The sequence below is a fragment of the Bradyrhizobium manausense genome (assembly GCF_001440035.1).
In the GTDB taxonomy this organism is placed as follows: domain Bacteria; phylum Pseudomonadota; class Alphaproteobacteria; order Rhizobiales; family Xanthobacteraceae; genus Bradyrhizobium; species Bradyrhizobium manausense.
Window position 1 is genome coordinate 1 of record NZ_LJYG01000108.1, and the last position, 50,353, is coordinate 50,353.

Below are 50,353 nucleotides of genomic sequence, written 5' to 3' on the forward strand. Positions count from 1 at the left end.
CGATGGTCACACCTTGCGAGACGTCATCGACCGCACCGAGACACTCACCGGCTGTGCGATCGAGCGGGCCTATGTCGACAAGGGATACCGCGGCCACGACGCGCAAAATCCTCGTCGCGTCTTCATCTCCGGCCAGAAGCGCGGCGTCTTCGGTGTCATCAAGCGCGAGCTGCGCCGCCGCTCCGCCATCGAGCCCATCATCGGACACCTGAAGACCGATGGTCACCTCGGCCGATGCTATCTCAAAGGCCGCCCCGGCGATGCGGCTAACGTCATCCTCTCCGCCGTCGGTCACAACTTCCGCCGTGTCCTCGCCTGGCTGAGAGCTCTTTGGTGCCTGATCCTCACCACCCTCATCGCGCCCGCCAGCGACTGCTCACCGCTCAAATCGGTTTCTTAACGGACGACGACCTCTCACCGCGAAGACGGTCTGGATTGCTTCGTCGCATCAGCGCAAAATTGCTTCGCAATTTTGTCGCGCGCTCCTCGCAATGACGGTGGAGAGAGCCTCAAAACACCTTGAAGATCGCCAGCGCCAGCACGGCCTGCGCCAGGAAGCCGACGGTGAAGGCGAGGGTGCGAAACACCGGAATGCCCAGCGCATAGACGATCAGATGCGCAACGCGTGCCCAGAAATAGACGACGCAGGCGAGCACCGTCCATTTCGTGGAATAGTCGATCGCATTGAGGATCAGCACCAGCGGTGCGAATAGCACGAGGTTCTCGACCGCATTGTCATGCGCGAACATCAAACGGTTCGCCCATTCGGCTTGCGGCTTGTCGCCGCGCGTGGGGTTGGCCATGGCGCCGCTGAGACCGCGAACCTGGCAGCGGTTGATGGTGTAGGGAATCCAGAGGATCCCGGTCAGGATCACCGTACAGGTCAGCCAGAACAATTCACGCGTCATAACCCGGTCCCCTCTCAACTCGATGTCGTGAGCTTATACGAAAACGCGCAGCCCTGCCTATGCGCGCACCCTGACATAGCTGCCGGGCGCGTCCTCGATGGGCGGGAAGGCCTCGCTCCCGACGCTGCGCGCCGGCACTTCCTCCGGATCGAGCCCGCCCAGCCATTCGCGCCAGTCCGGCCACCACGAGCCCTTGTGCTCCACCGCGCCCTTCATCCACTCCGCGACGTTGGCGGCCTTGATGTTGTCGTTGGTCCAGTACTGGTACTTGCCCGAGGCCGGCGGATTGACGACGCCGGCGATGTGGCCGGAGCCTGACAGGACATACTTCACCGGCCCGCCGAAGAATTGCGAGCCGTACAGCACCGATTCCGCCGGCGCGATGTGGTCCTCGCGCGTGGCGAGGTTGTAGACCGGCACCCTGACCTTGGAGAGATCGAGCAGCGTGTTGTCGAGCACCATGGTGCCGGTCGACAAGCGGTTCTCCAGGTAGCAGTTGCGCAGATAGTAGGAATGGTTGGCCTGGGTCATCCGCGTCGCGTCGGAATTCCAGTGCAGCAGGTCGAACGCGCTCGGCTGCTGGCCCTTGAGGTAATTGCTGACGACGTAGGACCAGATCAGGTCGTTGGAGCGCAGCATGTTGAAGGCCATCGCCATCTTGGAGCCCTCGAGCACGCCTGAGGCCTTCATGTCCTGCTCGAGCGAGGCGATCTGGTCTTCGTCGACGAAGACGAGAAGATCGCCGGCATGGGTGAAGTCGACCTGCGCGGCAAAGAACGTCGCCGAGGTCACGCGCTGACGCCGCTTCTCGGCGAGCCAGGCCAGCGTGGTCGCGAGCATGGTGCCGCCGACGCAATAGCCGGCGGTGTGCACCTTCATCTCGCCGGTGATCTTCTCGATCACGTCCATCGCCGTGAGCGGGCCTAGCTTCATGTAGTCTTCCCAGCTCTTGGAACCGAGCTTCTTGTCCGGATTGACCCATGAGATCACGAACACGGTGATGCCCTGGTCGACGCACCATTTGATGTAGGATTTCTCCGGCTTGAGATCGAGGATGTAGAATTTGTTGATCCAGGGCGGCACGATCAGGAGCGGGGTGCGCAGCACCTTCTCCGTGGTCGGAGAATACTGGATCAGCTGCATCATCTCGTTCTGGTAGATCACCTTGCCCGGCGTCGTCGCCATGTTGACGCCGACGACGAGGTTGTCCGGGTTGGACTGGCGGATCTTCAACATGCCCTTGCCGGCCGCGATGTCCTCCGCCAGCATGGTCAGGCCGCGCGCCAGGTTCTCGCCGCTGCTGGCAACGGTCTCGCGCAGCACCTCCGGATTGGTCAGCACGAAGTTCGACGGCGAGATCGCGTTGGTGACCTGCTGGACGTAGAACTCGGCCTTGCGGCGCGTCGCCGGATCAAGCTCGGCGTCGCGGACCAGCTCCTGCGCCCATTTGCTGGAGAGCAGATAGAGCTGCATCACGAAATCGAAAAACTGGTTCGACTTCCATTCCGGATCGGCAAAGCGCTTGTCGCGCGGCGAGGGCGCGATCGCGGGCTGCGCCTCCTGGCCGGCCATTCGCCGTGCCGCCGAGCCCCAGAGATCGAGATAATCCTTGGCGAGCTTGGTCTGCAGGTCGGACGAGCGCGACTGGTCCGACAGCCAATATTCGGCGACCGTGGTGAAGGTCTTGACGACCTCGGTGAGCTCGGCCGGCGGGCGGTCCTGCACCTCGCCGCTTTCGCGCGGCTTCAGATACGCGGCGAGCGCCTTGCCGCCGCTCTCCATCGCCCGCGCGATATTCATCGCGAAGGCCTCCGCATCGAACTTCGTTTCGGACTTTGACCCTGACGTCGAGCCAGGCTTGGGCATGTCGGTCGTGACGGTACTCATGAGAACAACAGTAACGATTCATTCCGTATTCGTCACCGCGAAGCTCGCCGGTTTCGCGCGAAACAGGCGCGAAGATGTGCTGCACTGCGACAATGCTTCTTGCTTTTGTCACAATCGCGGTGCACGTCTCGGACCGTGGGCCTTGGAAGATTTCTCGCTCGTGCCATTTGTGGGCAGCAATGGTTTGAGCTTGGGCAGGTTGTTGGCTAAGTTGCCGGCAGCCTTGCGTTGGGACGAGTAGGGGAATTCCCAAGTGTTGGCGTTGTGGGACCTGCAAAAGTCGCGGCTCGTGTGCTGTGCGCTGCTGATCGCAGCTTTCATGCTGGGCGGCTGTTCGAGCCAGCTCGCGGATATGTCTGCCGCCGACACGCCCGCTCACCCCAAGGAGCCTGCCGGCTATTTGCCGGTGCACGATTTGCCGCCTGACCGTGATCAGGCCATCATCCCGCCGGACCAACGCGCCAAGATCGAGGCCGAGCTTGCGGCCGCGCGCGACCGTCAGGCCGTCGCGGCCAAGGATGCCAAATAAGGCCGCGTAATCGCTGGCGCCACCGCCACTCCGTGCTAAAAAGACTTCAATTCAGCCGAGAGTCAGGGCGAAGGAGTTCAGTCCTTGCCGCCGAAAATTACTCCAAGTATTTGATTTTGAGTGATTTTCGCGTGCCGGGCGATGTCTCCTGGAAGGGGTGTCATTGCTCCTCGATTCTGCCCTGACCGGTTGCCCGGAGCCCAGAGACCCATGGAAGAATTTTACCGCATCCGCCGCCTTCCGCCTTACGTGTTCGAGCAGGTCAACCGGGCCAAGGCGGCCGCGCGGAACGCCGGCGCCGACATCATCGATCTCGGCATGGGCAATCCGGACCTGCCGGCCCCGCCGCATGTGCTGGAGAAGCTCAAGGAGACGCTGGGCAAGCCGCGCACCGACCGCTATTCGGCCTCGCGTGGCATTCCCGGCCTGCGCCGCGCCCAGGCTGCCTATTACGACCGCCGCTTCGGCGTGAAGCTCAACCCCGACACCCAGGTGGTGGCGACGCTGGGCTCCAAGGAGGGCTTTGCCAACGTGGCGCAGGCCATCACCGCGCCGGGCGACGTGATCCTCTGTCCGAACCCGAGCTATCCGATTCATGCCTTCGGCTTTTTGATGGCGGGCGGCGTGATCCGTTCGGTGCCCTCGGAGCCGACGCCACAATTCTTCGAGGCGGTGGAGCGGGCGATCGTGCATTCGATTCCGAAGCCGCTCGCGCTCGTGGTCTGCTATCCCTCCAACCCGACCGCCTATGTCGCGAGCCTCGATTTCTACAAGGACCTCGTCGCCTTCGCGAAGAAGCACGAGATCCTGATCCTGTCGGATCTTGCCTATGCCGAGGTCTATTTCGACGAGAGCAATCCGCCGCCCTCGGTGCTTCAGGTACCCGGCGCGATCGACGTCACCGTCGAGTTCACCTCGATGTCGAAGACCTATTCGATGGCCGGTTGGCGCATGGGCTTTGCGGTCGGCAATGACCGCGTCATCGCAGCGCTCGCCCGCGTCAAATCCTACCTCGATTACGGCGCCTTCACGCCGGTGCAGGTCGCCGCGACCGCGGCGCTGAACGGCCCTGACGACTGCATCAAGGAGATGCGCGACACCTATCGCAAGCGCCGTGACGCATTGGTGGAATCTTTCGGTCGCGCGGGGTGGGAGATTCCGCCGCCTGAGGCTTCGATGTTCGCCTGGGTGCCGCTGCCGGAGGCGTTCCGCAGTGTCGGCAGCATGCAGTTCGCGACGTTGATGGTGGAGAAATCAGGCGTTGCGGTCTCGCCCGGCGTCGGCTTCGGCGAACATGGTGAAGGATATGTCCGCATCGCCATGGTGGAAAACGAGCAACGGATCAGGCAGGCCGCACGCGGCGTGCGCCGCTTCCTTGAAAGCGGCATCGAAACGTTGCACAACGTCGTTCCACTCGCCAACCGGCGCTAATTTTCTTCTGCAGGTTCACTCGAGCATCATGGTTGCACCCCTGAAAGTGGGCATAGCGGGGCTCGGCACCGTGGGCGCCGAAGTTGTCCGTTTGATCGAAACGCAGGCGCGCGTGCTCGCGGGCCGCAGCGGCCGCGGCATTCGCGTCGTCGCCGTCACCGCACGTTCGAAGGCCAAGAAGCGCGGCATCGACCTGCGCGGCGTCGAATGGGCCAAGGATCCGCTTGCCCTCGCCACGCATCCCGAGGTCGACTGCTTCGTCGAGCTAATGGGCGGCGCCGGCGATCCCGCGCTCTCGGCGGTCGAAGCCGCGCTGAGCACTGGCAAGTCGGTTGTCACAGCCAACAAGGCACTGCTGGCCAAGCACGGAATCAAGCTGGCAAGAGCCGCCGAAAAGCACGGCGGTGCGCTGAATTTCGAGGCAGCGGTCGGCGCTGCGATCCCCGTCATCAAGACGCTTCGCGAAGGTCTTGCCGGAACCGGCATCAATCGCGTCTACGGCATCCTCAACGGCACCTGCAATTACATCCTGACGCGGATGGAGCAGGAGGGCCTGTCGTTCGCCGAGTGCCTCACGGATGCGCAGCGGCTCGGCTATGCCGAGGCCGATCCGTCCTTCGACGTCGACGGCCACGACACCGCGCAAAAGCTCGCGATCCTCGCCAGCCTCGCTTTCGGCACGAAAGTTGCTCAAAGCGCGGTGTATGTCGAAGGCATCTCCTCCATCGCGCCGGAAGATCTTCGCGCGGCCGCCGATCTCGGTTACCGCGTCAAGCTGCTCGGCGTTGCCGTTCGCACCGCCAAGGGCATCGAGCAGCGCGTGCATCCGACCATGGTTCCCAAGACATCCTCGATCGCGCAGGTGATGGGTGTCACCAATGCGGTTACGATCGATGGCGAGGGCATTCCGCCGATCACGCTGGTCGGCCCAGGGGCGGGCGGAGCTGCGACCGCATCCGCCGTCGTTGCCGATATCGCCGACGTCGCGCGCGGCATTCGCGCCAATCCGTTCGGAAGGCCGATCGCGCAGCTGCACGACACCAAGAAGGCGCCGATGGAGCGCCACGAAGGCGGCTATTACATTCGCCTGCTCGCGCGCGATTTCCCCGGCACCGCGGCTGCAATCGCGACCCGGCTCGCAGAGCAGAAGATTTCGATCGAGTCGATCGTGCAGCGTCATCCCAATGGCGGCGCTGCACCTAGCGACGGCAAGGCGGTGCCCGTGCCCGTCATTCTGATCACCTATGCCACCCATGAGGACGCGGTGCGCCGCGCGCTCGCGGCCGTGCAAAAGGACAAGGTGATCAGCGGGCGGCCGCAAGTCATACGGATTGAGAAGAACTAGAGCATGATCCGGAAAAGTGTGCAGCGGTTTTCCGGAAAGATCATGCTCAAACGATAAGACAGTTCGAACGAACTGTGGGTGTTACGAGTTGATGCGGACGGAGATTTCCGTCCCGAACGCTTCGAAGGAGTTAGCCGATGTCGACCCATATTTCAGTGCCGCCGCAAGCATTGCTCGAGCGCATTCTCACGCTGGAGATCGTGCGTGTGACGGAGCGGGCGGCGGTGTCGTCGGCGCGTCTGCGCGGGCACGGGCAGGAGAAGGCCGCCGACCAGGCCGCCGTCGACGCCATGCGCCGCGAGCTCAACAAGCTGCCGATCCAGGGCACCATCGTGATCGGCGAGGGTGAGCGCGACGAGGCGCCGATGCTCTTCATCGGCGAGAAGGTTGGCGTCAACGCCGGCCCCGAGGTCGATATCGCGGTCGACCCGCTCGAGGGCACCACGCTGTGCGCCAAGAACATGCCGGGCTCGATCGCCACCATGGCGATGGCCGATGGCGGTACGTTGCTGCACGCCCCCGACGTCTACATGCAGAAGCTCGCGATCGGTCCCGGCTACGACAAGGGCGTCGTCGAGCTCGATGCATCGCCGGCTGACAATGTCCGCCGCCTCGCCAAGGCCAAGGGCGTCAAGCCCGAGGGCATCACCGTTCTCGTGCTCGACCGTCCGCGCCATGCCAGCATCATCGAGAGCGTGCGCTCGACCGGCGCTGCCGTCCGCCTCATCACCGACGGCGACGTTGCCGGCGTGATCCACACCGCCGACCCCGACAACACCGGCGTCGACATGTATCTCGGCACCGGCGGCGCGCCGGAAGGCGTGCTCGCGGCCGTGGCGCTGCGCTGTATCGGCGGCCAGATGCAGTGCCGCCTGATCCTCGATTCCGGCGAGAAGATCGAGCGCGCGGCCAAGATGGGCGTCAACGATCCCAAGATGATCTACGGCATCGAGGACATGGCGCGCGGCGACTGCCTGTTCGCCGCGACCGGCGTTACCACCGGTTCACTGCTGTCGGGCGTCAAATTCCGCAAGGACGGCGTGATCGAGACCGAGACGGTGGTGATGCGCTCCGTCACCGGTACCGTGCGCTACATCAAGGCCGAGCATCGCGAGCTCGCGAAGTTCCATCTGGATTAGCTCTGCCCGTCATTCCGGGGCGACGGGACCGCGCGGCCCGGAGAGCCCGGAATCCATCGGGCGGCGGAGTACGATGTGAAATGGATTCCGGGCTCGCGCTTCGCGCGCCCCGGAATGACAACGAGGAAGCGCCATGTCCGATCTCTCCGCCGTCAAAGCCCTGATCTTCGACGTGTTCGGCACCGTCGTGGACTGGCGCACCAGCCTGATCACCGACTTCATGTGGTGGGGCAAGGGCCGCGGCATCAGCGCCGACTGGACCGCGCTCGTCGACGGCTGGCGCGGCACCTATGTCGCCTCCATGCAGGACGTGCGCGAGCATCCCGAACGCGGCTATGTGATGCTCGACGATCTGCATCGCCGTTCCCTGGAAAAACTGGTCGAGAAATTCGCCATCAAGGGGCTCACGGACGCCGACCTCGATCATCTCACCAAGGGCTGGCATCGCCTCAATCCCTGGCCGGACAGCGTCGCCGGCCTGACACGATTGAAGACCAAGTTCGTGATCTCGCCGCTGTCGAACGGCAACGTCGCACTGCTCACCAACATGGCGAAGTTCGCAGGGCTCCCCTGGGACCTCATCATGTCGGCCGAGCTGTTCGAGCACTACAAGCCCGATCCCGAAACCTATCTCGGTGCCGCAAAGCTGCTGTGTCTCAAGCCGGCAGAGGTGATGATGGTCGCCGCCCACAATGGGGATCTCGCCGCTGCGCAGAAGAACGGCCTGAAGACCGCGTTCGTCGCCCGGCCGACCGAGTACGGGCCGCACCAGAAGGTCGATTTCGAGGCGACCGGCAATTGGGACATCGTCGCCAAGGATTTCGGCGGCATCGCCGACAAGCTCGGCTGCTAGGCGAGCCGCCGCCTCATGCAATCTTCAGCGCAGGCTCGCTCGTTTCCGTCTCCGCAAATCCCGCCTGCAAGACCTCCTCACGCTTGTGGCGCAGATGCGCGCGCAGGATGTGGGAGAGGCCGACGCCGTCGCGGCGCTGGAGCGCGTTGAGGATGGCCTCGTGCTCCGTCACCGCAAGCGCCCAGCGCTGCGGCGTCATCGGCGTCACATAGCGGGCACGGCGAATGCGCGCGGTCACTGATGCGTAGAGCCCGGTGAGGACAGGGTTGCCGGCGGCGTTGACGATCCCCTCGTGGATGGCGCGGTTGCCGCGATAATACTGGATCAGATCGCCCTCGCGATAATGCTGCACCATGGCTGCATGGGCCGCGGCGATCTCGGCGATCTCGTGATCGGTGATGCGCTCGCAAGCGAGCTCGCCCGCCAGCGCTTCGAGCCCCTGACAGACCTCGAACAGGTCGCGCATGTCCTTGTCGGTCAGCTTGGCTGCACGCGAGCCGCGATGCGGCAGCAGCTGCACGAGGCCCTCGGCGGCCAGCACCTTGAGCGCTTCGCGCAGCGGCGTTCGCGAAATTTCCAGCCGCTCGCACAGCTCGCGCTCGGGAATCCGCGCGCCCGGCGGGATCTCGCCGTCGAGCAGAATGTCGCGGATGCGGCCGACGACCTCCTCATGCAGCATGGGGTACTCTCTATTTTGAATGCAAAAATGATCCAATAGACGAAAGTTAGGTAATTCTATCTTGAAAAACCAAAATTTTGCATTCAAAAATGCAAAAACAGTTGGAGATCGAGGAAATGGACCAGGCCGTAGCGGCGGACGACCTCGTTTTTGAATGCAGGGACGGGATCGGGCGGATCACTTTCAACCGCCCGCAGGCGCGCAACGCCTTCACTTTCACCATGTACGAGCGGCTCGCCGCCATCTGCGAGCAAGCCAACGATGACCGGTCCATCAAGGTGCTGGTGTTGCGCGGCGCCGGCGACAAGGCCTTTGCCTCGGGCACCGACATCAACCAGTTCCGCGCGTTCCGGACGCCGCAGGACTCCATCGACTACGAGAACCGGATCGACCGGGTGCTGACCACGCTGGAGCAATGCCGGGTACCGACCATCGCGGCGATCAACGGCTTTTGCACCGGCGGCGGGGCGGGCATTGCCGCGGCCTGCGATCTGCGCATCGGCACGCGCAGCACCAGGATCGGCTTTCCCATTGCCCGCACCCTCGGCAATTGCCTGTCGATGTCCAATGTCAGCCGTCTCACCGCGCTGATCGGGGCGGCACGGGTCAAGGACCTGATCTTCACCGCACGTCTCGTCGATGCCGCCGAAGCCGCCGGCATCGGGCTGCTCGGCGAGGTCGTCGACGATCTCACCGCGCTCGACAAGCGCACGGACGAAGTCGCGCGCCTCGTTGCCAGCCACGCGCCGCTGACGCTGAATGCGACCAAGCAGGCGGTCGCCCGGCTGCAACGGCGGCTGATGCCGGAGGAGGGCGAAGACCTCATCCTGATGTGCTACACGAGCCAGGATTTTCGTGAAGGGCTCGATGCTTTCCTCAGCAAGCGCGCCCCGCAGTGGCGCGGCCAATAGGATGCCCCGAATGCAAAGCGATCGATCGCAATCTATTTCACGCCGTTCGGGACCGCTCGCCGGCCTCAAGGTGATCGACCTCACCCATGTCATGGCCGGGCCGACCTGCACCCTGATGCTCGCCGACATGGGCGCCGACGTCATCAAGATCGAGAAATGGCCCGGTGGTGACGACACCCGCCATTCGGTGCCGCCGAAGATCGGCGACGAAGCCGCCTCGTTCCTGATGATGAACCGCAACAAGCGCGGCATCGTGCTGGACCTGAAGAGTGACGGCGGCAAACAGGTGCTGCGCCGATTGATCGCGGACGCCGACGTGCTGGTCGAAAACTTTGCGCCGGGTGCGATGGAGCGCCTGGGGTTCGGTTACGAGGAACTGCACAAGCAGTATCCGTCGCTGATCTATTGCTCGTTGTCGGGTTTTGGCCGCACCGGTCCCTACAAGCACCGCCGCGGGTTTGACCTCGTCGCGCAGGCCATGAGCGGCATCATGAGCTTCACCGGCGAGCGCCCCGATGGTCCGCCGGTGAAATGCGGTCCGCCGCTGTCTGACATCACCGCGGGCCTGCTCGCGAGCATGGGCATCCTCGCCGCCTACACGCACCGCCTCAAGACCGGCGAGGGGCAGTGGGTCGAGACCTCGCTCTTTGAGGCGGCACTGGTGCAGACCTATTGGCAGTCGACCATTGCGCTCGCCGCCGGCAGCGCGCCGCGCGCGATGGGCTCGGCCCATCCGCTCAACGCGCCATACCAGGCGTTCGAGGCCTCGGACGGCTGGCTCGTCGTCGGCGGCGCCAACAAGAAGCACTGGCTCTTGATGCTGGAAGCGCTCGGGGCCAGCGAGCTCGCCGCCGATCCGCGCTTCGTCACCGGCGCCGACCGCATGGCCAACCTGAAGGAGCTGGAAGCCGTCCTGAGCGAGCGCTTCCGGACGAAGACGCGCGCGCATTGGCTCGCCGCGCTGGACGAGAAGGGCGTGCCTTGCGGGCCCGTGCACGACATGCTGGAGGCGCTCAGCGATCCGCAGACGCTGGCGCGCGAGATGGTCGTCGAGGTCGAGCATTCCACGCTCGGCCCAGTCAAGACGATCGGGCTGCCGGTCAAATTCTCGGAGACGCCGGGCAAGGTCGCATCAGGCGCGCCCGTCTATGGCGAACATACCCGCGAGGTGCTGGCCCAGCACGGGTTCGACCAGAGGCAAATCGAAGCGCTGGAGCAAGAAGGCGCAATCGTCTCGGCATCCAGGGAGCGCGAAGAAAGCGTCGCCTGAACGGACGTCGAGACGGCTGATCAAGCAAAACAGAAAAAATAAGTTGGAGGAAATCATGCGTGGGACGTCCCTCTTTTTGCTGTCCGTCGGTGCGGCCGTGCTCGCAGGCCCGATGCCGGCATTCGCGGCCTGGCAGCCGCAGAAGCCGATCGAGTTCGTGGCCACCGCAGGTCCCGGCGGCGGCACCGACAATCTTGCCCGCGCGGTGCAGAACATCATCACCAAGTACAAGCTGACGGAGCAGCCGATCGTCGTCGTCAACAAGGGCGGCGGCAGCGGCGCGGAGGGCTATGTCTACGGCAAGGCTTCTGCCGGCGATCCCTACAAGGTGATCTTCGGCACCTCGAACGCCTGGCAGCAGCCGCTCGTCTCCAAGGTTGCCTTCAACTACACCGACCTCACTCCGATCGCGGCGATGGCGCAGGACGAATTCCTGCTCTGGGTCAAGCAGGACGCGCCGTACAAGACGGCCGGCGACTATCTGAAGGCGGCCGCCTCAGGCGAATTCAAGATGGGCGGCGCGCAGTCCAAGGACACCGATGAGGTCCTGACGCGCATGATCGAGAAGACGGGACACGTCAAGCTCACCTACATCCCGTTCAAGAGCGGCGCCGAGGCCGCCGTGCAGCTCGCCGGCGGGCACATCGATTCCCACGTCAACAATCCCAGCGAGAGCCTCGGCCAATGGCGCGGCGGCACGCAGCGCCCGCTCTGCGTCTTCAGCCCGAAGCGCCTGCCTGAAGCGCCGAAGATCACCGCCACCGAGGGCTGGAGCGACGTTCCGACTTGCACCGAGCAGGGCCTCGACATCAAGCAATACGAGCAGCCTCGCACGGTCTGGCTGCCCGGCAAGGTCACGCCGGAGCAGGCGGCCTACTATGTCGATCTCATGAAGAAGGTGCAGGCGACGCCCGAGTGGAAGGACTACATCGAGAAGACCTCCCAGGTCGACACGTTCCTGACCGGCGCCGAGTTCGACAAGTTCATCAAGGAGGACCTCGAGCACGTCAAGCAGGTCGCGAGCGAGCAGGGCTGGCTGGTCAAGTGAGGATCTGGAGTCTTCAATGATCTCACGCCGCGCCCTCGAACTTGCGACCGCCATCCTCACCGGCAGTTTTGGCGTTGCGGTGGTGGTCCAGAGCCTGGACAACGGCATCGGCTGGTCGAGCGAGGGTGTCGATGCCGGCACGTTCCCTTTCCTGACCGGCATCATCATCGTCGTCGGCAGTCTCTACAATCTGGCGCGCGGCGTGGTGCCGGCGGCTTCGCTGGCGAGCGTTCCCATCGCCATCACGTCGATTGAGCTGCGGCGGCTGGCGGGCCTGTTCGTGCCCGCAGCGATCTTCGTCGGCGCGATTCCGCTGCTCGGGATGTACATCGCCTCGGCGGCTTACGTCTTCGCCGTGCTCGCGATCCCCCGGCATCAACAGGTGCTGTGGTCGGCGATCACGGCAGCGGCAACGGCGCTCGCGCTTTACGTCGTATTCGAACGCATGTTCCAGGTCAGCCTTCCGCACGGCGCGCTCGCCGCCGCGCTCGGGCTCTGAGGGAGCAGGCGATGGATAATCTCTCGGAGCTCCTGCACGGTTTCACCATCGCGGTTACCGTGCCGCACCTGGCCTTGATGGCGACAGGCGTGCTGCTCGGCATTCTCGTCGGCGTGCTGCCGGGGCTCGGCGCGCCGAATGGGGTGTCGCTGCTGCTGCCGCTGACCTTCGGCATGCAGCCGGTCTCGGCGATCATCCTGCTCTCCAGCATGTATTGGGGTGCGCTGTTCGGCGGCTCCGTCACCTCGATCCTGTTCAACATCCCCGGCGAGCCGTCCTCGGTCGCCACCACGTTCGACGGCTATCCGATGGCGCGCGACGGACGGCCGACCACGGCGCTCGCCACCGCGTTCGGCTCGGCGGCGTTCGGCGCGCTTGTCGGCGTCATCCTGATCACCTTCCTGGCATCCTGGGTGGCGCAGGTCGCGCTCGCTTTTGGGCCTCCGGAATATTTTGCCGTCTATTTCCTCGCCTTTGCGAGCTTCGTCGGCATGGGCGGCGCGGCGCCGATCAAGACGGTCGTGGCGCTTGCGATCGGCTTTGCCATCGCCGCCATCGGCATCGACACCGTCTCCGGCAGCGTCCGCCTCACCATGGGCATCGACGAACTCGTCAAGGGCGTGAATTTCGTCGTCGCGGTGATGGGCCTGTTCGGCATCGGCGAGCTGCTGGTCGCGGTCGAGGAGGAGTTTCATGCCCGCGCCGCCTCCTCGAAGATCGACTGGCGCGAGGTGTTTCGGGCGGTCGGCCGCCTGCCGCGCCACAGTGGTGCGTTGCTGCGCAGCGCGGCGATCGGCTGCTGGATGGGGATCACGCCGGGCGGCCCGACCGCGGCATCGTTCATGAGCTACGGCATCGCCCGCCGCTTCTCCCGCCGTGGCCGCTACTTCGGCACCGGCGAGGTCGAAGGCATCATCTCGCCGGAGACCGCCGATCATGCCGCCGGCACCAGCGCCCTGCTGCCGATGCTCTCGCTCGGTATTCCCGGCTCGGCGACCGCCGCCGTCATGATGGGCGGGCTGATGATCTGGGGTCTCAATCCGGGTCCGATGCTGTTCGTGGACCAGAAAGACTTCGTCTGGGGCCTGATTGCCTCGATGTATGTCGGCAACATCGTCGCGGTCGCCCTGGTGCTGCTGACCGTGCCTGTGTTCGCCGCCTTGATGCGGATTCCCTTCGTGGTCATTGCGCCGCTGATCGTGATCATCTGCGTCGTCGGCGCCTATTCGGTCTCGAATTCCTATCTCGACGTGGTCATGATGCTGGGCTTCGGCGTCGTCGGCTATCTCTTCAAGAAGCTGTTCTATCCGCTGGCGCCGCTGGTGCTCGCCATCGTCATCGGCGACAAGGCCGAGGATGCGTTCCGGCAGTCGATGCTGATGTCGAAGGGATCCCTCGGGATCTTCTTCGCCAACAAGCTGGTGACCTGTCTCGTCATATCAGGCGTCGCATTACTGCTGTTGCCGCTGCTGTTGCTGCTGTTCGCACGCATCTTCCGCAAGCCCGCCAGTTTGGAAACGACGAACCAGGAGAAGGTGATCATATGACCGGAAAGCCGCTGATCGCGCTGGCGATGGGAGATCCTGCCGGCATCAGCCCGGAGCTGACGGCAAGGCTCGTGGCGCAGGATGATATCCGCGCGCGGTGCCGGCTCGTGGTCATCGGCGACGTCAGGGTGTTCGATGAGGGTGCGAAGATCGCAGGCGTTGCGCCTGAAATGACCGCGGTGGAGCAGGGCGCCGATTTCGATGAGTTGAAGGACGATGCGCTCTTCCTCGATCTCGGCCACCTCGATCCCATCAGGGTCGAGCGGGGCGTGGCGAGCCTTGAGGGCGGGCAATTTGCGCTCGCCAACTACAAGCAGGCGCTCGAATTTGGCAGGGACGGGCGGGTCGATGCCGTCTGCTTCACCCCCTTCAACAAGGCGGCGATGCGACTGGCGCGCTCGGACTATGACGACGAGATTGCCTTCTCCGCGGAGGTGGTCGGCCTGCGGACGCCGGCCAGCGAATTCAACGTGCTGGGCGAACTCTGGAATGCACGCGTGACCTCGCACATTCCGCTGAGGGATGTTGCTGCAAAACTGTCGAGCGAGCGCATCCAGCGCGCCTTGAGGCTGACCGATACCTGCATGCGCAATGCCGGCTTCGCGCGCCCGCGCATTGCGGTCGCCGGCCTCAATCCGCACGCCGGCGACGGCGGCAATTTCGGCCGCGAGGAGATCGATCTCATTGCACCCGTGGTGGAAGCCGGCCAGCGCGCCGGCATCGCCGTGGAGGGCCCGTTTCCTGCCGACACCGTGTTCCTGCGTGCAAAGGCCGGCGCCTTCGATGCGGTGCTGACGATGTATCACGACCAGGGCCAGATCGCGATGAAGCTGATGGGCTTCGATCGCGGCGTCACCTTGCTCGGCGGCTTCCCGTTTCCGATCTGCACGCCCGCGCACGGCACGGCGTACGACATCGCGGGACGAGGCATCGCATCGACGGGCGCCGCCCGCGCCGCAGTGCTGCTCGCGGCGGAGATGGCCGGGCGGCGCGACGCCTGACCGGCTTTCGCGGCTCAGGAAAAACTGGAAACTTCTGCCGTCGAGCCGAGTTGGCAATCCGACGAACCTATCCACGTCGGAGCTGGAACATGCCAGCAATGAAGATGGCGCTCGCCGCCGCATGCTTTGTCCTGGCGGCCACACCGGCGCTCGCCGCGGGGATGGACGCGGCCGCCATCGCGTCCGCCGAGCCTTCGAAGAAAACCCTGTCGAACGACAAGCCGACCCCGGCGGGCGTGCGTCTGCAGGTCTTGCTGGACAGAGCCCATTTCTCGCCCGGCGAGATCGACGGCAAGTTCGGCGAGAATGCCAGGAAGGCGCTTCGCGCCTATGCGGAAGCGCGGCAATTGCCTGCTTCGGATGCGGTGACGGAAGACCTCTGGAAGGCGCTCCAGGCGGACGCGCGATCGCCGATGACGACCTACACCATCACCGACAAGGACGTCGCAGGCCCCTTCCTGCAGAAGCTTCCGTCCAGGATGGAAGACATGAAGGACATTCCGAAGCTCGGCTACACCAGTCCGCGCGAGGAGCTGGCCGAGAAGTTTCACATGAGCGAGCAGTTGCTCGCGGCGCTCAATCCAGGGCACCGCTTCGACCGCGCCGGCGAGACCATCGCCGTCGTCGACACCGGCGAGGGCACTGCGCCTGCCAGGGCCGACCGGGTCGAGATCGACAAGGTCAGGCAAACCGTGAAACTGTTCGACAAGTCGAATGCGCTGATCGGCTTCTATCCCGCGAGCGTCGGCAGCGAGGAAAAGCCGTCGCCCTCAGGCACGCTGAAGGTCACCGAGATCGATCCAAATCCGACCTATCGCTACAATCCCGCCTATCACTTCAAGGGCGTTCATTCCAAACAGCCCTTCAAGATCATGCCCGGCCCGAACAATCCGGTCGGCTCGATGTGGATCAATCTGTCCGCCGACGGCTACGGCATCCATGGCACGCCGTCGCCGCAAAACATCTCCAAGGGACAGTCGCATGGCTGCGTGCGTCTGACCAATTGGGATGCCGAGCGGGTCGCTGCCAGCGTCGTGAAGGGAACGCCTGTGGTATTTACCGAAGGCGGCGCCTCTTCGGCCGCTGCCAGGTAAACCTCAGGGATCACGCCGCGGCGCCCGTCCCCTGGGCAGCGTTGCGAAACCGCGTCGCGTGAAACGCGCGACGCTGTCTCCGGGGTAATCGTGCAGGAAGCCGGAAAACCGGACGAGAGTGGCTTCCGCTGCGCCGTCCTGCGCAATGCCCGCAAAGACTTCGTCCCAACGATCGGCCTGCTCGGTCTTGGAATGAAGTCGGCCACGTCTGTGAAGAGGACCGTAACCTCGCGCCTGGAGCCGCCAAGATGCGGCGAGGCGCCGGTCTCGATCAGCTGTCGCACGATCGGCCGACGCGAAGCTGAGATAAACGAGCGTCAGGCCGACGAGCAGCACCACGCCCAGGAACACCGTGATGATCGATGTCTGGAAGCCGATCCGAAAGGTGCGCCTGGTGTTCTCTCCGGTCATCGGAGCCGTGAGCGCCTCCGTCAGTATTTCCGAACGATGGGCTTGGTCGCAGCCGGTGGCGATGCGGCCTGGGAGAGCGAGAAGGTCACCCAGGTCGACCAACTGCTCGGCCGGTTCTCAACTTCAAGGTCCTTGTAGCCGCGGATATTCAGATAGCCCTGATAGCCCTCGGACATCGGGATCATGAACCCGATCTGTGGGCCGATACCGACCGACATGCCTCTGAAGCCGCCGAGCCTGGCGCCCGGTCCGCTGTCATCCGTGATCTGCTGGAAGTAATAGCCGGCGATGCCGACGTGGACGGTCTTGCTGACGAATTGCGAGGCGGCCCAATCGAGATGAAAATCGATGCCGTTCTGGTATCGCAGCGCGCTGTTCGTGAAATTGTAGGTGAGGCCGCCCACGATCGAAAACTCATGGCCGCTTTTGGGATCGAGATAAGTGTAACCGGCACCCGCATCGATCGCCGGGAATCCAAAGCTCAAGTTTGCGAGCCGGCTGGAATCGTAGGTGCCGCTCGGGATGTTGCCGGTGAGATAGACCAGCTCGTTGTGGACGCCCTGGTTCCATTTGAGCGTGCCCTGGTAGAACACATCAGTCAGCGTGGTGCGATTGTCGGACGCGCCGCCGGAGATGGTGTTGCCGCGTGGTCCGGTCAGGGTCGCATCGATGCCGACGCCGATATTGCCGGGCGCGGTCAGCAGCGTGAAGGCGGCCTGGCCGCCGAGCACGGGCATCGGCGAGGTGTAGGTGATGCCCTGCACGAGCACATCGGCATGCGCATTGAGGCCGGCGGTAACGGAGCCGGGGATGCCGCCGCTGGTCACAAAATTCTGTCCGCCGCCCGCCTTATCGTTGAGGTGGATGTAGATCGTCGAATAGGCCCATCCCGGCGCCGCCGGCACGGCGGCGAGGCTGCCGAAGATACCCGGCAACCAGAAGCTGACACCGCCGGAATCGGCGAGGGCGGGTGACACGGCGAACCCGGTCAATGCCACAGCAATCGTCAGTCCGACCTTACGAATGTGTCCCGTCATGTCGTGTCTCCAAACCCCTGCGCGCGTCCAACCAAACGCACTACGCGCGCCCGATGCGCTACTTCGTTGTGCCCCCAATCGTCGCGGCGACGCGTTCGACATCGGGCAGCTTCCAGCTGTGATCGAACAGCGGCGGCTCGGGCCCGTAGAGGCGAAACAGCAGTTCGAATTTGCGCGCGGGATCGGTCGGCACCCAATTGGCGTCCTTGCCCTCCGGCGCCTTGGGGCCGAAATAGAGGTCGACCGAGCCGTCGGGATTGGTCTGGATGCCGGCGCTGATCGAGGCGCGGCTGGCGCTCGCCATGTTGCGCACCAGGGCATGCGTCTCGCGGTCGTAGACCGTTGCGGACCAATATTGCTTGACGGGTGCGTCAGGCGGCACCGTCAGGCGATAGGTGGCCGCGCCGTCGAACGGCTGGCCGTCCTTGTCCTTGTTGGCCATCAGATAGAACTGTGCGGTTCCGAGTCGCTTGATGCCGGTAAAGCCCAGCGTGTAGGTGACGCCGCGCATGTCGAGCGGATAGGCGTTCGGATCGGCGTATCCCGTGCTTGCCGCCTTGACCATCTCCGCCACTGCAGCCGGAAACCAGCGGATGCCGGGATTGATGACGGGAAAGCCCGCGTCATAAGTGCGCTCCAGGATCGCGTGAGCTTCGCGGGCGGCCTGATCGAGCAGCGCAATGGTCTTCTGGTCCGGATCGAAAGCCTTGCCCTTTTCGATGCCGATGCTCGCGAGTTGATCGATCATGGCGCGATCGCGATCGAGCCACGGCTCGTTCTGCACCACGCGGTTGAGGCTGCGATAAAAGCTCGCATCGTAGGGAATCGTGGAATCGAACAGGACGTCGTACGCGTCCGTGAAAGTGGTTGGAGGCGGAGCTTCGGCCTGCGCGAGCGGATAGACCTTTGATCTGCTTGCCATAGGCGACCGACTTGGCGACATCGGCATCGCCATGGCTGGCGAGATTGGCGCGCAGCAAGGCAAAGCCGCTGAACGTGTCGGAGTGAAGCGCGATATAGCCCGCCGGCACCTCGCCCTTGTAGCCGGGCGGCAGGATCAGATATTTGCCGCCTTGTCCCTTGTCGGCGCCCTCGGGCCCCGCGTCTTCCAGCGGCATCTGCCAGAGCGTGACGATGTTGCCGGCGATCGAGCCGCCTTGCGCCGGTGGAATCTCGATGACGAGGGGACCATCCTTCACGTTCCAGAACGACATGAAGTAAATCGAATCCGGATTGGGTGTCAGCGTCTGGTTCTTCCAGTTTACCGGCTTTGACCAGTAGAAGATCTCGTTCGGCTTCGCCTTGGTCGTTCTCAGCATGGTCTGGAGCATCAAATCGGCGTTGACTGCCGGCATGCCCCAGATCATGGCCTCGACGGCTCGGCGCTGGATGTTACGCGCGGCGAGATCATCGGATGAGGACGATTGTGCCGACGCGTTCGCGAGCATCAGCAGGTTAGCTGCAAGGGCTACGGCCGCACCTTTCATCATACCCCCCTTCATGACCCGCTCACCGGCTTCGGCTCGGGGAATTTCCACTTGCCGTTCAGGATTTCGGGCCGCGGCCGATAGAGCCGCACCGTGTAGTTCCAGCCCTTCATGACCGGCAGGCAGTTCGGGATCTTGCCGTCGCAGCCGCCAAACTGCACCGTGGTCGACCCGTCAGCCGATTTCGCCGCGGTCAGATTGTTCAGCGCATAGGCACCGTATTCGTTCTTCTCGAAATAGCCTTCGGCGTTGTAGAGGCTGATCGACCAGAAGCCGTCGACCGGAACGTTGGCGGGAACAGTCAGCCTGTAGATTATGCTGCCATCGTTCTTCTCGGGCGAGAAACTGAGATAGGTGGCGCCCTTGTCGGGATTGCCACCCCAGCCTGCGGCAGTCCCGAGCAGATGCTTGACCGGGTCGACCTGTCCCTTGGCACCAAATGCATTCTTGAAACCGCCCGCGGTTGACGCCAGCACCAGAAGGGCGTCACGCACTTTCTTCTGACTTACCGGATCCCAATTCGGAATCTCGAACTTGCCGGGCGCCTTCTGGCTGATTGTCACCGCATCCTGGATGGCGTGGACCTGCTCGACATCCCTGGGATCGTTTGGATCGACCAGAGTCCTGATCCCGATCAGCCCATAGCGCGTCCCGACCTTGGCCCGGTCGTAGGTGTATTTGCCGGCGCGATACTCGATGTCGCCGACGATGTAGTGATCCTCGTTCACCACCATCAAGGAGCGGAATCGCTTGCCGGCGTCGGGCAAGGTCACGGTCACCGGCCCGGCGTCGAGATCGACCACAGCCATCGAATACAGAGTATATCCCGGTTCGACCGGACGACGCTCTGCTTGTCCATCGCCATCGGCTCGCGATGGTGAAACAGCTTGCCTGGGCCACCGGCGTCCTTGATTGCGTTATTGAAATACAGGTCGGACTCTGCGCGGGCAAAATTGTCGATCGTGACGGGAACAGGCGACTGCGTGTATACGGCCGACATGAGGAAGGGGAACCAGGCCGTCAGGATTGCTTTTTTCATTGCTGGGTCTCTGCTCACAATGGATTGACCTAAGTCAGGATTGCGATCTGTCGCAGGATCACGGTCGATAACGTGTCGAGCCTGTCGCTTCGTCGACGATATGACCGGCCGCGCTTCCGGGAAGTGAGCTGCCGGTCAGTGCGGCACGGCGCTATTGCGTGGTGGCCTCAAACCCCCGCTGCAGCTTTTCGACCATCTGATCGATGCCGAAGCTTGATGGCCGCTGGCTCGGCGGATACTCTTTGAAGGTAGCGAGGAACTCGGCCACCACCCGCGGAGCTGCAAGGAAGACACCCGCTCCATCGGACATGAGCCAGTCATAGTAGGTGTTCGACGTGATGTCTGCGCGCTCGTACGGGTCCGACCGCAGATCGAAGATCTTTGGCACGCGCAGCGTGGTGAAAGGCTCGGCCCAAATTCGCAGGGTGCCTTGCACGCGCTGCTCTTCGAAGACGACTTTCCAGTTCTCGTATCGCAGAGCCACGAGCTCGCCATCATCGTTGAAATAGACGAACTCCTTGCGCGCACCGCGCTCCTGCTGGCCCGTGAGGTAAGGAAGCTGGTTGTAGCCGTCGAGATGGACCTTGAAGGTCCGCCTGATGTCCTTTCAGGAGCTTGTCCTTGATGTCGGGATCGCCAGCCGCAGCCAACAAGGTCGGCATCCAGTCGAGCCCGCTGATGGTCTCATTCGAGATCGAGCCGGGTTGAATGTGTCCCGGCCAGCGGATCATGCAGGGGACGCGGAATGCGCTCTCCCAGTTGGTGTTCTTCTCGCTGCGAAATGGCGTCGTTCCGGCATCCGGCCAGGAGTTCTGATGCGGACCGTTATCCGTGGTGTAGATCACGATGGTGTCGTTGCCGATGCCGAGATCGTCGATCGCCTTGAGCACCGCTCCGATCGTTGCGTCATTCTCGATCATGCCGTCGGCGTATTCGGTCCTGGCCGTCAGTCCCGGCGGGCCACGGTGCTCGGCCCGGACATGCGTACGGAAATGCATGCGGGTGGTATTTAATCAGCAGAAGAAGGCGTGGTTGCCCTGGCCTGGCGCTGCATGAAGTCGATCGCGGCCGCCGACGTTTCGTCGTCGATCGTTTCCATCCGCTTCTTGGTGAGCGGGCCGGTGTCCTCGATAATCTGCCTGCCGACCTTGGCCCAGCGTGGATGCTCGGTCGGGTCGTCGCGATCGGACGCCTTACATCGCAACACGCCACGCGGACCGATGGCCTGACGGACAGCGGGATCGGTCGGGTAGAACCGGTTCTCCGGATCCTCCTCTGCGTTGAGATGATAGAGATTGCCGAAGAATTCGTCGAAGCCATGGACCGTCGGGAGATACTCATTGCGGTCGCCGAGATGATTCTTGCCGAACTGGCCCGTCGCATAGCCGAGCGGTTTCAGCAGCTCGGCTATGGTTGCGTCTCGTGCTTGCAGACCGACCGTTGCGCCGGGAATGCCGACTTTTGAAAGGCCCGTTCGCAGCGTGCATTGACCGGTGATGAAGGACGAACGGCCCGCCGTGCAGCTCTGCTCGGCGTAGTAGTCGGTGAACATCATGCCTTCCTTGGCGATGCGGTCGATATTCGGGGTGCGATAGCCCATCAGGCCGAAGGAGTAGGCGGAGATATTGGTCTGGCCGATGTCGTCACCAAAAATCACCAGAATGTTGGGTTTGCGGCCGGAAGGTGTAGCTGCTGGGGAGCTTGGCGCCGGCCCGGGCGCTGCTTTCTGCCCCTGCGCCAGGGCTTCGGAAGTCAGCGCCGCCGCAGCCACGATGGACGACGTTCCCAACAGAACCTTTCGGCGATCGATCGACTGGTCAGCCCCGGTTTGGTTGTTCTTGTTCTCCACCTCGCTGCTCACGCGATACTCCCTATGTTGCAGCAGATCCTTCTTTTTCGCGCTGAATGCCTATTGGCGTGCGCACCACGCAGCGGAAGCCGACATGGCTGGCCGAGGTGTCGACCGGCTCGGCGTGGCGCGCGGCGGGGCGATAACGGCGGCAATAGTTCGGCGCGCAAAGATGCGAGCCGCCCTTGAGGACCTTGCGGGGAATCCTGATGTCGGGAAGGCGGGGGTCGTAGCTTGTATCTTCACGACCGCCGCGTGGGTTACTTGGAATGCAGCAAGGCTTTGCGGCGTCGGCGATGTGCCGATCCGACCACCAGTCAGCAGTCCACTCCCAGACGTTGCCGATCATGTCATAGAGGCCGTAGCCGTTCGGCGGGAAGGCCAGGACCGGCGAGGTACGCTCGAACCCATCCTCGCCGAGATTCTGGACAGGGAAGTTGCCCTGCCAGATGTTGGCCATGTGCTTGCCGCCGGGCATCAGCGCATCGCCCCAGGCAAACTCCTCGCCGTCGAGGCCGCCGCGCGCGGCGAATTCCCATTCAGCTTCTGTCGGCAAATCCTTGCCGGCCCAGCGTGCATAAGCGGCGGCATCGCTAAAGGAGACATGGACGACCGGATGATCGTCGAGGCCTTTGATGTTGCTGCCGGGGCCGTAGGGGTGGCGCCAGTTCGCGCCTCGCACGAGCGACCACCACTGACTCCAGTCGGTGAGATCGGTGATGCGGGGCAGCGGCGAGAACACCAGCGAGCCCGCGTAGAGCATCTCCTTCAAAGCCCCGGGATAGTCCTTCGCGTCAGGAATGATCTGGGCTTCAGTGACATGGCCCGTTGCGTTGACAAATTGCTTGAACTGCCTGTTCGTCACAGGCGTGCGATCGATCCAGAAGCCGTCGACGCAGACGCGATGGCTCGGCGCCTCCTCCGGATAATGATGGTCGGATCCCATGCGAAATGTACCGCCGGAAACGAATACCATCTCGCCGGTCTTCGCATCATCCGGCAACCACTCGCAGTGATCCGGATCCGCCCGCAGCATGGTGGAAATTCCGATACGCTTAGTCCACCTGACGCTACGGCGCAGACGCTGGCAGGCTTCGACGACGGCAAGTTGGACTCATTGTCTGGTCCCCCCTTTTTTTGCGTTCGGGAGAGCACGACGCCTCATTGCGTCAAGATCTCTTTCCCATCGCGCGGACACTCTCGAGCACGCGGAAAATACTCTCGGCGTGCGCTCAGCCATCCGCAGAGCGCTTTTGGTCGATATCGCTAAGGTTGAAAAGGGTATCCGAAGATCGGCCGGCTGTGATGTGCAGTTTGTGCCACGACGCGACAGCACTGGGTAAACATAACGCCCCCTCTCGAGAATCCGCGAAATTGCAGCCAAGGGAGGCGCATTTGACGAGACGGATTTCAAAAACGTTGGCCTCAACACGAAGTCAGATTGTCGCACCGACTTCGCGTTATGGTAGTATTCCCTTGCCGCCTGCCGCAGAATAGTCGCGCTTCAGTAACAGGGTACGGTATGGAGCCATTTCTTTTGGTTGATTCGAAGCGGCTGGACGGTTTCGAGGATCTTCACCAGGCCGTCCATGGCTCGCATGTCGACGTAATGCAACTCGGTCGCGGGCGATTGCACGGACGCTTGTCCCATGTCGGCATCGGCGATTTCTCGCTGAGCATCGGCGCGTTCAACGTCGGCATGCGGACCCAGCGTGTCGCGAGTGATGACAAGTTGATCATCGGAATGCTGCTGTCGGCCCAGGAACGCGTCGCGCACTGGTCGTTCGACATGCAACTCAACGACGTGCTTGTGATCCCGCCACTGGTGGAGCACGACGGGGTTTTTCACGGCGCATCCGCTTATGCCGCCGTGCGGTTCGATCTCAATGAGGTCGTCCCGCTGTTCGGCGGGGAAGCGCGGTTGAGCGATCCCGACACCTGGCGCAGCCGCGGCCATTTCCGTGCGGATACCGAGATCGGCGCGATCGCATCGCGCCGCCTGGTTCGCATCATGTCGCATTTGCGCACGCATCGCGGGGCGCTGACGCCAGCCACCGCCAATTTCTGGAAACGATCGATCGTCGATTGCATGGCGGCGAATGTCATGTCGTCGCTGCCGCCCGACGATGAGGGTTGGCTGCGGTCGGCAAGGCGGCTGATCCGCCGGGTCGAGGAGCATCTCGAGGCGGCCGGCAATCGCCCGGTGCATGTGTCGGAAATCTGCGCAGCGCTCGGCGTCCCGCGGCGCACTCTGCACCGCGCCTTTCAGGAGGTGTTCGGCCTCGGCCCGGTCAGCTTCCTCCGCCACAAGCGGCTCTGCGCGGTCCATTCGATCCTGCGCGATAGCGCGCCCGGCTCGGTCACCGTATCAGCCGTCGCGATGGAGCAGGGCTTTTATGAGCTCGGCCGGTTCGCGCAATATTACCAGGCGATGTTCGGGGAGCGCCCGTCGCAGACGCTCGGCGGGGCGACCTTGCTGATGGAAGGGGACGACGTCGCCAGAGCCCAGCTGGAAGGGTAGCTCGGCCGGCAGAATTACGCAGCCTGGCTGCTCAAGCCGACCGAAGCAAAGCAGCGCCCACGGACGTCGATCGGCGGCTTGCAAGCGTCCTCGATCCTGGGATTGACGACTGTCGGCGCCTGCGCGGGCGCGTTGTCGCGCGCGTGAGATCTGCTCAGCTTGACGGGCAGTCTGTCGCTCTTGGTTGCGCGAAGAACAATCTGGCGCGTGTCCGTCTGGTCTGCTCCGAGGCTCCAAAGGGCATTCTGGTAGACCGCGACCGAACTGCTAATCCCCACCAGGTAGGTCAGGGAGTGCAATGTGAGCGTCTTGACGAGCATGACCATTCCTCCCATTGGCCTTGCAGACGGCTCTCGCCCGGCCCAGCCAAGGCGACGTCCGCTGCAACATCAGGCGTCGAGCTTCGAAAGCCGGTTTCGATCAAGCACCTCGACCCGTCGCTGGGTTGCTCCGTCAAATCGCAAGATCTGGTCGTCCCGCAAGATCGACAGGGCGCGCGAGACGGTTTCGAGCGTGAGTCCGAGGTAGTCTGCAATGTCGCGACGCGTCATCGGCAGGTCCATGACTCTGGGATGTGCCAGCCGGTCGTCCATTTCGAGCAGGAATGCAGCGACCCTCTCCAGGGATGTCTTCCGCCCCAGGAGCAGCATATGGTTCTCGGCGTGCTGAAGATTTTGTGTGACGAATCCGATCAGGTGCTTTGGTCCGGTGGCTCGATCGGGCATCGCGCCCAGGAGATTGGTTTGCGTCATGATGCGCACGTCAGTCTCGACGATGGCTTCAGCGGTAAAGCGATGCGTTTCGTTGTTCTCGAAACCGAACATGTCGCCGGGCAAATGAAACGCATTGATTTGGCGCCGGCCGTCCGGAAGCAGCTTGTAGGTGCGCACCGCTCCGGAGTTGATCTGGTAGACGTATTCCGCGTCCTCGCCCTCGCCGAAGATCTCGCTGCCTCTGCGATAGCAGAACTCGCTGCAGAACGCGCGATCGCCGGCAACGGCAGCCAGATGCCCATCGATCGGACGGCGCTGCGCGGTATTGATTCTGACCAGCATGAGCCAACCTCCCGTTATTTTCGGGAATAATTGGCAGAGACGGCCGTGCCGGACTTGATACGGCGCAAACTGGAGGCGACCTAGGTATTTATCCGTAGGCAGAGGAGGTCTCAGACCTCGCGTTGATCCCAGGGCGGCAGTGTCTTGCCCGACGTGTCAAATGGCAATGCAAGCTTCGTGGAACCAGCATGCTCTACTGTGCATGGGGTTGTTTTCACGATTTGGATTGAGGAGCCGGGACACCCGGCCCAGCCCTTCACGCCCCGCAAACGATGACGCCGTACCAGCCGAGCCCTCGATAGGTCTCGTAGCCCGGCGTTGCGTGGAAGGCGATCATCGCGCCTGTCCGGTCATTGTAGAAGCCGGAGCGCTGGCCGTCGAGCGAGAGCGGGATGCGCTCGCCCAGGATGCCCTGACCGTCGGAGGCGGCGATGACGCGGAAATGCGAGTCGACCAGCAGCACGCGGGCCTTGTCGCTGTCGCCGACGCGCACGCCTTGCACGATCGCGCGCGCCTGCGGCTCCCAGTCGAAATGGATGGCGAGCACGCCAAGCGGCGCACCGTGGGCCTCTCCGCCGGCGCGGACGCTGGCGCAGTAAGTTGCGACCTGGGCGTTGCCGAGCAGCGGCTGGTTCTCGATGTCGCCGGCGACATAATCGTCACCTGAGCGCAAGGCCTTCGCCTCGCGAAACCATTTGGTATGGGCGACGTTCTGGCCGACGACGCGAAAGCGATCCGCGCGGCCGTTGGCGATGACATTGCCGTCGAGGTCGCAGAGCCAGAGGTCGAGGTAAACGGTGTAGGCGCCGAGGATGACGCCGAGGCGTTGGGAGGCATGGGTGACCGCGGCAGGGGCGGGCGAGGCGGCACAATCGACCACGGCGGAATCGGTCGCCCACCAGCGCACGTCGCAGGTGCGCTCATAGAGGTTGCGGTCGATCAGCTCGATCGCGTTCAGCGACAGATCCATCATGCGCTCGCCGCGCGAGCGCTGGCTCATGCGCTCGATCGAGGCGACGAGATCGCCGGTGCGCCTGGTCAGCTGGGTCTCGAGCTCGCGCGCGATGGTCTCGACCTGCTGGCCGACGCCGCGCACCTCCTGCGCCACCACCGCAAAGCCCGCGCCTTGGGCGCCGGCCCGCGAGCTTTCGATCAGCGCGTTCAGCGCCAGCATCTTCATCTGGTTGGTGATCTGCTGGATCGACTTGGTCTTGTCGACCGCGATCTGGTTGACCTCCGCGGTCAGTCGGTTGATCAACGCGGAGATATCGGCATCGTCGTCGGCGGGTTCGGTGGCAACCGATTTGGTTTTCAGACCCAGCGCAGCAGACATCGGGGACTTCCCTTGGCAATGAGGTCTTGATCTGCAATGAACCCGGAACAATCAACTACAGATCGAATACAATTCTTTTTCGAGGATTCCGCCTAACGCCTGCTTAATTTGCTGTTCGGCGGAGTGCCTAAATGGTAGTCACGCCGGCCGGTTGGGCAGCCATCCACCGCTTTGTGCGGCCGGGCCGTTGCAAATCCGCAGGGATTGCCGGCCAAATCCCTTGGCTACCCGGCCTCCGTGATCACCCGGGTCCCGAGTTCCCAACAGCCAGCTCTCGCCATGACGCCGCCCACCACCGCCTTGCCCGTCGAGATGCCCCAGGCCTTCCTGGGCGTGGCGCGTTCGCTCACCGACAAGCTCTGGCGCGACCGGCTGGACGCAAGAGGGGCAGCCAAGGCGCTTGCCATGGTGCAGCAGCACCAGCTGCCTGAACTGCTGGCGCGGGTGCTGGCAGGCCGCGGCGTCGACATCGATGCCGTTGCTGATTTCCTCGATCCGACCATCCGAAAGCTGCTGCCGGACCCGTTCACGGTGACGGAGATGGAGGCGGCCGCAAAGCGCATCGCCGATGCCGCCGCGAAGGGCGAGACCGTCGCGATCTTCGGCGATTACGACGTCGATGGCGCGACCTCTGCTGCGCTGCTGGCCTGGCACCTGCGCCATTGCGGGCTCGACCCGCTGATCCACATTCCCGACCGCATCTTCGAGGGCTATGGCCCCAACGTGGAAGCAGTTCGCGGGCTCGCGGCCAAGGGCGCCACGCTGCTCGTCACGGTCGATTGCGGCACCACCAGCATCGAGCCGCTCGCTGAAGCAAGACGGCTGGGCATGTCCGTTGTGGTGATCGATCATCATCAGGCCGGCACGGAGCTGCCGGAGGTCGATGCGCTGGTCAATCCGAACCGGCTCGACGATCTCTCGGGGCTTGGACATCTCGCTGCGGTCGGCCTCGTGCTGGTCACGCTGGTCGCGGTCAACAGGGAGCTGCGCCAGCGCGGCTTCTGGAACGCGGGGATGCCCGAGCCCGATTTGCTCGGCATGCTGCATCACGTCGCCCTCGGCACCGTCGCGGATGTGGCGCCGTTGATCGGGCTGAACCGCGCTTTCGTCGCCAAGGGGCTGATCGCGATGCGGCGGCGGGACCATGTCGGCCACACGGCGCTGATGGATGTGGCGCGGCTCAACGGCCCGCCCGAAGCCTGGCATCTCGGTTTCATGCTGGGACCGCGCGTCAACGCCGGCGGCCGTATCGGCCGCGCCGATCTCGGCGTGCGGCTACTGCTCGAGGGCGATAGCGTTGAGGCTGCGCGGATCGCCGCCGAGCTCGACCGCCTCAACAGCGAACGTCGGGTGATCGAACAGGCCGCCGAAGCGCAGGCCGAAGCCGAGGCGCTGGCCTCGATCGGGCTGGAGGACAAGCTTGCCGTCATCGTCACGGCGTCCGAGGGTTGGCATCCCGGCGTGGTCGGCCTCGTTGCCTCGCGGCTCAAGGAGAAGTTCTCGCGGCCCGCCTTTGCGATTGCGCTCGAGCCCGGCGGCATCGGCACCGGCTCGGGACGCTCGATTGCCGGCGTCGATCTTGGCAAGGTGGTGCGGCAGGCCGTAGCTGACGGCCTTCTGCTGAAGGGCGGCGGCCACACGATGGCCGCTGGCGTGACCCTCCGAAAGGAGAAGCTCGCCGAATTCCGTGCCTATCTCGAAAACGCACTGGCGCAGGACGTCGCCGAAGCACGCCACGTCAACGAGCTCTATATCGATGGCGCGGTCTCGGCGCGAGCGGTGACAACGGAGCTTGCGGGCACGCTTAATCGTGCCGGACCGTTTGGGAGCGGCAATCCCGAGCCGGTGCTGGCGCTGCCGGCGCATCAGCTCGTCTTTGCCGAGGAGGTCGGGCAGGCGCACTTAAGGCTGCGCTTCAAGTCCGGCGACGGCGCGATCGTCAACGGCATCGCGTTCCGTTCGGTCGGGCAGAAGCTGGGCCATGCGCTTCTCGCCAATCGCGGCCAACAACTGCATGTCGCGGGGTCATTGTCAGTCGATCGCTACCAGGGCGCCGAGCGCGTGCAATTCCGCGTCATCGACGTCGCGCTTCCGGACCAGGGGCCATCCGTGATTAGGTAGCGCATGGTAATAAATCGCCTCAAACAATAAACCTCGAACAACAAAAAAGGGATTGAACATGGCAGGGCAGGTTGAGGGCAAGATAGCGCTGGTGACGGGCGGCGCCTCAGGCATTGGCGAGGCGATCGTCGAGCTGTTTGCACGCGAAGGCGCGACCGTCGTCATCACCGACATCGACGAATTGCGCGGCCCCGAACTCGCCACGCGCGTGACAAAGGCCGGCGGCAAAGCGATCTTCCTGGAGCAGGATGTCAGCAGCGAAGAGCGCTGGATCGAAATCGCAGCCGAGATCGCCAGGCGCTACGGCCGGCTCGATGTGCTCGTCTCCAATGCCGGCATCGGCATCCAAGTATCCTCGATCGTCGACATGACGCTCTCTGACTGGCGCAAGCAGAACGCAATCAATCTTGACGGCGTGTTTCTCTCGGTGAAGCATTGCCTGCCGCTGATGCGCAAGCATGGCGGCGGTTCGATCGTCATGATGTCCTCGCTGGCGGGGCTGCGCGGTGCGCCTGGATTGTCGGCCTATTCGGCGACTAAGGGCGGCGTCCGGCTGTTCGCTAAATCGATTGCGATGGAGTGCGCGGCCGCCGGCGACGGCATCCGCGTCAATTCCGTTCATCCCGGGATCATCGATACACCGATCTGGGGCAAGATCCCGACCGGTGCGACGGGCGCCGGCCAGAACGCGCCAATCGATCCGGAAGAGCGCGCCAAGGTCGCAACCCCGCTCGGCCGTGCCGGCCAGGCCGCGGAGATCGCCTCCGGTGTGCTGTATCTGGCGTCAGATGCCTCGCGCTACGTCACCGGCAGCGAGCTCGTGATCGATGGCGGCATGAATGCCGGCGGGGTGCCGCGGCGGGCGTGAAAGGCGCAGGGCAGGGCGGCGGCCGCAGGGGCTGACGCGCAGGCGTCGGCGCTGTAAAACGCTGCCGTCTCCCGCTCGAAAGAGGTCTCCTTCGCCATGGCGCACAGCCTTCACGCCTCCTCACCCGCAGCCGTTCGCTCGAACCGGCCAGACCTTGCGACCGATGCGATCCGCGCCGCGCGCGAGGATCTCGCCGCATGCTTCCGCATGGCTGCGCGTAACGGCTTTGAGGAAGGCATCTGCAATCACTTCTCGGCCGTGGTGCCCGGGCACGATGATCTCTTCCTCGTCAATCCTTACGGCTATGCCTTTCGGGAGCTGACGGCGTCAAAGCTTCTGATCTGCGACTTCCACGGCCACGTCCTTGACGGCGAAGGTGAGCCCGAGGCAACCGCATTCTACATTCATGCCGAGATGCACAAGCGCCTGCCGCGCGCCAAGGTCGCGTTCCACACCCACATGCCTTATGCGACCGCGCTGTCGATGACCGAGGGCGATCCCTTGATCTGGGCGGGTCAGACCGCGCTGAAATTCTACGGGCGCACGACCGTCGACCGCGACTACAACGGCCTTGCGCTTGACAACCGCGAAGGCGCGCGCATCGCGGCTGCCGTGGGCGATGCCGACATCGTCTTTATGAAGCATCATGGCGTGATGGTGCTGGCGCCGACCATCGCGGAAGCGTGGGACGATCTCTACTACCTCGAGCGCGCCGCCGAAGTGCAGGTGCTGGCGATGTCGACGGGACGCAAGGTGTTGCCGGTCGATCCCGCGATTGCGGCCGCGACCTACCAACAAATGCGCGAGGGCGATTCCGAATCCGCCCGGTTGCATCTCGCCGCGATCCGCCGCCAGCTCGACGCGGAAGAGCCGCAGTACAGGCACTGAAATCAAAGAGGTCATTCCGGGGCGAGGTGAAGCCTCGAACCCGGAATCCGGAGATTGTCGCGCGAGATTCCGGGTTCTCGCTACGCAAGCCCCGGAATGACAGGTACCTACGATCCCTGCCGCAGCTTCGCTAGCACCTTCAGCCCGCCGTAGCCGTCGGCGGGCGTGATGCCGGCGCGCAGCTGGAAATCCTTGATCGCCTTCATCGTGTCGTTGCCGACGCGACCATCGGTGCCGCCGGTGTCGAAACCGGCCTTGGTCAGCCGCGTCTGCATCTCCTGCACCTCGGCAAGCGTCAGCACGCGCTCGGAGCCGGGGAATGGCTGGATGAAAGGCGGCGCGCCGAGGCAGCGGTCGCCGAGATGGCAAATCGCCAGCGCATAATTCATCGAGGGATTGTAGCTCTTCACCGCATAGAAGTTCGGTCCCAGCAGGAAGGTCGGCCCGCCCGCGACCGGCGTCCACATCTGGGCGGTTGCATTTGGCTGCGGGAACGGCTGGCCATCGGCGCGGGTGACGCCGGCCGCCNCCTGCCACGCCGCATAGGTGCGGCTGCCGCTCATCTCGCCGGACGCGCGCACCTCATAACCCCAATGCTCGCCACGGCGCCATTTGCCGCGATTGACGAGATATTTTGCCGTCGATCCCAGCGCGTCGTCGGGCTTGCCGAACGGCGAGACCTTGCCGTCGCCGTCATAGTCGATGCCGACATTGAGCCAGACCTCGGGCATCCATTGCGAATTTCCCATCGCGCCAGCCCAGGAGCCGCGCATCTCTTCGGGCGTGCTCCAGCCCTTGTCGACGATGCGCAGCGCATTGATGAGCTCGGCCTCCCAATAGGCCTTGCGCCGCGGCTCATTCCAGGCAAGCGCAGCAAGCGAGGGAAACACCGGCGTCATGTGGTTCTGCTGCACCAGCGGATCGCCGTAAGCGGACTCGACGCCCCACAGCGCCAGCAGCGTGCCGCGCTCGACGCCGAAATCACGTTCGATGCGCGCGAACAGTGCCTCGTTGTTCTTCAGCGCGATCTTGCCGTTGATGATGCGCCAGTCGGAGACGCGGCGGTTGATATATTGCCAGACCTGCTCGTGAAACTCCGGCTGGTTGCGCATTTGCCTGAACACGCTCATGTCGGGTTCGATCCGCGCCATCGCGCGTTGCCACGTCGCGGCCGAGATGCCTTTTGCCATGGCGCGCGCACGAAAGCCTTCGCGCCATTCATCGAAGCCGGGCGGCGACGCTAGCAGCTGGGTCGGCACGAAGAGCAGCGTCGATGCGCTAAGCGTGGATTGGAGCAGGGCGCGGCGGGTGACGCGATTGTCTGAGGAATCAGCTTGCTTCATAGGTGCATTGTAGCCGGAATCACGCTGCTGTGGGCGGTTCCAGGAACATGAACGGCTCCTCCTCAGCGCCCATGTTCCGTCCGGAACAAACTGTCGCAGGCTCGCATTCTCTTCGCACAACACCGAGGAGAACGAGATGAGGAAATATCTGTTTGCAGCTGCCATGGTCACGGCTATTGCGGCCCCGGCTTTCGCGGATGAGGTCGGCGTTCACGTTGGCCCCGTTGGTGCCGGCGTGACGGTCGGCGAGTCCCACGAGTATCGCGACCGCGACCGCGATCGCGATCGGACCACCATCGTCAAGGAGCGTGAGCCCGCGGACCGCACCACCGTCATCAAGAAGGAAGATGAATTCGGCAACCGCAGCAAGACCGTGATTCATCACGACAACGATTGACACAGCAGGGCCCCGGCCGACCGCCGGGGCCCGCCTTTCTCAACGAGATTTTGGGGTGGAATGAAGATACGCGCGCATGCGGAAAGCCATGTCGTCGAGCTCGACGATGGATCCTGCTGGCAGATTTTTCCTGGTGATCTCGCGACAACGCTGAGCTGGAAACCGGAAACCGAGCTGCACCTGGCGCCCAGCGGGGACCGGGTGAGCTCGCATGTGCTGGTCAATGGCACGGATCAAAGCCGAGTCCGCGTGATCGCCGCCGGCGAAGACTGGCCCGACGGTGAAGTTAAGAAAGTGTTGAAGGGCGGATAGGCCACAGCTGCGCGTGGCCGGATATCCCAGCTTGCCCTAGTCCTCCTGCAACTCCGTCGCGACGTTGGCGAGCCAGCGGCGAATGCTTGCCTCCGCCTTGGCATCGAGGCTACTGGCCAGACGCTTCTCCAACCCGATCACGCGCTCTCTGCAAGCCTTCAGGAGCGTCGATCCGCGGGGTGTCAGCGTCCATTGCTGGATACGGCCATGGACGGGATGCGGCGTCATCACAATCGCGCCGTCGCGCTCGAGGTTTCGGATGATCACGCCGACGGTCTGCGGCGTCAGGAAGGTGAGGCGGGCGACGTCCGCGCCTGACAGGCCCGGATAGGCATTCAGCATGGTCAGCACGGCGAATTGCGGCGAGGTCACGCCGAGATCGGCCAGTGTCCGTTCCATCTTCAGCCGGACGGCAGCGTGGGCCTGGCGTAGCAGGTAGCCAAGATAGCCCTGCTCGCCGCGCTTGCCCTCGCCGGGCGCGGGAACGCGCACCGCGACCTCCTCGCCGGACGCCCTCCGCTCCGGTTTCGATTTCGTGATGCTGGCCGGCTTGTGCATAATATACGAGCTCTTATAGGATATAAGTACTCTTACAATATCACGAGGTGAACCGCAATGTCACACGCGCGCAGCGAATACGAGGATTTCAAGCGGATCGCGCCCGATGCGTTCGATCTGGTGCTGGCACTCGGTCAGGTCGCGGCGAAGGCCGGGCTCGACAAGCAACTGCTCGAGCTGGTCAAGTTGCGTGCCTCGCAAATCAATGGTTGCGCCTTTTGTGTGCAGCATCATGTTCTTCTCTCGGAGCGGCTCGGGATACCTGCGGACAAGCTCCACCTGGTCGCCGTCTGGCGCGAGGCACCGATCTATTCCGCGCGCGAGCGTGCCGCGCTGGCTTGGGCCGAGGCTCTGACCCTGCTGCCCGATCGCTTCGGCGACGAGGTCTACGACGAGGTGCAGCGTGAATTCTCCGAGACCGAACTGATGTACCTGACGTCGGCCATTGCCTCGATCAGTGTCTGGAACCGTTTTGGCGCGGCCTTTCGCTGGACGCCGCCGAAGCGGCAGGTCGCGGCCAATGCCGCGGCATCCTGAGTGAAGCGGGGGAATGACCATGACGGCTTTGAGTTTGGCGGCTGCGCCACGTCAATCGCCATCGATGGTTTTGGCCATCGTCGGCGGGCTTGCATGTGCATTTGCGATTGGCAAGACGCTGCCGGTGACGATGGATACGGTCTCAGGCGCGCTTTCGCCGCTCTGTGCGACCGCTGCAGAAAGCTCGCCGCTCGACAAGGTCGAGCCGATCGGCTCCTACGCGCTGCCCAATGTGCCGGGCAAACGCGTCACTATCGTGCGCGTGTTCTACGGCCCCGGCGGGTTTTCGCGGCCGCACCGGCATGCGGGTTCAGTGACCGCTTACATCACCAAGGGCGCGATCCGCTCCCAGCTCGGTGGCGGTCCGGTCGAGACGTTCGGCGTCGGGCAGTCCTTCTTCGAGCCGCCGGGCGCGACGCATCTGGTCTCCGCAAATGCCAGCATCACGGAGCCTGCCGAACTGATCGCCGTGTTCGTGGCGGATGAGGGCGCCGAGCTGACCACGTATCTGGAGTGACCACCGTGGTCCGGATGTCGTTACGCGCCATCCGGGCCGCGCAAATTATCCTCAGCCTCCGTAAGACGCGGGATCCGGATTGTCGGACGGATTTTCGAACGACTTCTTCAGCGAAGCCGGCATCGGGACGTGGAAGTTCAGGCCGCGCGGCGGCACCGGCTCCATGAACCATCTGTTGTAGATCTTTTCGATTTCTGGGCTCTTGTAGAGGTTTGCGGTCGCCCGATCGACCACCGTCTTGAACGGCACGTCATCCTTGCGCAGCATGATGCCATACGGCTCCGGATCGGAGAACGCGCCGTTGCTGATGGCGTAGAGCGACGGGTCTTTCGAAGAGGCGATCATGGCCGCAAGCTGGATATCGTCCATGACGAAAGCCGCGGCGCGGTCGGTCTCGACCATCAGGAACGCCTCGGGGACATCCTTGGCGCTCATGACGGTGATGCCGAGCGAGCGGGCCAGGTTGGCCTTGGTGAGCTGGTTGATGTTGGTCGTGCCGGCGACCGAGACGACGGCCTTGCCCTTGAGATCGTCGACCTGGTCGAGCTTCAGCGCCTTCTTGGACACGAAGCGGCTTGCCGTGAGGAAATGCGTGTTGGTGAACCATACCTGCTTCTGGCGGTCGGCGTTGTTGGTCGTCGAGCCGCATTCGAGATCGACTGTGCCGTTCGCCATCAGCGGGATGCGAGTGGATGAGGTGACGATGCTCTCGTTGACCTCGAGCCTGTCCAGCTTGAGCTCGGTCTTGATCTCGTCGACGATCTTCATGCAGATGTCGACGGCGTAGCCGACGATCTTCTGCTTGTCGTCGATGTAGCTGAAGGGCACGGCGCTGTCGCGTATCCCGAGCGTGATCGCGCCGGTGTCCTTGATCTTCTTCAGCGTGCCGGTCAGCTCCTGCGCGTGTGTCGGCGCAGCGAGAGCAGTGGCCAGAATAGCCACCGTGGTGAGATAACGCATGTGCTTCCCTTCGTCCTGTTTGTCCGGGAGGGAGCAAAGCAATTCTGGGGCCAGTGGAAGGTCTGGCGGTGCGGGGCGGGTCCGAAATCCGATCCGGCGGCCTGGGGCGCTGGCATCGACGGGTCATCAAAGCGCGGCGGCGGGAGCCGGCCGTTCAGTTCTCTTCGCTGCTCGATCCCTCGCGCAGGTCGGGCTTGACGACGTCCTCGGGCAGCGCGTGCGCGACCGGTTGCGGGGTGCCGGCGATCTCCGTGCCGATCTCGCGCCCGCGGGCGCGGATCAGGCGCTCATAGGCCGAGACCAGCGTAACGTAGGGGCTGACCCAGATCCAGCCGTCACGAGTGAACACCTGGACGTCGAAATGCAGGTGCATTGACGTGCCTGCGGGATGATCGAGATAGTTCGAGATCACGCCAATCTTCTCGCCCTCGGCGACGATGCGGCCGTTGAGCACCCCGTCGGCGTTCAACGCCTGCGGATTCATATGCATGTAGCGAAAGCGGATGTGCTCGGTGCGGCTGTTCACTTCGAGCATCGCAGCCTGATCCTTGGAGGTCCGGATCACCATGGCGTCGCGCACGGCAACGACGCCGCGTTGCTTGGGATCGCAGGGCTCGCGGGCATCGCCGGGCGAGGGGCAGTCGGCGGCGCGGATGTCCTCGCCCTGGTGACCGAAGCCGCCGCCGCATTGCCAGACCTCGAAGCTGCGGGACTCGCAGAAATTGTCACGCCAGGGATAGGCGGTCGGGCGGTCATCCTTGTTGCGCTTGGCGTGGGATTGCGAATGCACGTAGGCCGGCGCCTTCTCGAGCGGGAAGCGGATCTGCGCATAGGCCATCACATCAGGGTGGCCGCCCTGTTTGCGATAGCCGGTGTTCGGGATGATGTCGCCGCTGGGTCGGTAGCCGAAATCCGCCGAGCGCGCGGCGGGGCGATCGATCACGTAGGAGGCAACGTCCATCAGCGGCCGCATGCGCTGGCCGCCGGCGACGTGGAGCGCCTTCAGGAAGCGCTCGGCGACCGGATAGGCCTCCTTGCACGCCAGCCGCCGCGGTTTTGCGACGCTGTCGAGGCACTGAATGGACACCACATAGGCCACACCAAACCGCGTGAAGGCGTAGCGCACATAGCCCTCGCGGATGAACTTCCGCAGATCCGGATAGATGGATGCCAGCGGTTTGACCGGCTCGCCCTTGCCGCCGGCGGGATCGGCGATGTCGTAGACGAGCGCGGATCCCGTGATTTGAATCTCGACCGGCTTTGCGAACACGCGGGCCGGCATGCCGTCGCCGGCACCGGGCTCGAGTGAGAACGTTGCGCTGTAACCGGCAGGGCCGGCGTCGAACATGTCGATGGGATTGAAATCGGCCTGGTAGCGCGAAAGCACTGATGTGGCCGGGGCACCGTTGCGTTGGGCCTCGAGATAGGCGGCAGCATCGAACGGCAGCAGCACGGGAACCGAGCTGCGGGCGATGCCGGTGTAGAATTGCGAGGAGATCGCATTGAGCTGCACCAGCGCCGGCATCCCCCGCGGATCAAAACGCGGCACCGACCGACGCGGCACGAAGATGAAATCGCCCGCGATCTGCGGGCGGCTGTTGATCTCGGTGCGGAGCTGGTCCAGCGCTGCGCGCCAATCGACGCGCAGGGCTGTGAGCGAAGGGCTGCGGATCTCGTCCGCAGCGACCGGCGTGGCGGTGAGGAGTGCGAGCGACGCCAGAAACAGCGAGACGAAGCGGAAACTCTTCCCAACCACTGTCTCGCCCCCCGGCGGCACTTGCCCTGATCCCCGATCCCTTGGCCCAGCCCCCGGATTAGTCCTTGGCGCGCTCGGAGTAGGAGCCGTCTTCGGTCATCACCACGATGCGGGTGCCGACCGTGATGTGCGGCGGTACGGTGGTGCGGACGCCGTTGGACAGCACCGCCGGCTTGTACGACGAGGACGCGGTCTGGCCTTTGGTCACGGGCTCCGTGTCCACCACCTCCAGCGTCACGCGCTGCGGCAGCGCGATCGACACCGGGTTGGTGTCGTGCATGGACAGCTTGACGGTCATATCCGGCTGGAGATAGGCGGCGGCATCGCCGACGACGTCCTTGGAAACCTGGACCTGATCGAAGGTCTCGGGGTTCATGAAGTGGAAGCCGTCGCCATCTTCATACAGGAAGGTGTAGTTGCGCTCTTCGATCGTCGCCTTTTCGACCTGATCGGTGGTCTTGTAGCGCTCGGAGATCTTTACCCCGTCCGAGATTCGGCGCATTTCGATCTGGCTGACCGGCGTGCCCTTGCCGGGATGGATGTTCTCGGCGCTCACGACGACATAGAGCTTGCCGTCTTGCTCGATCACGTTGCCCTTGCGAATAGAACTGGCGATGACTCTCAAAGCTGTATTTCCTGCTTGCTTGGCCCGGCTCAGGCCAGGACGTGGTCAAATCGATGGGGGACTTGGGGCCTCAAATCAGACCTCGGCGCCCGTTTCGGGCCGCAACATACTGATTTTGCCGTTGGATGCCAGCACTTTGCTGGTGCAGGGGACGTTCGGTTGATGGCTGGGGACAAGCCGATATCGCCGTTCTGGACCCCCTCGCGGCACCTCGACCGGCGGCCGTTCCTCCAGTCCAGGGCGGCCGTTACCGGATCTGTCAGGGGCTTTTTCGCCGAGCAGGGCTTTGTCGAGGTGGAAACCTCGGTTCTCCAGGTCTCCCCGGGCAATGAGACCCATCTGCACGCCCCCCGGACCGAGATCATCCGCGCCGACGGCAGCCGAGCCAGCCGATACTTGCGGACTTCGCCCGAATTCGCCTGCAAGAAGCTGCTGGCCGCCGGCGAGCAACGGATTTTCGAGTTCGCCCGGGTGTTCCGGGACCGCGAGCGCGGCGACCTGCATCTGCCCGAATTCACCATGCTGGAATGGTACCGGGCGGGGGCCCCCTACGATGCTATCATGGCGGACACGGTGGTCGTGATCGCCAGTGCGGCCCAGGCGACCGGAATCGGGACCTTCGCCTTCCGGGGCCACACCTCCGACCCATTCGCCGAGCCGGAGCTGTTGACAGTTGCCGGCGCGTTCGAGCGTTTCGCTGGAATCGACCTGCTATCGACAATCTCGGGTAACAGCGGTAACCGGTCCGCGCTCGCTCAAGCGGCCGACGGCAAGGTCCGGGTCGCCGAGGACGACACCTGGTCGGACATCTTCAGCAAGGTCCTGGTTGAACATGTCGAGCCGCATCTGGGGCAGGAGCGTTTGACCATTCTGTTCGAATACCCGTCTCCAGAGGCGGCGCTGGCGCGGGTGAAGACTGACGACCCACGGGTCGCAGAACGGTTCGAGGTCTATGCCTGCGGCGTCGAGCTCGCCAACGGCTTTGGCGAATTGACCGACGCTGAAGAGCAGCGCAAGCGCTTCACGGAGTCGATGGCAGAGAAGCAGCGACGCTATGGCGAGGCCTATCCGCTGGACGAGGACTTTTTGGCCGCTGTCGCCCAAATGCCTGACGCCAGCGGCGTCGCGCTCGGCTTCGACCGGCTGGTGATGCTGGCAAGCGGCGCAACACGGATTGATCAGGTGGTATGGACACCGCCTGCGGATGAGAGATGACCAAGACCAATCTTGCAAAGACATTGCGCGAGCCGGCCGAGCTCGTGGCTGCGGACCTCGCCCCTGTCACGGCGCTGCCCGCGCTGGAACGCGTGGCCGCGCGTTATGCAGTTGCGATCACGCCGGCGCTGGTCGATCTGATCGACCCCGCCGATCCCGATGACCCGATCGCGCGCCAGTTCGTTCCCGCCGCTGCGGAGCTCCAGATGCAGCCGGGTGAGAATGCCGATCCGATCGGCGATCACCCGCATTCGCCCGTATCGGGCATCGTGCACCGTTATCCCGATCGCGTGCTGTTCAAGCTCGTCCATGTCTGCGCGGTCTACTGCCGCTTCTGCTTCCGCCGCGAGATGGTCGGCCCCGGCAAGGAGAACGCACTCTCGGACAGCGCCTATCGCGCGGCGATCGACTACATTCGTGCGCACAGCGAGATCTGGGAGGTGATCCTGACCGGCGGCGACCCCCTGATGCTGTCGCCGCGTCGCATGAGCGAGATCATGGCCGATCTTGCTGCAATCGATCACGTCAAGATCATCCGCCTTCACACCCGCGTGCCCGTGGCCGACCCTGCGCGTATCAGCGAGGACATGGTCGCAGCACTCAAGGTCGAGGGCGCGACCACATGGGTCGCGCTGCATGCCAACCATGCACGCGAGCTGACGGATACGGCCCGCGCCGCCTGCGCGCGGCTGGTCGATGCCGGGATTCCCATGGTGAGCCAGTCCGTGCTTTTGCGCGGCGTCAATGACAACGTCGCCGCTTTGTCGGATTTGATGCGGGCCTTCGTCGAATGCCGGATCAAGCCCTACTATCTGCATCACGGCGATCTCGCGCCGGGCACGGCGCATCTTCGGACAACGCTGGCGCAAGGGCAGGACTTGATGCGGCAGCTGCGTGGACGGGTGTCAGGACTGTGTCAGCCCGAATACGTGATCGACATTCCCGGCGGCGTCGGCAAATCACCGATCGGGCCGAATTATGTGTTGGCGGCACAAAATACCGCAGTCGATGCTGGTGATGCGAGGACGGAAACGCGCTATCGTATCGTCGACTATTGCGGCGATGTTCATCTCTATCCGCCCGAAGCGTGAACGGGTCAGGGGGACGGCGGTTTGAGGAATGGAGGTACGGATATGAAGAAGATCATGGTGGCGGCATCGCTCGTGGTCTTGCTTGGCGGAGCGGCGATTGCCCAACCCGCCGCCAAGGGATCGACGTCAGGTGGCGCAAGCTCGGGATCGGTGCCGCAGGCGCCCGTCGGCCATCGACAGCCCCGTGCCGGCGACGTTCCGAACGAGAAGAATATCAGCAGCGATCCCAACGATCCCCTGAGCAAGGAAAACCTGGCACTCGACAAGAAGATCAAGAGCATCTGCCGCGGCTGCTAGCAACAAGAGCGGGCAGGGCGCGAGCAGCGTCGCCCCGCCCGCGTTGGTCCCTGATTACGCGGAGCGCTCGTGCAGTCCGGCGCGCGCAGTGTTGCGGCGGATTTCGACCGCATCAGCGAGCTGCTCGAGCACGGTGGCCGTTGTCGCCCAATCAATGCAGCCGTCGGTAATGCTCTGGCCGTACACGAGCGGCTTGCCCGGTACCACATCCTGACGGCCCGCGACGAGATTGCTCTCGATCATCACGCCCATGATGCGATTCTCGCCGCCCGAGATTTGGCCCGCGATGTCGGCCATGACCAGCGGCTGGTTTTCCGGCTTCTTGCTCGAATTGGCGTGGCTGGCATCCACCATCACCAGCGGCGCGACGCCTGATTTTGAAAGTTCGTTGCACGCTGCCGCGACGCCTGCCGCGTCGTAGTTCGGCTTGGCGCCGCCACGCAGGATGATGTGGCAGTCCTCGTTGCCCGCGGTCGAGGCGATCGCCGAACGGCCGAGCTTCGTCACCGCCATGAAGTGATGCGGATGCGAGGCCGACTTCACCGCGTCCGCCGCGATGCGCACGTTGCCATCGGTACCGTTCTTGAACCCGACCGGGCAGGACAGACCCGAGGCCAGCTCGCGATGGATCTGGCTTTCGGTCGTGCGCGCGCCGATCGCAGCCCAGGAGACGAGGTCGGCGATGTATTGCGGCGTCGTCATGTCCAAAAATTCCGTGCCGGCGGGGAGGCCGAGATTGTTGACGGCCGAGAGCACGTTGCGCGCGAGGCGCAGGCCCTTGTTGATGTCGAAGCTGCCGTCGAGATCGGGGTCGTTGATCAGGCCCTTCCAGCCGACTGTCGTCCGCGGCTTCTCGAAATAGACCCGCATCACGATCTCGAGCTGGTCGGCGAGGTCTTCGCGCAGCTTAGCGAGGCGCTCGGCGTAGTCGAGCGCGGCCCTGGGATCGTGCACCGAGCAGGGACCGACGACGACCAGCAGCCGGTCGTCCTGGCCGCCCAGGATGGCGTGGATGGCGTTGCGCGCAGCCATGACCACACGCGTGGCTGTGAGGGTGCGCGGAACCTCCCGCATCACGTCCTCGGGCGTGCTCAGCTCTTTCAGTTCGCGGATACGAAGATCGTCGGTCGTGCTCAGCACGGCGGGCTCCTGTCTGTTTCGAGAACCTGCCGGCCAATAAAAAAGCCGCCAGGCCTGGCGGCTGTTCGGACTTTTGCTTCAATACCTTAGATTGAGCGCGATCCTCCTGCCGCCAGCAAGCTGTCGTAGCTAAAGTACCAAAAATAGCTGGTGGCGACGGTGATCATGGCCGGTCATATAGCGCGCCGCCAGCGGGTTGTCACCCCCCAATCGGCGCGCATGCGCCAGGTGCCTCAGCTGCTGCTCTTGCGCGCCGCCAGCGCCATGCCGATCAGGGTGGCGCCGCCGAACAAAAGATTGATGCCGACGAGCACGCCGATGGCCCATTCCGCCGAGCTAGGCAGTCCCGTGATCACCATGAACGCGATCGCGATGTCGACCAGGCCCGAGATCAGCAGCCACGACCAGCGCCCGCTCAGCTCGCGGCGGTGCTCCAGGGCGTACATGATGGTGGTGACGCCCTCGGCGAGGAAATAGGCGCCGAGCACGATGGTCAACGTCAGCACGGCCTGCATCGGGCGCGCCAGCAGTAACATGCCGGCAAGTACGGCGAGCGCCGCAGAGATCAGCGACCACCAGAAGCCCGGCGTGGCGCGCGCCCAATAGGTCGCGATCAATCCGCCGATGCCGCTGATCAGGAACATCCAGCCGAGGAAGATCGTGACGGCGAGGCTCGCGAGCGGTGGCAGGATCAGCGCGGCAATGCCGAGCACGGCGAGCAAAATGCCTTCGAACAGAAAGGCCTTCCAATGCGCCTTGACCGCCTTGCTCATCGCAGATTGCAGCCGTGAAAATTCCTCAGGCGATGTCATCGGTAAGCTCCAGATCGAAGATGTACATTCAATCTAGTACGCATACACGACGCTTGCCATGCGGTGGATCAACCGCCGCCGTGCGCTGACGAAAAACCTTCGCCAGTTGTGCGGATGCGGTTGCGGCCGAGCACGTAGATCGCGGTCGTAACGACCAACAGCGCAAGGCCGAGCAGAATCGAGACGAAGCCGATCGGGATCAGTGCCAGCGTCAAATTGCGCTCGGGGTTGATGAGCCAGTGGTGGATCGAGGTCAGCACGAAGGCGAGGCCGAGGAAGCCGCCGCCGCCGCCCGCCAGCCACAGCGCCCACATCCGGCGCAGCTGGCTGAGACGTTCCCGCGCGATATCGGTGCGGGGCGCGTGATGGCGTGCGACGCGGCGCACCAGACGCATGGCGAAGGCAATCGAGCTGAAGCCGATCAGCAGGCTCGCGCCGCCGAGCCACATTCGCAAGGTAGGATCGAGGTCCGGCATGCGTTGGAGCGTGAGCAGCGGGAAGTCGAAGGCCGAATGCAGTGCCAGCGGGCCGGCGAAGATCAGCAGGCGGCTGGAGAGGCGGGCCCAGTCGCGGTGATGGCGGTTCGCGCCCAGTGCCGTGCCGGCACGCGCGATCGTCAGGTAAGCGCCAGCGATGATGCCGAGTGCGCCATGGAACGGGACGGTGAGCACGCTGCGCAGCGCCGCCAGCGATCGCCACATCTCGGCGTGCTGGACCAGATAAGCGAGGTTTTCGTACGCCGCGAAACCGAGGCCGACGGCGGCGCCGTAAACCACGGTATCCATGGGATTGGCGAAGGTCCGCCGCTTGGTCGAGGAGACCAGCACGATCGCGATCACCTTCACCGCCTCCTCGGGCAGCGCGACGCCGAAGACCGAATGCATGGCAAGCTCCGCCCAGGGATTTTCGGGCGCGGCGACCATCTTGGCGAACGGGGCCCGGGCGAGGCCGAGAAGCGAAATGCTGGCTGCGCCAAGCAGGAATGCCGTCCAGACCTGGGCTGGCGGTCCGGGACGTTCCTCAGCCGCAATCACAAGCCACAGCATCAGCAGTGCTGGGGCGACGGCCGCCGTTCCGATGACGGTGGGTAACGCTTCAATCAGGTACATCGGCGTCGAAATAGGTTCCCTTGGCCGGCTTATCCACTCGCAGCAGTGCGACCATCTGTCATGCACCGGCTATCGCGTCGCTTAACAAGCGTGACAGCTGGCGTTCATCAGGGCCCTACGTGTTAGAATACCAGTGCGATCAACTGCATGACACGACCGCCTTATCGTCCTTGGTAACCGTCCCCCGGTTGCGCTTGGACTGGAATTGCTAAGTTGGATCAAGGTGGTGTGCCAGTTTCTTCACGATGCACGTCTGCGGGCTTCGAGTCCAGAGGCGAGCGTGAAGTCTCGCCCGGACAGCGCGAGTCCCTAGTCGCGCTTGGTTACACGTTGGCGCGGCGGTGACGCAATTCGGCGGGCTCGGATCTGCTCCAACTCCCAAAGGGCGCGTACGAGGCACGTGCCGAGACAGGAGACGAGAAGGAACAGCAGGAAGGCCTGGTCGACGGCTGGGATCTGCATCATGGCAAATATTAAGCAATGCGCATGCCATGCGTTCCCGTTCTCGCCTGCGCCGAGCGCATAGACGACCACGCCGCCGCTTGCGGCGCTCAATGCGTGGTGAACGGCGATGGGGCGTCGGGCGCGACGTCGAAGGCGCCGAGATGGAATTCCCCGGCGATGGTCTGGTCCAACTCGGAAGCGTTTGCGAGCAGCGTGAATGCGGCTTGCGGGTATTGCTTCCAGATATCCAGATCGCCGGCCGTGATCGTCAGCCAGCCGAATGTGTACATGTAGCGTCCAGGCTCGGTCACCCGGCCGACCCGGTCCCAAGTGATCTTGTCAACTGTGATCCTGTCGACTGCCATCCGGTCCCCCGATCGCAAGTCTGCAAATGACGGTCCGGTGCGCCGGACCGTCGAAGGCTGATCCTGCATTGGGGCCGGGATAGGGCAGCGATGCTTGGGCAAGTCGCTTGGGCAAGTCGCTTGGGCAAGTCGCTTGGGCAAGTCGGTTGACCGCAGGAGGCTGAGCTTCGGCGTCAAGCCGGCTGCGGCGCGGCCTGCCGCACAAGCAAGCGGACGAGGTGGTCGCGCTGTTGCTTCTCGGCGAACTTCACCGCAAAGCCATTGTCGAACTTGCGGATGACGCGCCCGACGCAGGCGCCGACTGCAAGCGGGGTACCTATCGTCGGGTCATATTCGCAGGAGATGGCGACGCCGGCGGTGGAGACGTCGATGATGAAGCAGGAATGACCGCTGCCGTCGGCCAGCGTCAGAGTGGTGTGGGAGGCCTGCGGAACGAAGCGCGCCTCGCGCCGCAGCTCCCGGACGCTCTCATCCCTCTGCTTTTTCTCGAGCCAGGTCAGCTTTTCCGACATCCAGGCGCGACGCGCCCGCGTCATCTCGAGCTCCATCAGGAAGCCCGACTTCAGCGTTGCGCTGATGGTGCCCTGGAATTCGCCGAAATCCTGGAAGTAGGAGGTCACGCGCTCGCCGATCTTGCCGACGACCGGCACGTCCACGATCATGCGGAATGGCGAGACACGCTTGGTGCGGCAGGCGAAGTTTCGCAACTTGCCCTCGCAATCGTACCAGCGTGGCAGCGAATAGCTGCCGTCCACCGTCACTTCCACTGCACGCTGCCTGAGGAACTCTGCGACGGACATGGGCGCTCAAATTGTGTTTCGGATTGTTTCCGTACTTCCACGGTAGCAATCGAATTCTAAGCAAATGATACCGGAGCTCAGGAGCAGGGGTAAATTTCCGGTAAACGGGCGGCCTCGCCCGGACCGGACCAGGTCTTCAAACGGCGCCGAGCAGCACCACCAGCAGCAACGCACCGATGGCGATCACGAATTTGATGGTCGTAACAGTCAGGCCGTCGAGCCCGACCTCCCATCCGAACCGCAGCCGAGCACGTCGCATCGCAAGCGATCCGAGGGCTTCGACCACGGAGAGCGCCAGGGCGATGCCGGCGATGTTGGCCCACGACTGCGACGCCGGCAGGAGCGGCGCAAGCCAGACCGGGGCGGAAGTTCGCAAGCACGCGAGCAGGGCGATCCATCCGAACCACGACGCGAACGCTTTGATGAGGTCGGGCCCGACCGTATCGGGCTCGAACCGGACGCCGACCGCCGCGAAGGCGCCTTCGATGCGCGCATCGTCGGCCAGGAACAGAAACGCGCCGAGATAGAGGGGAATGCGCGACATGCACAGAATGGCGATCGCGCCGAACAGGACGATATAGCCGAACAGATCGCCGAGGATGTCCAGGCCGCTCTTTCGTGCCGGCACCGGTGCGACAGCGGGCTGATGCTGGGGCACCGATCTGGCGCGCGCCATGTGCTCCAGCATCTTGGCGCGCCGGTCGGGCGAATAGGACGTCGCACGATGCATCCAAGTGGGAGGCGCGCTCGTCGCCGACGGGACGCCCGACTGGTCGTTCTTGGTGGATTTGCGCTGCTCCATGGGCCGAACCGATCTTGCCGTCCGTGACGCCATCGCGGCGGGCGGGGCGGTTTCCTTCCGACGTTGGTCGGAGGTGAAGGGCGGGGAGGTTCAAGCCTGGATGGCGGATTTCGAGGGGCCCGAGGCCCGATCTCGCGTCGTCGCTCGCCGACCATCTTCCTGTTGATCTCGTCTCCCAGTTGCGCTTGTGTACCGCGAGGTCTGGGGGGACCATGTTGATGGCTATTTTCATGGCTGCGTCGTCTTGCGCAGCGGCATTTGGTTTCGCGATTGGTTTCAGTTCGAGCGGGCTCAACCAGGCCTGTGTCTTGCATTGGACATGACCGTGACGTCCGGCTGCCTGTCGCCGCGGAAAGCGGGCATTCTCGATCACGCTGAGCGCATTGCTACGGATCGCGTGGCATGGCGGGAAAAGAACAGCTTTTTCCACCACGAGGATGAGCGCTATCTCCAGTTTCTGATCCCGGCCGGCACTCGCGTGCTCGACATCGGCTGCGGCGTCGGTGATACGCTTGCGAGCCTCGCGCCGTCATATGGCGTTGGAATCGATTTCTGTCGCAAGCAAATTGCGATCGCGCGGCAGCGCCATCCTGATCTCATTTTCGTCGATGGCGATGCCGAGGACCCGGTGACGCTCGAGGCGCTGCAGGGCCCGTTCGACTACATCCTCGTCCTCGATACGATCGGCTCGCTTGAGGATTGCCAGAAATTCATCGCCCAGCTCCATCCGCTCTGCACCCGGGATACGCGGCTGGTGATCGGCTACTTCTCCCATCTCTGGTACCCGGTGCTCAAATTCGCCGAATTCGTCGGCCTGCGGATGCCGCATCCCGAGCAGAACGTGCTGTCGCCGCCTGATTTGCGCAGCCTTGCCAGGCTTGCGGATTTCGATCCGGTGAAGTGGGAGCAGCGGGTGCTCTTACCGGTCCGGATGTTCGGGCTCGGACGCCTTCTCAATCGTTTCGTCAGCGTGTTGCCGGGGATCCGCCAGTTGGCATTGCGGCACTATCTGGTGGCGCGCTCCAGCCTCAAGGCGAGGGAAGAATTCGCCTCGGCCACCGTCGTCGTCCCGGCGCGCAACGAGCGCGGCAATATCGAGCCTGCGGTCCAACGCATTCCCGATTTTTGCAACGATATCGAGATCATCTTCGTCGAAGGCCACAGCCAGGACGGTACCTTCGAGGAGATGGAGCGGGTCAAACAGGCCTACCCGTCCAAGGACATCAAGGTGATGCGTCAGCCCGGCAAAGGCAAGGCCGACGCCGTCTTCACCGCCTTCGATGCTGCGCGCGGCGACGTGCTGGTGATCCTCGATGCCGACCTGACCATGCCGCCGGAGCAGATTCCGAAATTCGCCGAGGCGTTGCTGTCGGGCAAGGGCGAATTCATCAACGGATCGCGCCTGGTCTACCCCATGGATGACGGCGCGATGCGCTTCCTCAACCTGATCGCCAACAAGATCTTTTCGTATCTGTTCTCCTGGCTGCTCAATCAGCGCTACACGGACACGCTGTGCGGCACCAAGGTTCTGCGCCGCAGCGACTATCAGCGCTTGAAGGCCGGCAAGGCCTATTTCGGCGATTTCGATCCGTTCGGCGATTTCGACCTGATCTTCGGCGCCTCGAAGCTCAATCTGAAATCGGTGGATCTGCCGATCCGCTACGCCGCGCGCACCTATGGCGAGACCCAGATCTCGAGGTTTCGACATGGCTGGATGTTGCTGAAGATGGTGGCTTTCGCCTTCCTCAAGATCAAGGCGATCTAGGTCGGGCCGGCTGCGTGGCGCTCCCTAGCGGAATCGAACCGCTCTCTCCACCGTGAAAGGGTGGCGTCCTAACCGATAGACGAAGGGAGCAAACGCAAGGCCACGCCGCTGATGGCGACAGGCCCGCTGGCCGTCCGAGTCGTGCCCGGCGGCTTGCAGCGGGCGAACGTATAGTGGCCTTTGCGGCCGCGGGCAAGCCGTTCCGGCAGGCTCTTTGGCCGGCGGTGGATAGAACGCCCCGGGCTGGTTCGGGCCGCGATTTCAACGGTTTCTTAGGGTTCCTTGCGCTAGCGCTGACGCGGGAGATATTTTTGCCGATGCCTCAGCCCAAGAAGCGCGCAGCCCGCAAGCTGCTGTCGCAGCACGCCTGGATCACGCTGGACGGCGGATTCGCGGCGCGGCATTGCCTGGTCCGGGACATCTCGCCCTCGGGCGCCAGGATCACGCTGGACGAGGATGCCAGCCAGCTTCCGGGCGTGATCCGGATGGCCTTTGCGCGGGACGCGCGGACCGGGCGCAGCTGCCAGGTGGTCTGGCGCCGCGGCAAGTCGGCCGGCGTCAGGTTCCTCTGACCGCCGCCGGATGGCGCCAGGTAGCGCGCCACGCTACAAGGGCCGCATGCGTGCTCTCCTCATCCTCGCCTCGCTCGCGATGACCCAAGCCGCCGGCGCCGAGACCCTGCGCCTGCCGCCGACCGACCAGGCGCAGTCCGCCAAGACCCTGCCGCTCAAGGGCACAAGCGGGACGGCGAAGGCCAATGCCTGCGCCGCCTATGGCCAGGGCTTCACCATGGTCGAGGGCACCTGCGTGAAGATCGGCGGGGCGGTCCGCCTCGACACCACGGTCAGGCACTGAGGTCGATGTCACCGGATCTGGTGCGGCTCGATCTTCTGGTGCCCGTGTTGATGTATTGCGCGCTGCTGTGGTGGGTCGGCCGCGGGTTGTCCTGGACCGCAAGGATAGCCACGGTGGTGGTGACGCTGGCGCTGATCGCCATCGTCGTGACCGTCGAGCGCACCTGGCACTAGGCCTTCAAACCAAAACGCGAAAACAACCCCATGCACAGTAGGCGCTAGGTGCGGGCCATTTTGCGCGCTCACGGCGATTCATCGTGCTCTCGCCAAGCCTTAAGCCGCGCCAGCGCGGCTCACGACATCGGCGGGGCCACATGCTCGGCAAATCCGGGCCGCTTGCCGAGCCCGGCGAGCCACCGCGTCAGGTTCGGCTGCGCCGGACGGGTGATGCCCTCGACCCCGAGCCAGCGCCGCGCATAGGCGCCCACGGCGATATCGGCGAGCGTGAAGGCGTCGCCCTCCATGTAGGGCCGGCTCGCCAGGAGCTGATCGGCGATCGCCCAGACCTCGGCGGCGGCATCGGCATCCTTCTGCACCTGGATCATGTCGCGCTCGGCGGGCGGCGTGCGCACGATGCCCCAGAACACCGGGCGGTCGACCGGCTGCACCGTCGACAGCGTCCAGTCGAGCCAGCGGTCGACGCCGGCGCGCAGCTTCGGCGCCTCCGGATAGACAGGCGTGCCGCGCCCATGCGCCATGCAGAGATAGCGCATGATCGAATTGGACTCCCACAGCGAGAAGTCACCCTCGACCAGCGTCGGCACCCGCGCATTGGGGTTCATGGCGAGATATTCGGGCTCGCGGGTCTTGCCGTAGGCCATGCCGGCATCGATGCGCTGATAGGGCAGCGCGAGCTCCGTCAGGCACCACAGCACCTTCTGCACGTTGACCGAATTGGCGCGGCCCCAGATCGTCAGCTGTGTGTCCGGCATCGAGCGTCTCCCGCGGCATGATGATTGTCGTAGCCCGGATGGAGCGTAGCGAAATCCGGGACCGCCGCCGCGGAAAGCGCCCCGGATTACGCTTGCGCTCCATCCGGGCTACGAGTTCTGCGGGTGATAGCCGAAATCGCCGCACGCAGCGACGCCGATTGCCGCGCGCCCCTCATGCAAAAAGCTCCGCTCGGCCGAGCGGAGCTTTCATTGCGGGGTGCCGAATGCGACATCAGCAAGATGCGTTTGCGCCGGAGCGACAAACGCTAAACGCGTTTGCGCTGGAGCGACAAACGCTAAACGCGTTTGCGCTGATATCAACGGCCGAAAAACAGCCACAACAGAATGATCACCGGGATCGGCACACCCAGCAGCCACAGCAAAATTCCGCGTCCCATTGCGTTCTCCTCCATTGCATTGTCGTAGGGGTGAACGCTAGGGAGCGGCCGTGGTTCCTGCTGGCAGGGCCTACCAGTGCCCGGTGTTCGGCATTGAAACCCAGGGCTCGGCGGGCGCCTTCGGCTCGCCCTTCTGCAGCAGCTCGATCGAGTGCAGATCGGGCGAGCGGACGAAGGCCATGTTGCCGTCGCGCGGCGGCCGGTTGATGGTGACGCCGGCCTTCTGCAGCTTCTCGCAGGTGGCGTAGATGTCGTCGACCTCATAGGCGAGATGGCCGAAGAAGCGGTCCTCGCCATACTTCTCCTCGTCCCAATTGTAAGTGAGCTCGACCAGCGGCGCGCCGCGCGTCGGCGGCTGCTTTTTCAGTGCCTCGAGATCGTCAGGCGCGCACAGGAACACCAGTGTGAACCGCCCCTTCTCGTTGTCGATCCGCCGCACCTCCTTCAGCCCCAGCGCATCCTGGTAAAACTTCAGCGCGACATCGAGATTGCGCACGCGCAGCATGGTGTGGAGATAACGCATGGTTGTTGCTCCCTTTGGGTCGGAGGGTTTTGCTTTGGGCCGGAACGGCGG

The 50,353-nt window shown here is 63.9% G+C and carries 51 protein-coding genes, 1 tRNA gene and 5 pseudogenes; 29 read left to right on the forward strand and 28 right to left on the reverse strand.

From position 1 onward, the window contains the following. A pseudogene (locus AOQ71_RS29990) lies at positions 1-400 on the forward strand (IS5/IS1182 family transposase); the annotation flags it as partial. A gap of 109 nt (positions 401-509) precedes the next feature. Here AOQ71_RS29990 and AOQ71_RS29995 read toward each other — a convergent pair. Together AOQ71_RS29995 and AOQ71_RS30000 are read right to left on the reverse strand one after the other, a co-directional pair. Next, a complete protein-coding gene (locus tag AOQ71_RS29995; RefSeq protein WP_057754556.1) occupies positions 510-908 on the reverse strand; it encodes an MAPEG family protein in 399 nt (132 codons plus the stop codon). A gap of 57 nt (positions 909-965) precedes the next feature. After that, complete coding sequence (locus tag AOQ71_RS30000; RefSeq protein ID WP_205668284.1) at positions 966-2,774, reverse strand: PHA/PHB synthase family protein; 1,809 nt, start codon at positions 2,772-2,774, stop codon at positions 966-968. Here AOQ71_RS30000 and AOQ71_RS46705 point away from each other — a divergent pair. From AOQ71_RS46705 to AOQ71_RS30025, 6 genes are all read left to right on the forward strand, one after another. Next, positions 2,674-3,036 carry a hypothetical protein gene (locus AOQ71_RS46705; RefSeq protein WP_205668291.1) on the forward strand — a complete coding sequence of 121 codons (363 nt, stop codon included), beginning with the start codon at positions 2,674-2,676 and terminating at the stop codon, positions 3,034-3,036. The genes AOQ71_RS30000 and AOQ71_RS46705 overlap by 101 nt on opposite strands. Positions 3,037-3,048: 12 nt before the next feature. Then, complete coding sequence (locus AOQ71_RS30005) at positions 3,049-3,324, forward strand: hypothetical protein (RefSeq protein WP_057754562.1); 276 nt, start codon at positions 3,049-3,051, stop codon at positions 3,322-3,324. A gap of 210 nt (positions 3,325-3,534) precedes the next feature. Next, a complete protein-coding gene (locus AOQ71_RS30010; RefSeq protein WP_057754565.1) occupies positions 3,535-4,755 on the forward strand; it encodes an LL-diaminopimelate aminotransferase in 1,221 nt (406 codons plus the stop codon). A gap of 28 nt (positions 4,756-4,783) precedes the next feature. Continuing rightward, positions 4,784-6,100 carry a homoserine dehydrogenase gene (locus tag AOQ71_RS30015; RefSeq protein ID WP_057754570.1) on the forward strand — a complete coding sequence of 439 codons (1,317 nt, stop codon included), beginning with the start codon at positions 4,784-4,786 and terminating at the stop codon, positions 6,098-6,100. A gap of 137 nt (positions 6,101-6,237) precedes the next feature. Continuing rightward, positions 6,238-7,239 carry a class II fructose-bisphosphatase gene (gene glpX, locus AOQ71_RS30020; protein WP_057754573.1) on the forward strand — a complete coding sequence of 334 codons (1,002 nt, stop codon included), beginning with the start codon at positions 6,238-6,240 and terminating at the stop codon, positions 7,237-7,239. A gap of 133 nt (positions 7,240-7,372) precedes the next feature. Then, positions 7,373-8,092 carry a haloacid dehalogenase type II gene (locus AOQ71_RS30025; RefSeq protein ID WP_057754576.1) on the forward strand — a complete coding sequence of 240 codons (720 nt, stop codon included), beginning with the start codon at positions 7,373-7,375 and terminating at the stop codon, positions 8,090-8,092. A 13-nt stretch (positions 8,093-8,105) separates the two neighbouring features. On the opposite strand, the gene AOQ71_RS30030 is transcribed toward AOQ71_RS30025, so the two are convergent. After that, positions 8,106-8,771, reverse strand: coding sequence for a GntR family transcriptional regulator (locus AOQ71_RS30030; protein WP_057754579.1), 666 nt, complete (start codon positions 8,769-8,771; stop codon positions 8,106-8,108). A gap of 116 nt (positions 8,772-8,887) precedes the next feature. Between AOQ71_RS30030 and AOQ71_RS30035 the strand changes: the two genes are divergently transcribed. The 7 genes from AOQ71_RS30035 (at position 8,888) to AOQ71_RS30065 (ending at position 16,141) form a co-directional block, all read left to right on the forward strand. Then, positions 8,888-9,682, forward strand: coding sequence for an enoyl-CoA hydratase/isomerase family protein (locus AOQ71_RS30035; protein WP_057756611.1), 795 nt, complete (start codon positions 8,888-8,890; stop codon positions 9,680-9,682). Between the two features lie 10 nt (positions 9,683-9,692). After that, the gene (locus tag AOQ71_RS30040) at positions 9,693-10,952 is read left to right on the forward strand and encodes a CaiB/BaiF CoA transferase family protein (protein WP_057754583.1); all 1,260 of its coding nucleotides are present in this window, start codon (positions 9,693-9,695) and stop codon (positions 10,950-10,952) included. A 55-nt stretch (positions 10,953-11,007) separates the two neighbouring features. Further along, positions 11,008-12,000, forward strand: coding sequence for a Bug family tripartite tricarboxylate transporter substrate binding protein (locus AOQ71_RS30045; RefSeq protein ID WP_057756614.1), 993 nt, complete (start codon positions 11,008-11,010; stop codon positions 11,998-12,000). A gap of 16 nt (positions 12,001-12,016) precedes the next feature. After that, complete coding sequence (locus tag AOQ71_RS30050) at positions 12,017-12,499, forward strand: tripartite tricarboxylate transporter TctB family protein (protein ID WP_057754587.1); 483 nt, start codon at positions 12,017-12,019, stop codon at positions 12,497-12,499. An 11-nt stretch (positions 12,500-12,510) separates the two neighbouring features. Then, positions 12,511-14,046, forward strand: a complete 1,536-nt coding sequence (locus AOQ71_RS30055; RefSeq protein ID WP_057754591.1) for a tripartite tricarboxylate transporter permease — start codon at positions 12,511-12,513, stop codon at positions 14,044-14,046. Next, positions 14,043-15,047, forward strand: coding sequence for a 4-hydroxythreonine-4-phosphate dehydrogenase PdxA (locus AOQ71_RS30060; RefSeq protein WP_057754594.1), 1,005 nt, complete (start codon positions 14,043-14,045; stop codon positions 15,045-15,047). Before AOQ71_RS30055 ends, AOQ71_RS30060 begins: the two co-directional genes overlap by 4 nt. Before the next feature lie 89 nt (positions 15,048-15,136). Continuing rightward, positions 15,137-16,141 carry a L,D-transpeptidase family protein gene (locus AOQ71_RS30065; protein ID WP_157083691.1) on the forward strand — a complete coding sequence of 335 codons (1,005 nt, stop codon included), beginning with the start codon at positions 15,137-15,139 and terminating at the stop codon, positions 16,139-16,141. Positions 16,142-16,144: 3 nt separating this feature from the next. On the opposite strand, the gene AOQ71_RS46055 is transcribed toward AOQ71_RS30065, so the two are convergent. The 7 genes and pseudogenes from AOQ71_RS46055 to AOQ71_RS30095 all read right to left on the reverse strand — a co-directional run bounded on the left by AOQ71_RS46055 (position 16,145) and on the right by AOQ71_RS30095 (position 23,000). Then, complete coding sequence (locus tag AOQ71_RS46055; protein ID WP_057754597.1) at positions 16,145-16,552, reverse strand: hypothetical protein; 408 nt, start codon at positions 16,550-16,552, stop codon at positions 16,145-16,147. Between the two features lie 20 nt (positions 16,553-16,572). Next, positions 16,573-17,589 (reverse strand): SphA family protein, encoded by a 1,017-nt coding sequence (locus tag AOQ71_RS30075; protein WP_057754607.1) that lies wholly within the window; start codon positions 17,587-17,589, stop codon positions 16,573-16,575. A 58-nt stretch (positions 17,590-17,647) separates the two neighbouring features. After that, complete coding sequence (locus tag AOQ71_RS50035) at positions 17,648-18,511, reverse strand: DUF1214 domain-containing protein (protein WP_347336723.1); 864 nt, start codon at positions 18,509-18,511, stop codon at positions 17,648-17,650. Positions 18,512-18,581: 70 nt separating this feature from the next. Then, a pseudogene (locus AOQ71_RS50040) lies at positions 18,582-19,091 on the reverse strand (DUF1254 domain-containing protein); the annotation flags it as partial. Continuing rightward, a pseudogene (locus AOQ71_RS30085) lies at positions 19,088-20,115 on the reverse strand (DUF1254 domain-containing protein). The pseudogenes AOQ71_RS50040 and AOQ71_RS30085, both read right to left, overlap by 4 nt. Positions 20,116-20,266: 151 nt before the next feature. After that, positions 20,267-21,976, reverse strand: a pseudogene (locus AOQ71_RS30090) (arylsulfatase). A 10-nt stretch (positions 21,977-21,986) separates the two neighbouring features. Next, positions 21,987-23,000, reverse strand: coding sequence for a formylglycine-generating enzyme family protein (locus AOQ71_RS30095; protein WP_057754610.1), 1,014 nt, complete (start codon positions 22,998-23,000; stop codon positions 21,987-21,989). Between the two features lie 486 nt (positions 23,001-23,486). Between AOQ71_RS30095 and AOQ71_RS30100 the strand changes: the two genes are divergently transcribed. After that, complete coding sequence (locus tag AOQ71_RS30100; protein WP_057754613.1) at positions 23,487-24,485, forward strand: helix-turn-helix domain-containing protein; 999 nt, start codon at positions 23,487-23,489, stop codon at positions 24,483-24,485. Between the two features lie 14 nt (positions 24,486-24,499). On the opposite strand, the gene AOQ71_RS30105 is transcribed toward AOQ71_RS30100, so the two are convergent. The 3 genes from AOQ71_RS30105 to AOQ71_RS30115 form a co-directional block, all read right to left on the reverse strand. Next, a complete protein-coding gene (locus AOQ71_RS30105; protein ID WP_157083692.1) occupies positions 24,500-24,805 on the reverse strand; it encodes a hypothetical protein in 306 nt (101 codons plus the stop codon). 69 nt (positions 24,806-24,874) lie between these two features. Then, positions 24,875-25,540 carry a helix-turn-helix domain-containing protein gene (locus AOQ71_RS30110; protein WP_057754620.1) on the reverse strand — a complete coding sequence of 222 codons (666 nt, stop codon included), beginning with the start codon at positions 25,538-25,540 and terminating at the stop codon, positions 24,875-24,877. Between the two features lie 256 nt (positions 25,541-25,796). Then, positions 25,797-26,873, reverse strand: coding sequence for a methyl-accepting chemotaxis protein (locus AOQ71_RS30115; RefSeq protein WP_057754623.1), 1,077 nt, complete (start codon positions 26,871-26,873; stop codon positions 25,797-25,799). Between the two features lie 279 nt (positions 26,874-27,152). On the opposite strand from AOQ71_RS30115, the gene recJ reads away from it, so the two are divergent. The 3 genes from recJ to AOQ71_RS30130 all read left to right on the forward strand — a co-directional run bounded on the left by recJ (position 27,153) and on the right by AOQ71_RS30130 (position 30,750). Beyond that, on the forward strand, positions 27,153-28,994 hold the full coding sequence (recJ, locus tag AOQ71_RS30120) for a single-stranded-DNA-specific exonuclease RecJ (RefSeq protein ID WP_057754626.1): 1,842 nt from the start codon (positions 27,153-27,155) through the stop codon (positions 28,992-28,994). A 58-nt stretch (positions 28,995-29,052) separates the two neighbouring features. Next, positions 29,053-29,862, forward strand: a complete 810-nt coding sequence (locus AOQ71_RS30125) for an SDR family NAD(P)-dependent oxidoreductase (protein ID WP_057754629.1) — start codon at positions 29,053-29,055, stop codon at positions 29,860-29,862. Between the two features lie 96 nt (positions 29,863-29,958). Continuing rightward, positions 29,959-30,750: an aldolase gene (locus AOQ71_RS30130; protein WP_057754632.1), complete on the forward strand. Its 792-nt coding sequence runs from the start codon at positions 29,959-29,961 to the stop codon at positions 30,748-30,750. A 107-nt stretch (positions 30,751-30,857) separates the two neighbouring features. Here AOQ71_RS30130 and AOQ71_RS48830 read toward each other — a convergent pair. Continuing rightward, positions 30,858-31,278 (reverse strand): peptidoglycan-binding domain-containing protein (locus AOQ71_RS48830; protein ID WP_245317251.1); only part of this gene is annotated, 421 nt, incomplete at its 5' end. A gap of 1 nt (position 31,279) precedes the next feature. Then, a pseudogene (locus AOQ71_RS30135) lies at positions 31,280-32,093 on the reverse strand (lytic murein transglycosylase); the annotation flags it as partial. A gap of 136 nt (positions 32,094-32,229) precedes the next feature. Here AOQ71_RS30135 and AOQ71_RS30140 point away from each other — a divergent pair. Together AOQ71_RS30140 and AOQ71_RS30145 are read left to right on the forward strand one after the other, a co-directional pair. Further along, entirely contained in the window at positions 32,230-32,490 is a 261-nt protein-coding gene (locus AOQ71_RS30140; RefSeq protein WP_057754638.1) for a hypothetical protein, read from the forward strand. 60 nt (positions 32,491-32,550) lie between these two features. Further along, positions 32,551-32,802, forward strand: coding sequence for a hypothetical protein (locus AOQ71_RS30145; protein WP_057754641.1), 252 nt, complete (start codon positions 32,551-32,553; stop codon positions 32,800-32,802). Positions 32,803-32,838: 36 nt separating this feature from the next. Here AOQ71_RS30145 and AOQ71_RS30150 read toward each other — a convergent pair whose 3' ends face one another. Next, positions 32,839-33,360, reverse strand: coding sequence for a MarR family winged helix-turn-helix transcriptional regulator (locus AOQ71_RS30150; RefSeq protein ID WP_205668274.1), 522 nt, complete (start codon positions 33,358-33,360; stop codon positions 32,839-32,841). 57 nt (positions 33,361-33,417) lie between these two features. Between AOQ71_RS30150 and AOQ71_RS30155 the strand changes: the two genes are divergently transcribed. Further along, the gene (locus AOQ71_RS30155; protein WP_057754647.1) at positions 33,418-33,897 is read left to right on the forward strand and encodes a carboxymuconolactone decarboxylase family protein; all 480 of its coding nucleotides are present in this window, start codon (positions 33,418-33,420) and stop codon (positions 33,895-33,897) included. A gap of 19 nt (positions 33,898-33,916) precedes the next feature. Then, positions 33,917-34,414 carry a cupin domain-containing protein gene (locus AOQ71_RS30160; RefSeq protein ID WP_057756619.1) on the forward strand — a complete coding sequence of 166 codons (498 nt, stop codon included), beginning with the start codon at positions 33,917-33,919 and terminating at the stop codon, positions 34,412-34,414. 51 nt (positions 34,415-34,465) lie between these two features. Here AOQ71_RS30160 and AOQ71_RS30165 read toward each other — a convergent pair whose 3' ends face one another. The 3 genes from AOQ71_RS30165 to efp form a co-directional block, all read right to left on the reverse strand. Continuing rightward, a complete protein-coding gene (locus AOQ71_RS30165) occupies positions 34,466-35,374 on the reverse strand; it encodes an amino acid ABC transporter substrate-binding protein (protein WP_057754650.1) in 909 nt (302 codons plus the stop codon). A gap of 154 nt (positions 35,375-35,528) precedes the next feature. Beyond that, a complete protein-coding gene (locus AOQ71_RS30170) occupies positions 35,529-37,151 on the reverse strand; it encodes a peptidase M23 (RefSeq protein ID WP_057754652.1) in 1,623 nt (540 codons plus the stop codon). A gap of 37 nt (positions 37,152-37,188) precedes the next feature. Next, the gene (efp, locus tag AOQ71_RS30175; protein WP_057754657.1) at positions 37,189-37,755 is read right to left on the reverse strand and encodes an elongation factor P; all 567 of its coding nucleotides are present in this window, start codon (positions 37,753-37,755) and stop codon (positions 37,189-37,191) included. Between the two features lie 162 nt (positions 37,756-37,917). Between efp and epmA the strand changes: the two genes are divergently transcribed. From epmA to AOQ71_RS30190, 3 genes are read left to right on the forward strand one after another with little or no spacing between them, the layout of a single operon-like run. Further along, a complete protein-coding gene (gene epmA / locus AOQ71_RS30180; RefSeq protein ID WP_057754659.1) occupies positions 37,918-38,970 on the forward strand; it encodes an EF-P lysine aminoacylase EpmA in 1,053 nt (350 codons plus the stop codon). Continuing rightward, positions 38,967-40,061, forward strand: coding sequence for a lysine-2,3-aminomutase-like protein (locus AOQ71_RS30185; RefSeq protein WP_057754662.1), 1,095 nt, complete (start codon positions 38,967-38,969; stop codon positions 40,059-40,061). The genes epmA and AOQ71_RS30185 overlap by 4 nt, the downstream gene beginning before the upstream one ends. A 42-nt stretch (positions 40,062-40,103) precedes the next feature. Continuing rightward, a complete protein-coding gene (locus AOQ71_RS30190) occupies positions 40,104-40,358 on the forward strand; it encodes a hypothetical protein (protein WP_057754665.1) in 255 nt (84 codons plus the stop codon). Between the two features lie 54 nt (positions 40,359-40,412). Here the strand turns inward: AOQ71_RS30190 and AOQ71_RS30195 are convergent, their stop codons facing one another. From AOQ71_RS30195 to AOQ71_RS30225, 6 genes are all read right to left on the reverse strand, one after another. Next, complete coding sequence (locus AOQ71_RS30195) at positions 40,413-41,498, reverse strand: 3-deoxy-7-phosphoheptulonate synthase (RefSeq protein WP_057754668.1); 1,086 nt, start codon at positions 41,496-41,498, stop codon at positions 40,413-40,415. Positions 41,499-41,731: 233 nt separating this feature from the next. Further along, entirely contained in the window at positions 41,732-42,310 is a 579-nt protein-coding gene (locus tag AOQ71_RS30200; RefSeq protein WP_057754671.1) for an HdeD family acid-resistance protein, read from the reverse strand. Between the two features lie 68 nt (positions 42,311-42,378). Beyond that, a complete protein-coding gene (locus AOQ71_RS30205) occupies positions 42,379-43,419 on the reverse strand; it encodes a PrsW family intramembrane metalloprotease (RefSeq protein ID WP_057754674.1) in 1,041 nt (346 codons plus the stop codon). Between the two features lie 551 nt (positions 43,420-43,970). Next, positions 43,971-44,228: a hypothetical protein gene (locus AOQ71_RS30215; protein WP_057754680.1), complete on the reverse strand. Its 258-nt coding sequence runs from the start codon at positions 44,226-44,228 to the stop codon at positions 43,971-43,973. 173 nt (positions 44,229-44,401) lie between these two features. After that, a complete protein-coding gene (locus AOQ71_RS30220) occupies positions 44,402-45,028 on the reverse strand; it encodes a PilZ domain-containing protein (RefSeq protein WP_057754684.1) in 627 nt (208 codons plus the stop codon). 136 nt (positions 45,029-45,164) lie between these two features. Beyond that, entirely contained in the window at positions 45,165-45,716 is a 552-nt protein-coding gene (locus tag AOQ71_RS30225; RefSeq protein WP_245317252.1) for a hypothetical protein, read from the reverse strand. Between the two features lie 433 nt (positions 45,717-46,149). On the opposite strand from AOQ71_RS30225, the gene AOQ71_RS30230 reads away from it, so the two are divergent. After that, a complete protein-coding gene (locus AOQ71_RS30230; RefSeq protein ID WP_083514598.1) occupies positions 46,150-47,595 on the forward strand; it encodes a glycosyltransferase in 1,446 nt (481 codons plus the stop codon). A 15-nt stretch (positions 47,596-47,610) separates the two neighbouring features. On the opposite strand, the gene AOQ71_RS30235 is transcribed toward AOQ71_RS30230, so the two are convergent. Next, positions 47,611-47,685 (reverse strand) — tRNA-Glu (locus AOQ71_RS30235). 227 nt (positions 47,686-47,912) lie between these two features. On the opposite strand from AOQ71_RS30235, the gene AOQ71_RS30240 reads away from it, so the two are divergent. The 3 genes from AOQ71_RS30240 to AOQ71_RS46415 are packed head-to-tail and all read left to right on the forward strand — an operon-like array spanning position 47,913 to position 48,623. Continuing rightward, positions 47,913-48,167 carry a PilZ domain-containing protein gene (locus AOQ71_RS30240; RefSeq protein ID WP_057754690.1) on the forward strand — a complete coding sequence of 85 codons (255 nt, stop codon included), beginning with the start codon at positions 47,913-47,915 and terminating at the stop codon, positions 48,165-48,167. 46 nt (positions 48,168-48,213) lie between these two features. Then, positions 48,214-48,450: a porin gene (locus AOQ71_RS30245; protein ID WP_057756623.1), complete on the forward strand. Its 237-nt coding sequence runs from the start codon at positions 48,214-48,216 to the stop codon at positions 48,448-48,450. Between the two features lie 5 nt (positions 48,451-48,455). Then, positions 48,456-48,623 (forward strand): hypothetical protein, encoded by a 168-nt coding sequence (locus tag AOQ71_RS46415; RefSeq protein ID WP_083514599.1) that lies wholly within the window; start codon positions 48,456-48,458, stop codon positions 48,621-48,623. A 119-nt stretch (positions 48,624-48,742) separates the two neighbouring features. Here the strand turns inward: AOQ71_RS46415 and AOQ71_RS30250 are convergent, their stop codons facing one another. Both AOQ71_RS30250 and AOQ71_RS30255 read right to left on the reverse strand, forming a co-directional pair. Further along, positions 48,743-49,381 carry a glutathione S-transferase family protein gene (locus AOQ71_RS30250; RefSeq protein ID WP_057754693.1) on the reverse strand — a complete coding sequence of 213 codons (639 nt, stop codon included), beginning with the start codon at positions 49,379-49,381 and terminating at the stop codon, positions 48,743-48,745. Positions 49,382-49,849: 468 nt separating this feature from the next. Next, positions 49,850-50,302 (reverse strand): VOC family protein, encoded by a 453-nt coding sequence (locus AOQ71_RS30255; RefSeq protein WP_057754696.1) that lies wholly within the window; start codon positions 50,300-50,302, stop codon positions 49,850-49,852. Positions 50,303-50,353: the final 51 nt, after the last annotated feature.

Bases quoted from the DNA above. Each gene is read 5' to 3' on its own strand.
- AOQ71_RS29995 (WP_057754556.1), bottom strand. From the start codon at position 908: ATGACGCGTGAATTGTTCTGGCTGACCTGTACGGTGATCCTGACCGGG.
- AOQ71_RS30000 (WP_205668284.1), bottom strand. From the start codon at position 2,774: ATGCCCAAGCCTGGCTCGACGTCAGGGTCAAAGTCCGAAACGAAGTTC.
- AOQ71_RS30010 (WP_057754565.1), top strand. From the start codon at position 3,535: ATGGAAGAATTTTACCGCATCCGCCGCCTTCCGCCTTACGTGTTCGAG.
- AOQ71_RS30015 (WP_057754570.1), top strand. From the start codon at position 4,784: ATGGTTGCACCCCTGAAAGTGGGCATAGCGGGGCTCGGCACCGTGGGC.
- glpX (WP_057754573.1), top strand. From the start codon at position 6,238: ATGTCGACCCATATTTCAGTGCCGCCGCAAGCATTGCTCGAGCGCATT.
- AOQ71_RS30025 (WP_057754576.1), top strand. From the start codon at position 7,373: ATGTCCGATCTCTCCGCCGTCAAAGCCCTGATCTTCGACGTGTTCGGC.
- AOQ71_RS30030 (WP_057754579.1), bottom strand. From the start codon at position 8,771: ATGCTGCATGAGGAGGTCGTCGGCCGCATCCGCGACATTCTGCTCGAC.
- AOQ71_RS30035 (WP_057756611.1), top strand. From the start codon at position 8,888: ATGGACCAGGCCGTAGCGGCGGACGACCTCGTTTTTGAATGCAGGGAC.
- AOQ71_RS30040 (WP_057754583.1), top strand. From the start codon at position 9,693: ATGCAAAGCGATCGATCGCAATCTATTTCACGCCGTTCGGGACCGCTC.
- AOQ71_RS30045 (WP_057756614.1), top strand. From the start codon at position 11,008: ATGCGTGGGACGTCCCTCTTTTTGCTGTCCGTCGGTGCGGCCGTGCTC.
- AOQ71_RS30050 (WP_057754587.1), top strand. From the start codon at position 12,017: ATGATCTCACGCCGCGCCCTCGAACTTGCGACCGCCATCCTCACCGGC.
- AOQ71_RS30055 (WP_057754591.1), top strand. From the start codon at position 12,511: ATGGATAATCTCTCGGAGCTCCTGCACGGTTTCACCATCGCGGTTACC.
- AOQ71_RS30060 (WP_057754594.1), top strand. From the start codon at position 14,043: ATGACCGGAAAGCCGCTGATCGCGCTGGCGATGGGAGATCCTGCCGGC.
- AOQ71_RS30065 (WP_157083691.1), top strand. From the start codon at position 15,137: ATGCCAGCAATGAAGATGGCGCTCGCCGCCGCATGCTTTGTCCTGGCG.
- AOQ71_RS46055 (WP_057754597.1), bottom strand. From the start codon at position 16,552: ATGACCGGAGAGAACACCAGGCGCACCTTTCGGATCGGCTTCCAGACA.
- AOQ71_RS30075 (WP_057754607.1), bottom strand. From the start codon at position 17,589: ATGACGGGACACATTCGTAAGGTCGGACTGACGATTGCTGTGGCATTG.
- AOQ71_RS50035 (WP_347336723.1), bottom strand. From the start codon at position 18,511: ATGGCAAGCAGATCAAAGGTCTATCCGCTCGCGCAGGCCGAAGCTCCG.
- AOQ71_RS30095 (WP_057754610.1), bottom strand. From the start codon at position 23,000: ATGCTGCGGGCGGATCCGGATCACTGCGAGTGGTTGCCGGATGATGCG.
- AOQ71_RS30100 (WP_057754613.1), top strand. From the start codon at position 23,487: ATGGAGCCATTTCTTTTGGTTGATTCGAAGCGGCTGGACGGTTTCGAG.
- AOQ71_RS30105 (WP_157083692.1), bottom strand. From the start codon at position 24,805: ATGCTCGTCAAGACGCTCACATTGCACTCCCTGACCTACCTGGTGGGG.
- AOQ71_RS30110 (WP_057754620.1), bottom strand. From the start codon at position 25,540: ATGCTGGTCAGAATCAATACCGCGCAGCGCCGTCCGATCGATGGGCAT.
- AOQ71_RS30115 (WP_057754623.1), bottom strand. From the start codon at position 26,873: ATGTCTGCTGCGCTGGGTCTGAAAACCAAATCGGTTGCCACCGAACCC.
- recJ (WP_057754626.1), top strand. From the start codon at position 27,153: ATGACGCCGCCCACCACCGCCTTGCCCGTCGAGATGCCCCAGGCCTTC.
- AOQ71_RS30125 (WP_057754629.1), top strand. From the start codon at position 29,053: ATGGCAGGGCAGGTTGAGGGCAAGATAGCGCTGGTGACGGGCGGCGCC.
- AOQ71_RS30130 (WP_057754632.1), top strand. From the start codon at position 29,959: ATGGCGCACAGCCTTCACGCCTCCTCACCCGCAGCCGTTCGCTCGAAC.
- AOQ71_RS30140 (WP_057754638.1), top strand. From the start codon at position 32,230: ATGAGGAAATATCTGTTTGCAGCTGCCATGGTCACGGCTATTGCGGCC.
- AOQ71_RS30145 (WP_057754641.1), top strand. From the start codon at position 32,551: ATGAAGATACGCGCGCATGCGGAAAGCCATGTCGTCGAGCTCGACGAT.
- AOQ71_RS30150 (WP_205668274.1), bottom strand. From the start codon at position 33,360: ATGCACAAGCCGGCCAGCATCACGAAATCGAAACCGGAGCGGAGGGCG.
- AOQ71_RS30155 (WP_057754647.1), top strand. From the start codon at position 33,418: ATGTCACACGCGCGCAGCGAATACGAGGATTTCAAGCGGATCGCGCCC.
- AOQ71_RS30160 (WP_057756619.1), top strand. From the start codon at position 33,917: ATGACGGCTTTGAGTTTGGCGGCTGCGCCACGTCAATCGCCATCGATG.
- AOQ71_RS30165 (WP_057754650.1), bottom strand. From the start codon at position 35,374: ATGCGTTATCTCACCACGGTGGCTATTCTGGCCACTGCTCTCGCTGCG.
- epmA (WP_057754659.1), top strand. From the start codon at position 37,918: ATGGCTGGGGACAAGCCGATATCGCCGTTCTGGACCCCCTCGCGGCAC.
- AOQ71_RS30185 (WP_057754662.1), top strand. From the start codon at position 38,967: ATGACCAAGACCAATCTTGCAAAGACATTGCGCGAGCCGGCCGAGCTC.
- AOQ71_RS30190 (WP_057754665.1), top strand. From the start codon at position 40,104: ATGAAGAAGATCATGGTGGCGGCATCGCTCGTGGTCTTGCTTGGCGGA.
- AOQ71_RS30200 (WP_057754671.1), bottom strand. From the start codon at position 42,310: ATGACATCGCCTGAGGAATTTTCACGGCTGCAATCTGCGATGAGCAAG.
- AOQ71_RS30205 (WP_057754674.1), bottom strand. From the start codon at position 43,419: ATGTACCTGATTGAAGCGTTACCCACCGTCATCGGAACGGCGGCCGTC.
- AOQ71_RS30215 (WP_057754680.1), bottom strand. From the start codon at position 44,228: ATGGCAGTCGACAGGATCACAGTTGACAAGATCACTTGGGACCGGGTC.
- AOQ71_RS30220 (WP_057754684.1), bottom strand. From the start codon at position 45,028: ATGTCCGTCGCAGAGTTCCTCAGGCAGCGTGCAGTGGAAGTGACGGTG.
- AOQ71_RS30225 (WP_245317252.1), bottom strand. From the start codon at position 45,716: ATGCTGGAGCACATGGCGCGCGCCAGATCGGTGCCCCAGCATCAGCCC.
- AOQ71_RS30230 (WP_083514598.1), top strand. From the start codon at position 46,150: ATGACCGTGACGTCCGGCTGCCTGTCGCCGCGGAAAGCGGGCATTCTC.
- AOQ71_RS30240 (WP_057754690.1), top strand. From the start codon at position 47,913: ATGCCTCAGCCCAAGAAGCGCGCAGCCCGCAAGCTGCTGTCGCAGCAC.
- AOQ71_RS30245 (WP_057756623.1), top strand. From the start codon at position 48,214: ATGCGTGCTCTCCTCATCCTCGCCTCGCTCGCGATGACCCAAGCCGCC.
- AOQ71_RS46415 (WP_083514599.1), top strand. From the start codon at position 48,456: ATGTCACCGGATCTGGTGCGGCTCGATCTTCTGGTGCCCGTGTTGATG.
- AOQ71_RS30250 (WP_057754693.1), bottom strand. From the start codon at position 49,381: ATGCCGGACACACAGCTGACGATCTGGGGCCGCGCCAATTCGGTCAAC.
- AOQ71_RS30255 (WP_057754696.1), bottom strand. From the start codon at position 50,302: ATGCGTTATCTCCACACCATGCTGCGCGTGCGCAATCTCGATGTCGCG.